Consider the following 49994-nt stretch of genomic DNA (forward strand, 5'->3'; position numbering starts at 1 on the left):
GTATATCACGACCTCTTCTCCTTGTCAATAACTTTTTTCTATTTTTTTAAAAAAAGTTTTTCTTTTTTAAAAAAATAGAAAACGAGAAGTGGATTTTTCTCGTTTTCTTATGATTATACAAGTTCTTTATATTTTTTCTGTTCTGCTTTATTTGCCCAAACGTAATGTCCTGGCTTGATTTCAACCATTTCTGGTTTGTCGGTTGAATAATCGTGCTGATCAGGATCATAAACTTTCAGAACTTTTTTGCGTTCTAGAATTGGATCTGGAATCGGAACTGCAGATAGTAGAGATTGGGTATAAGGATGAATTGGGTTGTTAAACAATTCTTCCGTTTCAGCTACTTCTACAATAACACCTTTGTAAATAACCGCAATACGATCAGAGATAAAACGAACTACTGAAAGATCATGTGCGATAAAGAGATAGGTCAAACCCAAGTCTTTCTGGAATTTCTTCAGGAGATTCAATACTTGTGCACGAACTGATACGTCTAGGGCGGAAATCGGTTCATCTGCGATAACAAATTCTGGCTCCATTACCAAGGCACGAGCGATCCCAATCCGTTGACGTTGTCCACCAGAGAATTCATGGGGATAACGAGTCAAATGCTCTGCTAGAAGACCAACCTCATGCATAATTTCTTTTACTTTACGTACTCGGTCTTCTTCATCTTCGAAGAGGTGATAATTGTACAACCCTTCTGAAATAATATAGTCGACGGTTGCACGCTCATTCAAGCTAGCTGCTGGGTCTTGGAAAATCATTTGAATCTTTCGGATTAATTCATTTTCATCCTTGCGAGTTTGCTTCCCATTGATCTTTTTACCATCATATAAGATGTCACCTGCACTAGTGTCATTCAAACCAATGATTGCTCGACCAATCGTGGTCTTCCCACTACCTGACTCACCAACGAGGGAAAATGTTTCCCCTTTATTGATGAAGAAATTTGCATTCTTTACAGCTACAAATTTTTTACTTCCTTCACCGAAGGAAATTTCTAGATCTTTAACTTCTATTAATTTTTCTGTCATTTCCTTCTCCTAGTCCTTGATTGTTGTGAATCCCATTTTTGCACTTATTTTTTCATGAAGATTATCAATAATTTCTGGTTTATTGACTTTTGGTGCATCTTCATGCAAGAGCCACGTTTTAGCCCAATGTGTATCTGAAACGTTGAAAACTGGTGGATGTTCCTCAAAATCAATTTGCATGGCATAGTCTGAGCGCAAAGCAAAGGCATCCCCTTTTACCGGTGAGTACAATGATGGAGGAGTCCCTGGGATAGAATATAAATCACCCTTAGAAGTAGACAACTGTGGCAAACTTGAAAGAAGACTCCATGTATAAGGATGTCTTGGGTCATAGAAAATTTCTTCTACTTTACCAAATTCTACAATTTCACCAGCATACATTACGGCAACCTTATCTGCAATACTTGCCACCACACCCAAATCATGGGTGATAAATATTGTTGTAAAGTTATATTCTTTTTGTAATGATTTCAACAAGTCAATGATTTGGGCTTGAATAGTTACGTCGAGGGCCGTTGTAGGCTCGTCACAGATCAAGATATCAGGACGGCAAGCAAGCGCAATAGCAATAACGATCCGTTGGCGCATCCCACCTGAATATTGGAAAGGATATTCATCAAAGCGACGTTCTGCTTCCGGGATTCCCACCTTTTCCATATAGTCAATAGCCATTTCTCTGGCTTCTTTTGCACTCTTGCCTTGGTGTTTAATAATAACCTCTGTAATTTGTGATCCGATTGTATTAATCGGGTCCAAACTGGTCATTGGGTCTTGGAAGATCGTTGCAATTTTTGCACCACGAATTTCTTCCCAATCTTTGTTTGACTTGAGTTCTGTTAATTCTTGCCCGCGATAATTAATGGTCCCATTGGCAATTCGTCCGTTTTCTTCTAACATTCCTGTAAAAGTTTTTGTCAAAACAGATTTACCAGAACCTGATTCACCAACAAGCGCCATGACCTCTCCTTCAACAAGATCCAAAGAGACATTGCGAATAGCTGTTAAGACACGATCCCGAACATCAAATTCTACTACGATATCGCGAGCAGATAAGATTACATTTTTATCATTTGTCATATCTACTCCTCCTATCTATGTGTACGTGGATCGCTGGCGTCTGCAAGGTTTTGTCCAACGATATAGAATGACAAGGATACCAAGACTAAGACTGTCAATGGAATCCAGAAAAGATACGCATTGGTTGTTACGTTTTGTGAGTAGTCTGAAATAAGACGACCTAAACTTGGAACTGTAATCGGCAATCCCAATCCAAAGAAGGAAAGGAAGGCCTCAGTCGAAATAAAGGCTGGCAACAATTGTGTAGTTGTCGTCACAATAACAGAAACCAACTGTGGCAAAATATTTTTCGTCACAATTTTAAGGGTTGGTGTACCCAAGGTGCGACTGGCCAAGTTGTACTCTAAATCGCGGTAACGCATAATTTGGACACGGATAGAGTAAGCAATCCCAATCCATCCTGTCACTGTCATCGCCAAAATCAAGTTCCAGAAACCAGCACCAATTGAGTAAGTCAAGACAATAACAATCAACATGAATGGAACATTTGAAATAACGTTATAAACTTCCATCATGAAGCGGTCGATTGATTTTGACACACCCCAAATCCCGCCGATCACTACTCCAATCACAACGTTGATCAAGGTAGCAATAAAGGAGATGATAATCGAATTGCGGGCACCAAACCAGACTCCATCAAACAAGGATTTACCATTGTTATCCGTACCGAAGAAGGCTTTGGCACTTGGAGGATTCAAACGGGCAGTGAAGTCATTTACTTTACTTACATCATTGTAATCAAAGTTTGAAAACATTGGGTATACAAAACTCATTAAGAGAATAGCAACCAAAACGGCTAACATCAAAATGGTTGATTTCTTTTTGAAGAATTGACGGAATACGGACTTCCAATAGGAGTAAGACGGCGCATCAATTGTCTCAGAGGCAAAATCATCACGTTCCACAAATTGGAATTTCTTCTTATCGATTGTAGACATTATTTGCCTCCTTTCTTAGTTGTTAGTTTGATACGAGGGTCTACCATAACCATAAGGATATCTCCAGCCATTGCTCCAAATACAGCAAGAACAGTAAAGATGAAGACAAGACCAACTACCATGGTATTATTGGATGCCTTGATAGAATCAATCAACATTTTACCCATACCAGGGAAGGCAAAGACAGTTTCTGTCAAAGTTGCCCCTGAAATGACTAGAACCAATTGAACAGGAATCCCTGTAACGATCGGAACCATGGCGTTTTTGAAGATATGTTTGCGGGAAATTTCTTTCTCAGAAAGCCCTTTGGCACGTGCAAAACGGACAAAGTCTTGAGAATGCAAGTCGATCATGTAACGGCGAATCCAAACTGCCAATCCTGGTGCACTCAAGAGACCCAAAATCACAGAAGGTAGTACATAAGAGCGCCAATCCTGAGCCCCTAACACTGGGAAGGAATCTGGTAAGCCGATAGAAGAGCCAGCCAAGCGAACGATGTAAACCAAGGCAATCGTCGGCAATGACATCATAAATGTTAAAGTTGCCGTAGATGCACTATCAAACCAAGTATTCTTCAACAAGGCCATATAAGATCCTAAAGGAATAGCAATCAAGTAGGCAATCGCAATCCCGATTAAACCGATAATGGCTGAGCTCACAATCATGGATGGATTTTCATAATTACTCAAAGTTGCTGTATAAGCATCTCCTTTACCAAAGCGGGCGATATCTTGAGCATCTGCCTTGCTTGGTGATTTGTAAGTACGAGAGTAGATATTGATAGAAGATTCTTTTTTTCCTGTTGGGAAGTTTACTTCACTCTTCTTAGTTGTACCTTGTCCTTGTGTAATAACCTGAAGAACAGGTGTATTTGAATAAGTTGGGTAAGATTCACCCAAGTTTAAAGATACAAAATTTTGATGAATGAACGGGAATTGACCATTGAAATACAAAAGATATTTATGTTTAGTCCCCGAACCAACTACTGACCAACCAATAGCTGGGTCATTTTCAATTCGAATATAGCGTTCAAGTTTTGGATTAGTAGCATCTTTGATGACATTTGGATGGTCAATCTGAATCAGATTACCATAGAATCCAATAACACGTTCAAAGACAGGGACTTCACGAGTAGCGTAAAAACCTTTGTTTTCAGGGAAACGTTTCAATACCCAGCCATTTCCAAGATTAGAAATGTACTTTTTGTAGATCTTTTCGTTTTCTTTAGTAGGCTCTACAGTTACTGATGAGTCTTCCTTGCTTGCTTTTTCTTTCAAAGCTTTTGAATCAAGATATTCTATATACCCCATGCGATCATATACTGTATTTTCATAATTGATTTTAGAGTCTTTTGTTTTCGCAATCTTATTATAGTTAGGGTCGTTTTTGAAAATTAAATTTCTTGGGGTTAGCGTATAAATAATTGTATAGGTCAATGTCGTAACCAAAAAGATCGACACTAACGAACGCAAAATACGCATAAATATATATTTTTTCATATTCCGTTCCTTTAATGTTCAAAAGAACTTTCTCCCCTATTAGAGAAAGTTCTGATGAAGGTGATTATTTAACGTGTTTTTCAAGATCTTGCTGAGCTTTCTTGTTTGATTCAGCTTTTTCTTTCAACCATTTTTCACGTGCTTGATCATATTGTTTTTTAGTAACCGGTTCATCTTGAACTTCAACATATTTGAAATAAGTTGATCCTTTGTTACCTGTTTGTGAGGAAGGTTCAGAGAATGGAACCACTTTTGAAACCACTGTAGCTGCACCAGAGCTTGTCATAGTTGGAATGACTAATGCGCTATCTGTTAACCAAGCTTGCGCTGCTGCAAATTTTTCATAACGTGTCACTACGTCTAGGGTTTCTTTTTCTGCATCATCAAGCAACTTCGCATATTCATCTAAGCCAACAGCCTTAGCAGAGGCATTATCGACACCACCAGCAAATCCAAGATAAGTCTTAGTTTGGTCTGGAGAAGATGGTTGCAAGGTATCAAGGTAAGTAGATGGGTCATCATAGTCTGGATTCCATCCTACAAGTCCTTGAAGGTCCCAGTCAGTTTCTGCAGCTGATGGTACGTTAAGAGTAATGTTCAAGACTTCATCTTGGTCCATCATTTGAAGGTCCACAACAACGTTTTCTGTACCAAGTGTTTCTTCAACTGATTGTTTGAAGGATTGCATCCGTGACACAAAGTTTGTTGAGTTTTGTGCAACCGGAACATCCAAGTGGATTGGGAATTGAACACCTTCTTTTTGGAGTTCAGCTTTTGCCTTTTCAAACTGAGCTTTTGCTTTTTCCTTGCTATAGAGTCCGTTTTGACTGTCTGCAAGATTCACACCGCTCCATTGATCCCCATAAGTTTGCAACTTGTCTGCTACTACATCACCAAAGTCTTTACCGTTTACTTGAACAAAGGCAGGTGCAGTGTACATATTCCGAATAGCAGCCTTAGCATACTCTTTACCATTGACTTGTGCTGAGTAATTTTCGCGGTTCAAGGCAAAGGTGATGGCTTGACGGAAATCCTTGTTCAAGATAGCTTTCTTCGTAGAAGATTTCTGCTCATCTGACGTCTTAGAAGTATGGTTGTAAGCTTGACGGTCAATGTTGAAACCTAAGACTGCGACACCAGAACCAGGCTGTGTGTTGTAGATATTGTCTTTGTATTTTTCTTCAACAGACGCAAAGTTAGAGCTAGCAGGGTATAGACGCGCCTTGGTATATGAACCATCGCTAAAACCGCGCGCTATGGAATCTTGATCTGATCCATCATAATAAGACAATTTAATCTTGTCAATATGAACGTTGTCTTTATCCCAGTAATCTTCGTTCTTTTCAAAAGTGATTTCTGATTTAGAAGTGATTGATTTCAAAAGGAATGGACCATTGAACAAGATTGATTTGACATTACCAGGTTGACCAAATTCATCACCCTTGCTCTTCAAGAATTCTGTACTAATTGGGAAAAGAACTCCATTAGTTGTTTTTGAATTCCAAAAAGTTTCTGGTTGATTCAAAGTATACTCAAGTGTATAATCATCTATTGCTTTGACCCCAACCTCGGAGAAATCTGAAATTTTTCCTTCTGAGTAGTCTTTCAATCCTTTGATTGAGTCTTTCACCAATGGAAGAGATTCTGATTTCTTGTCTGCCGCATGCTTCAATCCAGTAACAAAGTCATGAGCTGTTACTTCACCATGCTCTTCGCCGTCGGCATCATACCATTTAACACCCTTACGGATTTTGTAAGTATAAGTCAAACCGTCTTTTGAAACAGACCAATCTTCAGCAATAGATGGCACAAGGTTTCCGTATTTGTCATTTTCCAACAAACCATCTACACCGTTTGTTGTAATATCGTGTACGGAAGCTTTTGAAGATACGGTGTAATCCAAAGTTGTAGGATCATCTGTATAAACATAGCCATACGTTGTATCTTTTTTTGATGCAGACTTGCTATCTTTTGAGCCAGAACATGCTGCAAGGAAAGTTGCTGCGAGCAATGTTACTCCGGCAAATGCAAAAACTTTACTTTTTTTCATTTTGAGTCTCCATTTTATTGAATTTAGATAGAATTATAGCATAAGTGAGAAAAAAAGTAAACTAAATTTTCTGAATATTTGGCAAGTGAAAGGAGCCACTAAGCGGGGGACTGTCTAAAAAATCAATCCTTTTTAGTGACTCCTTCCCCTACATAAACTTATGCCTTCTTACTATCCCAGCTATTTAGATTCGATGTGGTTCTTTAATTCTTCTTGGGCTTTTTTATTGGATTCAGCCTTTTCTTTCAACCATTTTTCTTTGCTTGCATCGTAATCCTTTGTCTTGATGACCTCTTCTGAAAGTTCAAGATATTTATAGTTGGTTCCAGTTCCTTTTGTTCCAACCCATGAAGCCGCACGACTATATGGAACAGTCCGTTGCAACATTGGAGTTCCACCGTTTGAAACAGTCGGCAAGATCAACGAACTATCAGTTAGCCATGCTTGAGCAGCTGCGTATTTCTCATAGCGTACAGCTTGGTCACTCACTTCAGCATTGGCATCTTTTAAGAGTTCGGCATACTTCCCAAAGTCAACTGCTGTAATAGCAGGGCTGTTTGAACCTGCATCCACACCTAGATAGTAGAAAACAGAACCATTAACAGGACTTAAACTCTCTAAATAAGTAGATGGATCTTGATAGTCTGGCACCCATCCTCCACCTGCAAGGTCATAATCTTTCTCAGCAGCAGTGTCCGTAAAGTAGGTAATATTGTTAAAGTCATCATCAGATAATTTCTGAATATCTACGACAACATTGTCTGCACCGAGAACAGCTTCTACGGATTGTTTGAAGGAGCTAGCTTGTTGTACCTGGCTGTTATCTGTCTGACTGACAACGTAATCTAAATGAATTGGGAATTCTACCCCTTCTTTTTGCAGTTGTTCTTTGGCTTTTGCAAACTCAGCTTTGGCTTTCTCTTGATTGTAGAGAGTGGTTTGGGCATCATCTAGGTTTACGTCTTTCCACTCATCTCCATAGGTCACTAATTGCTTCTCAACAACCTTACCGAACTCTTCGCCATTCACTTGAACAAAAGTCGGTGGAACCAAGGTATTCCGAAGGATTTTGGTCGCTGCATCTGCTCCTGATGTTTGAGCTGCATAGGCTTCACGGTCAAAGGCAAAATTCACAGCTTGACGGAAATCTTTGTTTAAAATTGCTTGTTTTGTGGACGATTTTTGAGCATCTGTCGTTTTAGCTGTATGGTTATACTTCTGACGATCAATGTTGAAGCCTAGGTAGTATGATGTGCCGTATTGAACACCATAAACAATATTATCACCAAATTTCTTTTTCACACTCTTATAAGTGGAGCTATTTGGCATTACTGTCGCAAATGAATATTGCCCATTCTCAAATTTCTTGATGACAGATTCTGGATCTGATCCGTCATTGTAAGTCAACTTCACATGATCAATATGAACATTCTTTTCATCATAATATTCCTTGTTTTTCACAAGTTCAATCTGTGATTTTGAAGTTAAATTCTTCAAATAATAAGGACCGTTATAGAGAATGCTACTTGGTTTCAAAGAACCGAAGTCTTTCCCTTGAGATTCTAAGAAAGCTTTGTTAACCGGGAAGAGGACGCCTGAGGTCGTCTTAGAATTCCAAAAACTTTCTGGACGTTCCAAGGTATATTGAACGGTATAATCATCTAGGGCTTTCACGCCAACTGTATTGAAATCTTTTGTTTCACCTTTGACAAATGCATCTAAGCCTTTAATCGAATTTTGGATTAAGAAAAGACCCTCAGATTTTGCTTCCACAGCGTGTTTGATACCTGTCACAAAGTCCTGGGCTGTTACAGCACCATACTCTTCTCCCTCACTGGTATACCATTTTGCATCTTTTCGAAGTTTATAGGTATACACCAAGCCATCTTCCGAAACAGTCCAGTCTTCTGCCAAACTTGGGATTAAATTTCCATATTTATCATTTTCTAACAAACCATCAACAAGGTTACTTGTAATATCAGACGTCGTTGTACGAGTCGATGCAATGTAGTCCAAAGTATTTGGATCTGTTGAATAAATATAAGAATAAGTAGATTGATTGCTGCTTCCACCGCCACAGGCTGTCAATAGAAGAGCACTGGCTAGAGAAACAGCGGCCAATACGAACCGTTTATTTACTTTCATCACTATCTCCTTATGTTAGGTTTTCTACCATTATACACTATTTCTCTCATTTTACCAACTATCTTTAAAATTTGCCTATGACCTTTGAGTCCTAAGAGGTCAAAATAGGATTAGAGCAGTTGCCTTCTTTTATGATACAATAGTATAGACAATAAACAATCGAGGATTCAAACGTGAAAAAAATAATCACTTTACTTCTTTGTCTACTTTTTACACTTCTCAGTACTTCTCCTGTAAGAGCGGAGGACCTAGAGCTTGGAGCTCAGCATGCTATTGCGATTGATGGGACAACAGGTAAAATACTCTACGAAAAAAATAGCGAAGAGAAAAAAGAGGTTGGTGGAATCAGCAACCTTTTGACCACTTATCTCGTCTATGAAGCCATTCAACAAGGAAAATTATCTTTAAATGACGACGTGGAGATTTCGGACAAAGCCTACCAACTAACAGCTATCGAAGGAATCAGTAACGTCCCCATGGAAGCTCGCAAGTACAAGGTTAAAGACCTGCTCACTGCTCTCCTTGTATCAAACGCCAATAGCGCTGCCATCGCCTTAGCTGAAAAAGTAGCTGGAAGCGAGGAAAAATTTATCATCCTCATGCAAGCAAAACTAAAGAAATGGGGGATTAAAGACGCCACCATTGTAAATTCCAGCGGACTGGATCAAGCCCTTATTGACGATAATAAGGAATCTAAAAAGAAGAATACTGAAAACAAGCTGAGTGCTTATGATGTTGCAGTCATCGCAAAACATCTCTTAGAAGACTACCCTGAAGTTACCAAAATCACCTCCCTTTCCCATGCAGAATTTGCTGGAATTCAATTGGAAAGCAGCAATTATATGCTAGAGAACATGCCCAGCTATCGAGCAGGAGTGGATGGTCTAAAAACTGGAAATTCCGAAAAAGGAGGCATTTCATTTGTAGCTTCTACTAACCAAAACGGTATTCGAATGATTACCGTTGTCATTGGTGTTGAGGCAATCGATGGAGATCCCTACGCACGATTTGTTGCAACAGCCAACCTGATGAATTATGTGAGCCAGAACTTCATTGCAAGCTTGATTGTCAGCAAAGGCGAAGCCTACAACAACAGCAAATCAACGGTTCTTGATGGTAAGAAAACCAGCGCTATTGCTGTTGCCAAGGATGACTTCATCGTGATCGAACGGCAAGGAAGTCAAGCAGAACCTAAAATCACCTTCGAAAGCAGCCAACCTTCTTTTAGCGCTCCCTTAAAGAAAGGTACTACCCTAGGGACCCTTACCTACACCGACCCAGAACCCATCGGGCGAGGGTATATCGAAGGTAAAGCTCCTAGTATGGAAATGGTGAGCGGAGAAAATATCCAAAAGAGTTTCTTCTTAAAGGTATGGTGGAATCAATTTGTTCGTTACGTTAACGAAAAGCTATAAATACTAATAAACAAAAGAGAGTGGGACAGAAATCGGTAATTCGTTCGAATTCGATTTCGTCGTCCCACCTCCGCACAGTTGAGTAGGGCTGTAAAAGCTGATGAAATCAGCCTAGTAGAGCCCACTCAACCACTGCGTCTTGCTCGACAATCCAAAGACAATTGAGAGGCTAGGACTTTTGTCCCAGCCTCTTTGTTTAGTTGAATCAGTCAATAGAACTTCTATCGAACTTCGAAATAAGGAAAAGCAGTGTCACTGTCTATTGGATGAGTCGGGATTTCTTCTTCAATCACCCCACGCCAACCAGATACCAATTCTTCAAAAGTCAGTTGTGCTTCTGGAGAAGCTGTTGTAAGCTTTCGACCAAACCAAGCCATGGTTGCTGTTTCTAATTGAAGCATGGCGTAGCTAATCACAGGAACATTCGCAGCTTCGTAATTTTCATTTACTGCATGGGCTACAGCTGGAGCTTGCGGCAAGAGTTGAAGACGGATTTTTTCCACAAGCGGTGGATCTAATTCTTGCCAAGAAATTAATTTCCCATCAACTTGATAATACAAGTCAAATGTTTCTTGACCTGGCTTAAAATTCGCTAGCATAAAGGCACGATCAGCTTTATCAGGGCCACCAACAGCCTTCACAGCATTAATCAAGAGATTTTGTTCCATTTGTCTCCAATAATCATCCGCTTCTTCGGCTAGATCGTTTGTAAATGGGGGAACAATTTCCTCTGCAGGAATTTCGCCCTTATTCGCTTTTTCAACATTACCAAATAATTTTTTTAAGAATCCCATTTGCTACTCCTTGCTCCTATTAGCCGACAGATCCTTCCATTTCATAGCTAATCAAGCGGTTAAGCTCAACTGCATATTCCATCGGAAGTTCTTTGGTGAAGGGCTCTACAAATCCCATGACAATCATTTCAGTCGCCTCAGATTCTGACAAACCTCGGCTCATGAGGTAATAGAGTTGTTCTTCAGAAATCTTAGAAACCTTGGCTTCGTGTTCCAAAGCGACTTGTGAGTTGTGAATTTCATTAAATGGAATGGTGTCAGATGCAGACAAGTCATCCATAATAATGGTATCACACTCGATGTGACTAACCGATTTCGCTGAATCTTTATTGAAGGTCACTTGTCCACGGTAGTCAACCTTTCCTCCACCTTTAGCAATAGATTTCGAAACAATTGAAGAGCTCGTGTGAGGAGCATTGTGGATCATTTTAGCACCTGTATCTTGGTGTTGCCCAGCATTGGCAAAAGCGATCGACAACATGGTCCCACGTGCACCTTCTCCATCTAGGTAAACTGATGGGTATTTCATGGTTGTTTTGGCACCGAGGTTCCCATCGATCCATTCAACCGTCGCATCTTTCATCGCTTTGGCCCGTTTTGTCACCAAGTTATAGACGTTATCAGACCAGTTTTGGATAGTTGTATAACGCATATAAGCGCCATCCAAAGCAAAGATTTCGACAATAGCAGCATGCAAGCTGTTACTTGAATAAGTTGGCGCTGTACATCCTTCTACGTAGTGGACACTTGCTCCTTCATCGACAATAATCAAGGTCCGTTCAAACTGACCTGTATTTTCATTGTTAATTCGGAAGTAAGTCTGCAAAGGAACATCTACTTTAACACCCTTTGGTACATAGATAAAGGTTCCACCTGACCATACTGCTGAGTTGAGTGCCGCTAACTTGTTATCTGTCGGAGGTACCAACTTAGCAAAGTATTGCTTGAACAAGTCTGGATATTCCTTCAAGGCAGAATCTGTATCGGTAAAGATGATTCCTAACTTCTCAAATTCTTCCTTCATATTGTGGTAAACCACTTCAGACTCATACTGAGCTGCTGCTCCGGCCAAGTAAGCACGCTCTGCTTCTGGAATCCCAATTCGTTCAAAGGTCTCCTTGATTTTTTCAGGCACTTCATCCCAGCTACGTGCAGGTTTATCAGATGGTTTTTGATAGTAAATCAAATCATCAAAATCGATATCTGACAAGTCTGCCCCCCATGTTTGCATAGGCATTTTTTTAAATGCTTCATAGGACTTCAAACGGAACTCCAGCATCCATTCCGGCTCATTTTTCGCAGCAGATAACTCACGAATAACTGATTCATTCAACCCTTTTCCTGTCGACAAGATCGGGTCTACATCATCGTGAAAGCCAAATTTATATTCACCAAGATCAATTGGTTTTGGTTCTACTCTTTCTTCTGTCATATCTTTCCTTTCAGTTTCTTTTTTGCGCTCTTTCCATCTGATGAATCTTCTAGTCTGGACCATAAGCATCCGAGTGTTGATTCAATTAAGTAAGAAGAAAATCGGTTAAAGGGCACACTAGAATTTGCACACTCTTATGCATCATTACGATTGAGAATCAATTGCTTTTTTGAGAGCATTCCAGGCTAGGGTCGAACACTTGATCCGTTGCGGGAATTTAGCAACCCCAGCTAAAAAAGCAGCATCTCCCAACTGGTCTTGACGGGCATCTTCTTTGCCTTGAACCATTTCCGAAAAAATAGTCGCCAACTCTAGCACTTCTTCCTTTGATTTTCCTAGGACAACATCCGTCATCATACTAGCAGAAGCCGTCGAAATCGTACAACCTGAGTTGACAAAGGCAATATCCTTGACCACTCCTTTATCATCAAACTGAACAGACAAACTAATCACATCCCCACAGGTAGGATTGTTCAGGTTGATTTGTTCAACTCCTTCAATCTTTCCATGATGATGGGGATTTTTTGAATGGTCAGCCACTACTGCCATATAGAGGCTATCTAATTTAGAAAGTGCCATTGAAAAACTCCTTTGTTTTTATCAGCGCTTCTACAAGCTTATCGCAGTCTTCTTTTGTATTGTAGAGATAAAAGCTAGCTCGAGCAGTCGCCGGAACCCCCAAATACTGGATCAAAGGTTGGGCACAATGGTGCCCTGCCCGAACAGCAACCCCTTCATAATCCAAGGCAGTCGCAAGATCATGAGGATGCAAATCCCCTAAATTGAAGGAAATCACCCCGGAACGTTTCGCTAAATCTTGGGAGCCATAAATTTTCAAGCCTTCAATCGCTTGAAGTTTAGGAAAGACATAAGCAATCAAGTCTTGCTCGTGACGCTCAATTGCATCCATGCCAATAGCCTCCAAATAATCAATCGCCGCAGCTAAACCAATGGCGCCAGCCATATTGGGAGTCCCTGCTTCGAATTTCCAAGGAAGTTCCTTCCAGGTTGCTGATTGTTCATAGACAAAGTCAATCATTTCTCCACCAAATTCAACAGGTGACATTTGGTTGAGATACTGCTCTTTTCCATACAAGACTCCAATCCCTGTAGGTCCAGCCATTTTATGGCCCGAAAAGACAAAGAAGTCTGCATCTAGTTGTTGAACATCTATTTTCATATGAGGGACTGATTGAGCCCCATCCACTACCACGATGGCTCCTTTTTCATGGGCCAATTGAGCGATTTCTTGGACAGGATTTATCACCCCGAGTACGTTAGAGGCATGGGCAATGGAAACAAACTTGGTTCGATCTGTCAATTTTATTCGGAAATCCTCTAGATCCAGACCACCGTCTTTCAAATAGACATACACCAGTTTTGCTCCTGCCTTCCGACAAGCTTCCTGCCAAGGAAGGATATTGGAATGGTGTTCCATAATGGAAATGAGAACCTCATCCCCCTCTTCTAGGATTTCTTCTGCAAACCGACCAATCCAGTTCAAACCTGTCGTGGTCCCTCTTGTAAACAAGACCTCTTTGGTTGAGGAAGCGTTTATAAAGCGACGGACAGTTTCTCTTGCTGCTTCGTAGGAAGCAGTCGCCCGTTCGGCCAAGGTATGGACCCCGCGGTGAACATTAGCATTATCCTCTTGGTAATATCGATTCACAGCTTCTAAGACAGCTTTTGGTTTTTGTGTCGTTGCTGCATTATCCAAATAGACAAGTGGCTCATCATTCACAATTTGATCTAAAATCGGGAAATCTTTCCGAATCTTTTCGACATCTATCATCTTTATCTCTTCAATAATTTATCTTCAATGGTTTGGATCATTTCTTCACGAACTTCTTTGACTGGAATTTCCACAATCACTGATCCAAGGAAGCCACGAACCACTAGGCGTTCTGCAGTTGCTTGATCCAAGCCACGACTCATCAAATAATACATATCTTCAGGGTCCACTTGACCAATAGAAGCCGCGTGACCTGCTGTCACATCGTTCTCATCAATCAAAAGAATTGGATTGGCATCGGAACGAGCTTGATCAGAAAGCATTAACACACGGCTTTCTTGTTGGGCATCCGCTCCCTTAGCTCCCTTGATAATGTGGCCAATCCCGTTAAAGGTCAAGGTTGCCTTTTCAAGAATGACACCATGTTGGAGAATATTCCCGACTGAATTGCAACCATAGTTGGTTACACGGGTATCAATCCCTTGAATTTGACGCCCACTAGATAAGGCTACAACCTTAAGGTCTGCATGGCTTCCATTTCCGATCAAGTCACTATCAAAGTCAGCAACGACATTTCCTTCGTTCATGACACCAATAGCCCAGTCAATGCTGGCATCCTTGCCTAGTTTGCCACGGCGGCTAATGTAGGCAGTAACATTCTCACCGAGGCGATCAATCGCCGCAAACTTCACTTGCGCTCCAGAACGAGCAATCACTTCGACTGTAATATTAGCAGTTGCTTTAGCGCTTCCCTCTCCACGCGATTCTAAGCGTTCTAGGTAGCTAATCTTACTGTTTTTACCAGCGATAATCAGGATGTGCTTGTTAAATGGCACATCACTATCACTATCTTGGTAAAAAATACCTTCAATTGGTTCTGCGATTTCTACGTTATCTGGAATATAGAGAACAGCACCACTGTTAAAATAAGCTGTGTGGTAAGCTGCTAACTTGTCATCATCGTATTTAACGGATGACATGAAAAATTCTTCTACATGCTCTGGAATTTCTTCCAAGGCTGAGTGAAAATCTGTGAAAACAACGCCCTGGTTCGCCAAGTCAACTGGAATCTGCTCAAATACTGTATGGGTCCCATACTGAACCAATTTTAATTGATTGTCAATCGCAGTGAAGTCTGGAACAGCAGTGAGAGGTTCACTTTCTTTGATCGTTCCATCCCCAAGATTCCAACGATGAAATTTCACACGTTCAATCACAGGTAGTTCTAAGTCATCCATTTTATCAAAAGCCTTCTGGCGCAACTCTTGCAACCATTGAGGCTCTGCATGCATTTCTGAAAAAAGTTTGATATTTTCTTTGGTCATTTACTCCTCCTCAAAGATCCTGTTCAGTTGTTGACACAAGATTAGAGTTCTTCTTTGTAGTCATAACCTAACTCTTCTGCTAATTTCGCGTATCCTTCACGTTCCAAACGCACAGCAAGTTCAGGACCACCTGAAAGGACCACACGACCTTCCATCATCACGTGAACCACATCAGGAGTAATATAGTTTAGGAGACGTTGGTAGTGGGTAATGATCATAGCACCGAAACCTTCGCCACGCATTTCATTGACCCCTTTTGAAACCACTTTAAGGGCATCAATATCCAAACCAGAGTCAATCTCATCAAGAAGAGCAAACTTCGGTTCCAACATCAACAATTGCAGAATTTCATTGCGTTTTTTCTCACCACCTGAGAAGCCTTCATTCAAATAACGCTCTGCCATTTCTTCCTTCATGTTGAGAAGTTCCATTTTTTCATCCAATTTTGTGATAAAATCACGAACAGAAATTTTTTCGTCCTCTTCTTTTCCAGCATTCATAGCTGCACGAAGGAATTCAGCATTGGTAATTCCTGGAATTTCTGATGGATATTGCATAGCAAGGAAAAGTCCCATACGAGCACGCTCATCCACTTCCAACTCAAGGATATTTACGCCATCAAATAGAATTTCACCTTTGGTAACTTCATAGTTTGGATTCCCCATAATGGCTGCAGATAGGGTTGATTTCCCTGTTCCGTTAGGACCCATAATGGCTGCGATTTCTCCTGTTCTAAGGGTCAAGTTCACACCTTTTAAAATTTCCTTGCCTTCAATTTCTACATGAAGATCTTTAATCTCTAATACTGACATTTGTATTCCTTTCTGCTATAGAGTTTTGTCTTATCTAGTATAACAAAAAAAAGCCTAAAAGGCTTTTCTTGTGTTTAGAATCGTTCTTATTTAGTCTTATTTTTTCTATTTTGTCGAGCTTCCTCTCGATAGGCAGAATTCCCTATATAGCGTAAACAATTGAGGAGCGGACTATGGTGAGGACCTAGGACTCCAATTAATTCCGCTAAGAGCTCAACCCCTAATACCAAACCAATGACAAGAAGAACTCCGCCGATACGAGTAGAGATATTCAACAGCAGAGAGATCATAGCAAAAATCATCGAAATCCCATAGATAACCAAAACGGTTCCGCGATGCGTTAAGCCCAAAGAAAGTAAACGATGGTGCAAGTGATTCCGATCTGGTGCATAAAACTTCTGACCAGAGAGAGTCCGACGGACAATTGCTAAAAAGGTATCCGTAATTGGAACTCCCAAGATAATCATCGGCGTAACAACCGCAACAGCTGTCGCATTCTTAAGACCTTGCAAGGACAAAACAGAGATCATAAAACCAATGAAGAGGGCTCCTGTATCCCCTAAATAAAGAATCGCTGGATGATAATTAAAGGGGAAGAAACCAGCAATGGCCATGACTAAGACAAAAATCGTCATGGTCAAAAAGAGATTGGGCACCGGGAGAAAGAAATGAGAAACAATCCCCATCGTCACCAAGGAAATAATTGAAACTCCACTGACCAGGCCATCCAAACCATCAATTAGGTTGACTGCATTGGTAATAGAAATAATCCAAATGACTGTTAAAATATAGGACAACCATGGATCAAAATGAAGAAATGGACCCCCGAAAGGGATCTTAAAATCATCCAAGCGAAAATCTGTAAAAAACCAGATCACACTAGATCCTAGGAAAATCCCCAGCATCTTTAACCGCGGTGATAATTCTTTTATATCATCAACTAAACCAGTCAGGCCAATGATCCATCCTCCGACAACAACTGGTAAGGTATAGGTCAGGTAAGATGTCTTAGTTACATACCCCTTTGTAATCATCGGCAACAAAAGTAAAGTCGCAATGGTAAAAGCAAGAATAATAGCTAAACCACCAGCGCTGGGCATGGGTTTATTATTGATCCGACGCGCATTCGGATAGTCTACGGCATCTATTTTAAACGCCAATAACCTCACAAAGGGAGTTAGAATCAAACTGATCAAAAAAGTTGCAATCAGGACCAGGATAAATTGTAACGGAAAAGTAATCATACCAAATTAACCTTTTGAAGTTCGTGAATAGCATCTGAGACGAGCAAGAGATGGCCATGTTCCTGAAGGACAGCTCTAGTAGTATCTGTATCTTCCGCATATTCACGCATGGTTGCCAAAAGCCAACCTGGATAATCCTGCGGACACCCTTCCAAATCGATCAGGATGGTTAAATAGTACATCCCGTCCATTTTATAAAGTTCAGAAGTCTCAACAGCATAATGAACTGTTTTTGTAAACCGAATCACTTCCTCTAACTGAGAAAACTGGAGGATATAATAAATATACCGTGTATCTACTGGATGACTCGATGTATCTTCTTCTGAAAGCTGATTTTCGTCAGCCAATTCCTCAGCTTCTAAATGACGGATCGCATCGCCGTCTCCCTTACTCTTTTCAGAGATGGTTTTTTCCAAGGTTTTGATAAATTCGTCCGGAGACATTTGCGACAATTCTTCCATATCAGGCAAATCGGAAAAATCTTCAAAATTTAAATGCTGATCAATTTTTGATTTGGTCACAAAAACATCGAGTTTATCTGGCTTAGGTGTCACTCGAAAACTCAACATGCCACTGTCTAAGAAACTTTCCGGCATTTCTAATTCATCTAAGATGGTATAGAAAAATTCTTCTGTTTTTTCTTGAGGCACCAAAAAATCGGCCATTTCCATGCCCCGTTCTTCTAAATCCTCTAATTGAATCGTGATTTTAATGGTTGAATCACTGATTTGCTTCATCTTCATGACTGCACCTCATACTATTAGTCTTTCTATTATACTAAAAAGGGACATATTTTTCAAAACATGACCCCCTCCTTAGATAGGAAACAAGACTTAAACAAAAGAGCACTTCCTCCCCCGCAAACATAGCAGTTTGAAGAAAAGGAAGAAACACTCCAATTTCATTATTAGATAAAAATTTTAATCACTGCGTAGACAAGCAAAATCGCTCCCAGAACAATCCGATATTTCCCAAAGACTGTGAAGTCATGAGTTTTGACATAGTCTGTCAAGAAGCGAATCGCTACCATACTAACACCGAAGGCTACCGCCATAGCAACTAAAAGGATTGTTCCCTGGCTGAAGCTTAAAGCATTTCCTCCCAAAACAAACTTAGCGACCTTTAATAGACTAGCCCCAAACATGGCAGGAATCCCCAGATAAAAGGTGAATTCTGTCACAACTGAGCGACTAACTCCATTGACCAAACCACCTACAATTGTTGCACCTGACCGACTGGTTCCTGGGAAAAGCGACAAGACTTGGAACAACCCAATATAGAGAGCTGTCTTATAAGGCAACTTGTGTAATTCCGTCACTTCCGGCTCTACTTGCTCCCGTTTTTCAAGGTAAATAAAGGCCCAACCATAGGTAATCAACATGATGGCTACAGAAAAAGAGTTATGAAAATGAGCTTCAAACCAATCATCCAATTTAAAGACAAAGAGCAACGGTAGGGTCGCCACAGCAACCTTGGCCCACAATTGCCAAGTTCGTCTTACCTCTTTTTTCGATTTTCCAGGCTTAAATGGATAAAGCTTGTCGAAGTAAATCACAACGACAGCCATAATGGCACCTAGCTGAATAACGACATTAAACATCTCCATAAAGGCAGGGTTTTGATCCTTAAACTGGATAAAGTCTTGAATCAAAATCAAATGACCTGTACTTGAGATTGGAAGCCACTCTGTGACTCCTTCAACAATTCCAAAAAGAATCGCTTTTATCAGTTCAATGATAAACATCTTTTTCTCCTAAACTTGCATTTGCTATATTATAACACATTTCTAGCCATAGAACCAGATGCGCTTGCAAGGATGCTTAGACTAAAAGAGAGTGGGACAGAAATCGGTCATTCGTTAGAATTCGATTTCGTCGTCCCACCTCCGCACAGTTGAGTAGGGCTGTAAAAGCTGATAAAATCAGCCTAGTAGAGCCCACTCAACCACTGCGTCTTGCTCGACAATCCAAAGACAATTGAGAGGCTAGGACTTTTGTCCCAGCCTCCTATGAAATTGTAAACACAAGATTGGCTAGACGGCACATTTGTCACTCTAAAAAGCACCGAAGCCACCGCCTCCACCGCCTCCAGAGAAACCACCCCCAGAACTACCGCCTGAAGATACTGTAAAATGACTAGCGGTTGTAGCGGTCGTTCCATAATTAGATAAGAGACGGCTGGAATGGATTAGATTACTACGAAACGGAGTGTAGACATAGGCATCCATACTTGGGTTCTCTAAGTGGATTTGACGAAGCTTCATCACTTTGCTTACTTGATCTGCAAAACCAAACAGAGTAGCATAGACTAATAAGCGATTCCATAAAACCAGCGATTGAATTTCTGCTTCTTCCAAATGAGCGATATCCCGCAACATATTACGGAAGCTATCCCAATAATAGCGTTGCTCAGCTCCGAGCTCTGTTGGGACCCCATCCCGTTGATAGAGGCTGAACTTCCCTTGGAAGGATGTCGGAAGGATCCACATCACCAACACATACATCACGCAAAAGATAGAGAGCCAGTTTAAGACAAAATAAGCTATTAAACCAGCTACCAAGGCAATGCTCCATGCAGCCCATCCAAAGAAGAGACTTTTACGTCCTGCACTTTCCTCCCCAGACTCTAAGGGACGATAATAAGAAGGAAGGGTAAATGTTTGGATCTTCTGCTGAACAGCTTGAGCGACACGAGAAATCGCTGCATCAATCCGATTTTGCGCTTGTTTTCCTCGCTCACGAATCTCATCTTGATCTTTCTTAGAAGCGTATTTATAGAGAGAATCTGAAATTTCATAATCTGAAAACAAGTCATCTGTTCTACAATATTTTTGAGAACCAAATGCAAGTCTAAGAAACTCTCGCTCAAATTCATCCAATGTATCTTCATTTTGAATCGTTAAAACTGTATGAGTGTCGTATTGCTCACAGATGATATTTTTTCGATCAATCAAATCAAGTAAGGTAGCTTGCACTAACTGATCAAATTTAAAGGCTCCCCGAGCGTGTTTTTTGGTTGGAGAGATTTCATCTAGCTCTGTAGAATAAACTATTGAAGCCATTAGTAGAGGCGCAACGTTATTTGGAATCTCATACAAGCGACTATTTTTCGGAAAAACCTTGGCAGAAGTAACAGATTGCATGAAGCGATGACGATAATAAATAGCAAGAAGAAGGAAAAGCAGAACAAGGATTGGAAGTAGGACCTTCATAAATAGGCGAATCCAGGTCCGTTTTTGAACAATTCCAGCTTCCGTCCGATGATAGTTGGCCTCCTCCATCAAGCCTGTATCTCTATCTGATTCCCCAAAGGAAGCTACATCCGATTTCAACCAGTAAGCATAAATTTCAACACCTTCTTTGCGCTTTAAATTTTTTAAGCTCGCAATATAGTTGGCACCTTCCTTCTGTATCGATGCATCTGGACCCATATAAGATGTATGAATATTTAATTCTGATTTTGAAACCTCTGAAGCAAATTTCGGGATAATCTGTAACTCTACTTTTTTGACCCCCTGATCCCCATCACTGATCGGCTTCCAGTTCAATAACAAGATATCCCGATGAACATAGAGCAGGTTTTTTAACTGCCAGGTAACCTTCACCTTAACAGTATCCCCTGCGCTTCCGCCATTGTAAATCTTAACCTGATAACCATCACCTAAATTTTGAACTTCTGGTTCTTGTGACAAGGTTCTGCCTTCTACTTCCACCAGGGGAGGAGTTACTATTTCAAAACCTTGAGGCATTTTACCCGCTGATCCCAAGGTGACATATTGACCATTATAGGAAGTTGTAAAATGATAGACCAATTCTTCCTCATAAGTAGCATCGTCCCAAGTTTCCAAGATTAAAGTCCCCCGATAAGACTGAATCTCATAGGAAGGACCATCCGCCTTGACAAGACCCGTTACAAATAGACAGGTCATCACTGCAAATAGAACATACAGAATTTTTTTCATTTTCCTATACTCCTTTGGTATATTATAGCATTTTTTTATGAAAAGGCTATCAGGTTTGAAAAGTAGGCCAATTTCCTGTACAATAAGATGATACTATTTATATAGGAAGAGGAGACTACATGAAAAAAACAATTTATGCTCTCTTTACCGGACTACTTTTATGCCTGGGAATGAGCCATATTGTAAAAGCAGACGAATATCTCCGGATCGGGATGGAAGCCGCCTACGCTCCTTTCAACTGGACCCAAGAGGATGATGCAAATGGAGCCGTGAAGATTGATGGCACCAACCAATATGCCAACGGATACGATGTCCAAATCGCAAAAAAGGTTGCTGAGGGACTAGGTAAAAAACCTCTGATCGTTAAAACATCTTGGAACGGACTAATCCCCGCCCTCACTTCTGGTAAAATTGATATGATCATCGCTGGAATGAGTCCGACTGCCGAGCGCAAGAAAGAGGTCGCTTTCTCTAATAGCTACTATACCAGTGAGCCGGTCATGCTGGTGCGTAAAGACGGAAACTATGCGAATGCCACTAGTCTAGATGACTTCAAGGATGCAAAGGTCACCTCTCAACAAGGGGTCTACCTCTATTCTCTCATCTCCCAACTCAAGGGTGCCAAACAAGAAACCGCTATGGGGGATTTCGCCCAGATGCGTCAAGCTTTAGAATCTGGCGTTATTGATGCCTATGTTTCTGAGCGTCCAGAAGCCTTGACAGCTGAATCTGCTAATTCAAAATTTAAGATGATCCAATTCAAAAAAGGTTTTGAAGTCGGGGAGGAAGATGCGACCATTGCTATCGGGATGAAAAAAGGCGACAGTCGAATCGACCAAGTCAATGCTACACTAGCTAAAATTTCGGCTGAAGACCAAGTCAAACTCATGGATGACATGATTGAGAAGCAACCAGCTTCCAGCGATGCTAGCGATGACGAGCAGACTTTCTTCAGCCAAATGATGAAGATTTTGAAAGATAATGGCCCGCAGTTCTTACGAGGAACTGGAATGACCCTCTTAATCTCTATGACAGGGACCATTGCTGGCTTGATCATCGGTTTGTTAATCGGTGTCTTCCGGACTGCTCCTACGTCTAAAAACAAGGCTCTGGCTGCCTTACAAAAATTCTTCGGCTGGTTCCTCAATGTCTACATTGAAATCTTCCGTGGAACTCCGATGATCGTTCAATCCATGGTTATTTTCTACGGTTCAGCCCAAGCTTTTAACATTTCCTTGGATCGCACCTGGGCCGCTATCTTTATTGTTTCGATCAACACAGGGGCTTATATGAGTGAGATTGTTCGTGGAGGAATCTTAGCAGTGGATACTGGCCAGTTTGAAGCGGCTACCGCTCTGGGGATGACCCATGGACAAACCATGCGCAAGATCGTTCTCCCTCAGGTCGTGCGCAATATCTTGCCAGCGACAGGGAATGAATTTGTCATCAACATCAAGGATACATCTGTCTTGAATGTTATCTCTGTGGTTGAACTCTACTTTACAGGAAATACGGTCGCAACTCAAAACTACCAATACTTCCCAACCTTTACCATTATTGCGGTAATTTACTTTATCCTGACTTTCACCATCACCCGTATCCTTCGATACATCGAACGTCGCTTAGACTCTGATACCTATACAACTGGTGCCAATCAAATGCAAGTTAAAGAGGTGAAATAATGGCAGAAAAAATACTTGAAATCAAACACTTAAAAAAATCCTACGGTCAAAACGAAGTTTTGAAGGACATCTCTCTTTCTGTTGAGAAAGGTGAAGTTATCTCCATTATCGGGAGCTCTGGTAGCGGGAAATCTACCTTCCTTCGCTCCATTAATCTCTTAGAAACTCCGACTGATGGAGAAATCCTCTACCGGGGACAGAACGTTCTTGATCCTGATTATGATCTCACCCACTATCGGGAAAAATTGGGCATGGTTTTCCAAAGCTTCAATCTATTTGAAAACTTAAATGTCTTGGAAAATACCATTGTGGCACAAACAACTGTTCTCAAGCGTGATCGTGAAACAGCAGAGAAAATTGCTAAAGCGAACTTAGAGAAAGTTGGCATGGGAGAACCTTATTGGGCTGCTCGTCCAAAACAACTTTCAGGAGGACAAAAGCAACGGGTAGCTATCGCTCGAGCCCTTTCTATGGATCCTGATGCCATTTTGTTTGATGAACCAACCTCAGCTCTGGACCCTGAAATGGTCGGAGAAGTTCTTAAAATTATGCAAGACTTAGCCAAAGAAGGCCTAACCATGATCGTGGTCACCCACGAAATGGAATTTGCCCGAGACGTCTCAAGTCGTGTTATCTTTATGGACAAGGGGGTCATCGCTGAACAAGGTGATCCAAAAGAAATCTTTACCAATCCAAAAGAAGAACGGACCAAAGAATTCTTACAACGTTTCTTAAATTAAAACAAACTCCCTCACTGGAATGATTCCGATGAGGGAGTTTTCGAATACCATTAAATGAAAGTGAAATTCCACACATAAACTTGTTAAAATCCTTTAATAGCCAGGGAGCCAGCTAGTGATACTTTCCTACGATATCCTGATTTATACTATATAAAAAGAAGGGAAGCTTGTTCCCTTCTTTTTATATAGTATTTTAATTTTCAAATTTTTGATGATTCTTATCATAAAAATCGATTAAGCCAAGCGCAGTTTCAAACGAGATGTTTTTCACTTTTGCACGACCTTGCGCAAGTGCAATGATAGACATTTCACGGGCGTTCGTTTCTTTACTGATACGATACCCAGTGATCTTTTTATCACGTACCCAACCAACAACTGATTCCACTTTTTCGAAGTTCGATTTAGCCATGATCATTCTCCTATATTATTATTTCCAATACTAATATAAAATTTTTTGCATATTTTGTCAACCATAATAGCTGAAAGTACGAACAATTTTAAAAAAGTCAGATATTTTATTATTTTGCTTTTAAAGCTGAAAGTATTTGAGTACGAATATTCTCTACGCCATCCGGATTTGCTGGTAAGAAGAGGGTATTGGTTCCTTGCTTTTCTGCAAAGTTATTCAAAGTATCCAAATATTGGTTGGTCAAAAGAATGGACATAATCTGTTCTTCTGTCAAATTCACATTGGTATCTTTCAATTCCTTGATAGAATCTGCCAAACCATCTACAATAGCCTTCCGTTGTTCTGCAATCCCGACCCCGTGAAGGCGATCTTTTTCAGCTTCCGCTTCGGCTGCGGTAACAATCTTAATCTTGTCCGCTTCAGCCAATTCTTGGGCAGCCACACGTTTCCGTTGAGCAGCGTTGATCTCATTCATTGACTGCTTGACTTCAGCATCTGGTTCAACCTTGGTAATCAAGGTTTTTACAATGATATACCCGTAGGTTGACATTTCTTCAGCTACTTGTTTTTGAACCTCAAGGGCGATTTCATCCTTTTTCTCAAACAATTCATCCAAGGTTAACTTTGGAACAGAGGAGCGCAAGGCATCTTCGATGTAAGATTTGATCTGAGCTTCTGGACGCATCAATTTGTAGTAAGCATCCGTTACATTGTTTTCATTTACGCGGTATTGTGTCGCGACATTCATGGTAACGAATACGTTATCTTGTGTCTTAGTTTCAACTACAATCTCGCTTTGCAAGAGACGCAATTGCACACGCGCAGCAATTTTATCGATACCAAATGGTGCACGGACATGAATCCCACTGTTGCTGATTTTTTGGTAGCGTCCAAAACGCTCAATAATCGCAACAGATTGTTGTTTCACCACATAGAGTGAGCTAATGAATACAGTAGCTCCAACTACTAGAATAACCAATAGAAAAATCCAAATCATTTCCTGATTCTCCTTTATATTTTATTACTTTTTTGAAGTGATTCTTTGTTAAAGAATCCATCATACCAACATGTTATAGAGGGTTTCATTTCCGTTTAAGTTAATGAAAGAAGGGTCAAATTGTTCAATCCGATTGATCAGACCTGCATAGTCATGCTTATCTGCCAAAGCAACCCCAATCAAGACTGGGCCAGTCCCCTTACTTGCTCGTTTGATGTACTCAAACCGCGTGATATCGTCATTTGGTCCTAAGATATCATTTACAAATTCTCGAAGAGCTCCTGGACGTTGCGGGAAGTTGACGATGAAGTAGTGTTTAATACCATCATAGATCAAAGCTCGCTCTTCCATCTCTGGCATCCGGTTAATATCATTGTTCCCACCAGAAATCACACAACAAATGGTCTTCCCTTTGATATACTCTCTCAACACTTCTAAAGCCGCTACACTAGCAGCTCCAGCTGGTTCTGCAACCAAGCCTTGCTTAGAATAAAGATCAATCAAGGTTTCAGAGATCAAGCCCTCGTTGACGCCAATCAAGGTCTCAACATTTTTTTTCGTTGCCTCATAAGTCAACTGGCCTACCTTTTGAACAGCAATCCCATCCGCAAATTTATCAATCTGTTTGAGTTTTACCGGGCCTCCAGCTTCAAAGGCTGCCTTCATCGACCGAGCACCATCTGCTTCGATCCCAATAACCTCGATTTCCGGCGCTTGTTCCTTGATATAGGTGGATACTCCGGCGATGAGGCCTCCCCCACCAACTGGTACTAACACCGCATCGAAGTCGATGGACTCTTTTTTAGCTTCCTCTAGAATTTCATAGGCTACAGTTCCTTGACCCGCTTGGACATTGGCATCATCAAATGGATCAATGAAGGTACAGTTTTTAAGTTCGGTATATTCCTGCGCCGCCTTAGAAGAAGCATCAAAAGTATCTCCTACTAATTTGATGGTCACGTACTCTCCACCAAAGAAACGAACCTGGCTAATCTTTTGCTGAGGTGTCGTAATCGGCATAAAGATGGTAGCTGGGATTTTCATCTCCCGGCAGGTGTAGGCAACTCCTTGAGCGTGATTGCCCGCCGAGGCACAGACTACTCCTCGCTCTCTCTCTTTCTCATTCAACTGAGAAATTGCGTAGTAGGCTCCACGAATCTTAAAGGAACGAACCCGTTGCGCATTTTCCTTCTTTAAATAGATTTTTGCTCCATATTTTTCGGATAAATAATGATCATAATCTAAGGGAGTCTCAACAACCACACCCTTTAAGACCTTGTGGGCTTTTATGATATCTTTCGATGTTATCATGGTCTTCCTCTTCTTCTCCTTATTTCATCTAATTATATCAAAAGACTGCAAAAATTTCAGCGTATTTTCCAAATTTTCAGAAAAATCACCCAAAATGTTCGATATGGCACGTCTCTTCATACAGATTCTGCTAAATGGTTGAAAATACCTTCCAATCCATCTCTGCTATTGATGAAAAAGAAGTTGGGATTTCTCCCAACTTCACCATCACCTCATTAGTTATAGATTTTAAAGGCGTCGTCGTCATTTTTTCCAACGAATGGCATTGCTTTACGCAATTCAGCACCAACTTTTTCGATTTCAAGGTTAGCCGCTTGTTCACGGTAAGCAGTCAATTTTGGACGACCAGCTTTGTAGTCATTCACAAAGTCGTTGGCGAATTTACCATTTTGGATATCCGCAAGAACGGCTTTCATGTTTTCTTTCACTTGTTCAGTAATCACACGTGGACCTGACACGTAGTCACCGTATTCAGCAGTGTTAGAGATTGATTGACGCATTTTCTTGAATCCACCTTCGTAGATCAAGTCAACGATGAGTTTCATTTCGTGAAGTACTTCAAAGTAAGCCAATTCTGGAGCGTATCCAGCTTCCGTCAAGACTTCAAAACCTGCTTCGATAAGGGCAGTCAAACCACCACAGAGAACGGCTTGTTCACCAAACAAATCTTCTTCAGTTTCTTCTTTGTATGTTGTTTCCAAAAGACCAACGCGTGCTGAACCAACACCTTTACACCAATCCATGGCGATATCTTTAGCATTTCCTGTAGCATCTTGGTAGACAGCGTAAAGTGCAGGAACACCAAATCCTTCTTCATACGTACGGCGCACCAAGTGACCAGGGCCTTTAGGTGCACACATGAAGACATCTACATCTGCAGGAACTTTGATGAATTCGAAGTGGATGTTGAAACCATGTGCAAATCCAACAGCATTACCAGCTTCCAAGTTTGGAGCAATTTCTGCTTCGTACAATTCTTGTTGGATTTCGTCTGGAGCCAAGATCATGATAACGTCAGCCAATTTAGTTGCTTCTGCCACTGTGTAAGTATCAAAACCATCTTCTTTTGCTTTGTCAAAAGATTTACCTGGACGTACACCTATGATCACATCATGACCTGAGTCACGCAAGTTTTGAGCGTGGGCATGACCTTGTGAGCCATAACCGATCACGGCGATTTTTTTACCGTCAAGTGCTGCTACTTTTACATCTTTTTCGTATTCCATTTGAACTGCCATAGTTTTTCTCTCTTTTCTATTTTTATTGCCTATTAGGCTATTTTAACAAATTTAGGTTGGATTCTAATCGCGGGTAAAGCCAGTTGCACCAGTCCGTGCGACATTTTTAATCCCATAAGGACGAATGACACGCAAGAGAGCTTCGTTCTTCTCAGCATTTCCTGTCATCTGCACGGTGATGGAGCTTGGAGCCACGTCAACCACAGTCGCGCGGAAGGGCTGGATAATAGCCAGCAATTCTGCCCGTTTCTCTGCTGGTGCAGAGACCTTGATCAGAATAACTTCACGCTCGAGGTGAGGTTTATCTGTAATGTCTCGGACGCGAATTACATCGACCTGGCGATTGAGTTGCTTGATGATTTGTTCGACTTCATCATGAGATGCAACATCGATGATGATGGTAATCCGCGATACATTCGGATTTTCTGTCGCTCCTACTGAGATGCTCTCAATGTTGACTTGTCGTCTGGACAAGACACCGGTAAAGCGATTGAGAACCCCTGACCGGTTTTGAAGTTTGGCTGTTAACATTCTACGCATTAAACTTCACCCCCAACATCTCATGATTGCTCTTACCAGCTGGTACCATTGGTAAAACGTGTTCTTTCCGAGAAATGTCAATCTCGATGAACATTGGTACATCTTCGGTAATGACTTCCAAATCCTTCTCAAGGGTTTCGGGATTGTCAAATTTGTAGTTCTTAATCCCATAGGCTTGCGCCATCAATTGGAAGTCTGGCAAGGTTTCAAAGACGGACTCTGATGTTCGTCCATCATAGAAGGCTTCTTGCCACTGCCGAACCATCCCAAGTGAATGGTTGTTGAGCATGATAACCTTGATCGGAATCTTGTAAACATTCAAGATTGCCAATTCTTGGTTGGTCATCTGGAAGCCTCCATCGCCGACAAAGAGCACGACCTCCTTGTCCGGATTGGCAATCTTAGCACCAATTGCAGCTGGTACACCGAATCCCATAGTCCCTAGACCACCAGAAGTCACTAATTGCCGTTCGTTTTGATATGGGTAGTACTGAGCTGCCCACATTTGGTGTTGGCCAACGTCTGTCACGACGATGGCATCCCCCTTGGTCAACTCACCCACGCGTTCAATAACTGCTTGGGGTTGGACCACGCGTTCTTTCTTATCGTAAGAACGAACCCGGTTCTTATCTTTTGTGACCTTCTCGATCCATTTCTCCGTATTGTTGTGAACCACTGGCTCTGCCAACAACTGTTGTAGAGCTTTCTTCGCATCACCAACGACGGGAATATCAACTGCAATGATTTTACCAATCTCTGCTGGGTCAATATCAATATGAGCGACTTTGGCATTTTTCGCAAAAGTCTTTGGATTTCCTGTCAGACGGTCATCGAAACGACAGCCAATACTGATCATGAAATCTGCTTCGGTCATGGCAATGTTGGCCGCAAAGGAACCGTGCATCCCGCCCATTCCAAGGAAGAGAGGATGGTTTGTCGCAATCGTTCCCTGACCTAAAAGGCTAGTCACTACAGGGATCTGGTAGCGTTCTGCTAAGGCTACCAATTCTTCTGCCGCTTCCGCATAGCTAACGCCACCCCCAGCCAAAAGGACTGGTTTCTTAGCCTTGCCCAATTGCTTCAAGATTTTCTTAATCTGTAATTCATTTGGCTCAATGGTCGGCTGGTAACTTGGAATGTTGACTGCTGGGTTGAATATATAATCTGTTTCTAAGGCAGAGACATCTTTTGGAAGGTCAATGACGACAGGACCTGGACGGCCAGTTGTCGCAATATGGACCGCTTCAGTAATAATCCGTGGAATATCTGCTGTCTCTCGTACTTGGTAGTTGTACTTGGTAATCGGCATGGTAATCCCAACAATATCTGCCTCTTGGAAGGCATCCTTCCCGATCCCAGAACGGTTGACCTGACCAGTAAACACAAGAAGAGGGACACTATCACTCATGGCATCAGCAATACCTGTAATGGCATTGGTTGCCCCAGGTCCACTAGTGACGACTGCGACACCCAACTTTCCAGTTGATTTGGCGTAGCCTTCAGCTTCATGCAAGCACCCTTGTTCATGTCGGCCAAGAATGTGTTTGATCCCTTTAAAACTATAAATAGCATCGTAAAGGGGCAAAACGGCTCCACCCGGGTACCCAAAAATGGTATCAATCCCAAGATCCCGAAGCGTTTCTAGCACAAGCTCTGAACCTGTCTTTGCAGTTTCTAAGGTAATTTTCTCCATGTCTCTCCTTTCTGTTTCTTTGATTATCAAATGAGCATGCTACTATCATACCATTTTTGGAAAATAATTCAAGTAAAAATCACAAATTTTCTGAATTTTCTATCCAAATCCGATTAATGAGAGTTGTCCTAAAAAAGAACAATCCAATCAAAAAAGTCTCTAGGAATCCTAGAAACTTTGCTTGCTTATAGCCATCCCCTTTCTTGGGCAATCTTCGCCGCCTCGGTCCGGTTCTCTGCATTCAACTTGGTCAGAATAGCCGACATATAATTGCGGATAGTCCCGTTAGAGAGAAATAACCGATCAGCAATTTCTTGGTTGGAAGCTCCTTTGGCGACTTCTTTTAGGACTGCTTGCTCCTGAGAACTTAGAGGATTGGGATGGGTCAAGATGCCTTCCATTAATTCAGGCGAATATTCCTTTTGCCCTGCCAAAACTGTATGAAGGGTGCCCATCAAGTCCGTGATGCGGCGTTCTTTTAAAACATAGGCATCGACTCCAGCCTTCAGGGCCCGCTCAAAGTAACCCAGCCGCTTAAAGGTGGTAACGATGACAACCTTGAGCTGGGGTCGTTGACTTTTGGACCATTCCAACACTTCTAGCCCTGTTTTGATGGGCATCTCAATATCTAGGATAGCAATATCAACTGGATGGGTTTCGAGTAAGCGAATAGCTTCTTGCCCGTCTCCGGCCTGCAAGACTTCTTCTACATCCTCTTGCAAAAGCAAGAGCTGGCAGAGGGCATCGCGTAGCATACTTTGGTCTTCTGCAACTAATAAGCGCATCTTATTTCCTTTCTTGATAGGGGATCCGTATTTCTATGCGGGTCGGCTTGTATTGATGACTGATTTCCAGCTCTCCTCCCAACAAGGCAATCCGTTCGCGAATCGAGTGCAGGTCCTTGTCGGAGACTTTGTCAAAACCGATCCCATCGTCTTCTGCGATCATTTCTACACCTGTTTCAGTGGAGCGATAAGAGAGAAGGGCTTGCGTTGCTTTGGCATGTTTGATCATATTAGTGGCTAATTCTAGAGACACCATGGCCAGAGCAGACTCTAGGATCGGCGAGATACTGGCTGTATCGAGATTGTTTTGGATTTTCACTTTTACTTGCGCCACTTCTAGCATTTGCTTGACGGTTTCTAGCTCTCTTGCCAGGGTTCGCTGCTTCAAGTTCTCCACAATCTCTCGGACTTGGTGCATGGACTCCTGACTGATGGTTTGAATCTCTTGCACCTGCTCCTGCGCCTTCTCAACTTGACCCAATGCTAAGAATTGATCAGCCAGGTCTGCCTTGACACTGAGCATGGCAAAGGTGTGGCCTAGACTATCATGCAGATCGCGGCCAATTCGATGGCGCTCGTTTTCTGCCAGCAAAAGATTGATCTGGGCATTTTGCTTGGCATGATCAGCTTTCAACTCTTCCACCATCCGAATCCGAATCATGCCGTAGGTCATGGCATGGGTAAAAAAGAAAATAATGATTAAAAATACCCATTCATACTCCATCGCACTCTGTTTGAAAAAGATGGCCCCAAAAAGCAGGAATTGCGATAGAAAAACTGTCCAAAGATAGGGAGAGCGAAAATTGTGAATCTCAAAGTGATAGACCAATAGGTTGCTGATGAAGAAATAAAACCAAAAATAGTTGGCGTTAATAAAAAGAGTATTTCCTGCTACATAGGCTAGGAGGTACAGCCAACAAATCCAGGTCAGCTTTTTGTTTTCAGTAATCAAGACTCCTAGATAGGAAGCAATAAACAAGAGGGCTAAAAAGAAGTGCCAGTAGGGGACCTCCCCTAATAAAATAGAGATAAAGGGAAAGCCCATAAAGACTAGGCTAGCGTAAAACATATAATGGATACGCTTAAGTTTTTCAATCATGAACGAACCTCAGAATGACGACGATAAACAATGACAAGGGTAAACAAGACCAGGGTAAACAAGGTTAAATAAAGACTAGCAAAGACATTGACCTGTCCCTTGTTTAAAAAGGTCTTGATCAGCTCCATCAATTGATAGGTTGGTAGGCATTTGCCGATGGCTTGCATCCATTCTGGAAAGAGACTAATCGGCATCCAAAGGCCACCCATGACAGCCAACCCCATGTAAAGGAGATTGCCCACAACCGACATCAATTGACTAGAAGGAAGCAGGGTCAAGACCAGACCGAGAGCCACAAACGCTAGGCTTCCTAGGATGAGAATAAAGGCCGACAAAATCCAATCTTGTAGGGACATATTCACATGGCGCACCACATGGCCAACAGTAAAGACAACTCCAATCGATAGAAGAAAATCGACAAAGAGACCCACAACCTTTATTAGATAATATTCTACCATAGATACCGGGGTATGGCGCAAGACCTTTTGCCAATTATTGAGTCGATCGGTTTCAAGAACTGTTGGAAAAGAAAAGATAGCCGTAGACATCATGGAAAATGCCGTCATAGAAAGGAGATAATCCCTCATAAAGTGAGCAGGTGCTCCTGGCGTTTCCTGGTACATCCCTGAAAAAAAGAGATAAAAGGCCGTGGGCATCCCAATTGATAACAAGTAATAAATGGCTTGGCGTCTAGTCAAATGCCACTCAACCACGCCGAGAGCTTTCATGCGTTTCATCTTCTCTACCTACTTCCTTTGTATTTTCAAAAATAGAATCCAATAAACTTCTATTGGTCACCTCGATCTCTTGGATCAAACAACCTTCTTCCTGCAATCGCCTCCACAAACGATTGGCATCACCTGTCACAACCTGAAGGGCATCGGGTTTGACCGTCACTTGACCAATCCCTTCCATCTCGGCCACTAGAGCTTTGTAACGCAAAGGCAGGGTGAAATGTTTTTCTACCTCTTCGCTTCTCATAGCGAGAGGTGTCGTATCCCGAAGCAAATGTCCCTGATGCAAGACCAAAATCCGATCAGCTGTATGTTCTACTTCCTCGATGTAATGGGAAGAATAGACAATAGTCACACCTTGGTCCTTTAAATGCCCGACGATCTCCCAAAAGCGTTGGCGAGTGGACGTATCCATGGCAGCCGTTGGCTCATCCAAAAATAGGAGACTGGGACGACCAATCAAGGTCAACACAAAGGATAAAAGACGTTTTTGCCCACCAGACAGCTTACTGGCTAATTGCTTCTTTTGTTCTGGAGTAAAACGCAATAAATCATCGATGGCATTGACCGTTAAAGGGTTAGGATAAATGGAGCGAAAGAAACTGATCAGTTCCTGCACGGTTAGCTTTTGCACGATGGCATTCTCTTGAGGGAGATAAGAGACACTATCCTTTAACTGAGGATGACCAGGAGCTTTTCCCTCTACTTCAATAGTTCCAGAAGTCGGCTTCCTATCTCCTAGGAGGCAATCCATCAATGTTGTCTTCCCAGCTCCGTTTGGCCCAATCAAAGCCAAGCAATCCCCTCTCTCCACTGTGAAAGAAAGATCTTCTAGGATCACCTTTCCTTTGATACTTTTGTTCAAGTTCTCTACTCTAATGACACTCATGAGACTCTCCTTTCAACCAGATTTGGCCAGCTGGAATGATGACATAGACGACCAAGGTCACTCCCCAAACCGTTTGGAAAAACCAGCTAGGAAAATGGGCAGAAAACCAGCCCGTCATTATCTCAGTTGCCCAAAGGAGCAAACACAAAACAGCTACCAATCCAATTTCAAATTTCTTTTTCATTGCTCCATCTCCTTTTTAACAGCCTTGACCATTTTTAGACCTTCTTGGACCGCCCAGCTCATGATGCCAATCCCAGCAAATAATTCCCAAGGGAAATGGTAATAGAGACTATCATCCTTTGAAAAGATCAAATAGACGACCATCCCAACCACTGTTAACGTAAACACTTTATAGAACCATTGTTTCATTTTTCCTTACCTCTTACTTTCTGACTTTATTATAGCGAAAGGAATAACAGGCCACTAGATGATTTTGTCACTGGCTGACATGACAAATGTCATGGAAAATAAAAAAAGGCCGGACAAGAGTCCGAACCTATGGTGCTGGCGTTTCTTCTTTGAAACCGTGGAGTTTTAATCCTGTGAAAACAGTAGAGGCCTTGATGTCTTTTAGGTCACCGATACCAAGATCTTTAAAGTAAGATAGGTCTTTAACCTTGTCCCAATCAATGGTTTCCATATCAACAGAGACCGTTGAGGCTAATTTTTTCTCTGGAGTGACCTTATATTCGATACTGAAGCCAGCCATGTCTTTCAGAGCCTTGTATTCTGAATCTGACTGCAAGCCTTCATTAATAATTTTTGTCATCTCTTCAGGACTTAGATTAGCTGAATTAGTAGCAATTTTTTCTGGCAGGGCCGATAAAACATCTAACTTCAATTTCTGAACCTTATCACCTTTTGTTGTGATGGTGTAACGATGTTGATTGCCATTGATTTCAGCAGTGAGAACCTTAGTTTCTTCCTTTGCCTCACTTGTAACAGTTTCACTTTTTTCTATCGAAGTAGTGGTTGAGCTTTTTGATGTTTCTGTGGACTGAGACTTAGTAGCACAACCCGTCATCACAAAAAGCAAAGCTCCTAAAAAGCAGATTACCTTTTTCATTTGCTTTTTTCTCCTATTTCCATTTTTCTAAAGTATAACATATCAAATAAAAATTGTCTAAAAACACCTATCTAATCGCTTTCATAAAGCTTTTTTTATCAAAAAAAGGGCCAAAAAATCATTTTTTGACTCTTTTTCCTGCTATTTTTGAAATTTTTTGATTATTCAACGCTAAACAAATATGGGTAAACTGGTTGATTTCCTTGATGAATTTCGACTTCGACGTCCTCATATTTAGCCATCAAGTTTTGAGCCAAGTCATTGGCTACTTCTTCTTTACCATCTTCACCGATATAAATCGTGACAATTTCACTATCTTCGTCCAACATCTTGTCAAAGGTTGCTGTCAAGGTTTCCATCATATCTGGATTGGAAACGACGATCTTACCATCAACCATTCCAAGATTGTCGTTTTCATGGATTTCAAGACCATCAATAGTGGTATCACGAACGGCTGTCGTCACACTACCTGAAACAACATCTTCCAATGAAGCGCTCATGCGTTCGTAGTTTTCTTCGATCGACTTGCTCTCATCAAAGGCAAGAAGACTGGTCAATCCTTGAGGGATGGTCTTCGTCTCTACGACTGCTGCTGGTTGCTCAATGACTTCTGCTGCAGATTGAGCCGCCATCAAGATGTTCTTGTTGTTTGGCAAGATAATGATGTTGCGCGCATTCAACTCTTCAACAGCTTTGACAAAGTCTTCTGTCGAAGGGTTCATGGTTTGACCACCAGAGATGATGTAATTCACTCCTTGCGCTTTGAAGATATCCGCTAAACCGTCACCCGCAACGACTGCAATAATCGCATATTCTTTTGCTTCAGCTGGTTTCGCTTGACGTTCTTCTTTTTCAACTTGTGCTTCGTGCTGGTTGCGCATGTTGTCGACTTTCACCTTAACCAAGCTTCCGTACTTAAGACCTTCTTGCATGACAAGACCTGGATCTTCAGTATGGACGTGGACTTTGACGATTTCATCATCGTTGACGACTAATAGAGAATCCCCAAGATTGTTCAAATAATTACGGAATTCGTCGTAGTCAAAGTCTTTGACATAGGTTGGACCTTGTTTCAAAGCGACCATGATCTCTGTACAGTAACCAAAGGTAATATCTTCGGTTGCCACATGACCTGCTACGGACTTGTGGTGCTCTGCGTTGATCATTTCTGACATGGTTGCTGGAGTCGCAACAAATTCTTCAGAAGCGATGAATTCTCCTGTCAAAGCTGATAGGAACCCTTCATAGATGAAGACTAAACCTTGACCACCAGAGTCCACCACACCGACTTCCTTCAATACTGGAAGCATATCTGGTGTTTTGGCAAGGGCTGTTTTAGCTCCTTCAAGGGCTGCACGCATGACTTCTACTGCATCATTGGTTGATTCTGCTTTTTTCTTGGCACCGATGGCAGCACCGCGAGAAACGGTCAAAATGGTCCCTTCAACAGGCTTCATAACCGCTTTATAGGCTACTTCAACCCCTGCTTGGAAGGCTGCCGCAAGAGCTGCCCCATCCAATTCATCCTTGTCTTTGACACTTTGAGAAAATCCGCGGAACAACTGAGAAGTAATCACTCCTGAGTTTCCACGCGCTCCCATCAAAAGCCCCTTTGCAAAGATATTTGCTGCTTCACCAACAGTTGAAGCAGAGCGATCGGCTACTTCTTTTGCACCATTTTCAATGGTCATCCCCATGTTGGTTCCAGTATCACCATCTGGTACAGGAAAAACGTTCAATGAATTGACATACTCGGCTTGTTTATTTAAGCGAGTAGCCCCTGCTTGGACCATTTCTTGAAATAAACTAGTTGTAATTTTAGACACGATTATTCTCCCACAATTTTAATGTTTTGGATATAGACGTTGACTGTATCCGTTGTGATTCCAAGTTGATTTTCTAAACTGAATTTGACACGCTCTTGAATATTTTTTGAGACTTCGCTAATCTTTGTACCATAGCTCAAAACAGTGTAAACATCAACCGCAATACTTCCTGCTTCCGCTGTTTTCACAACGACACCCTTAGAGTAGTTTTCCTTACCTAAGAGAGCTTGGAAATTATCTTTAATCGCGTTTTTGCTGGCCATTCCAACCACTCCAAAAATTTCAGTGGCTGCACCGCCTACAACAGTTGCGATGACATCATCGGTCAATTCAATTTGACCATCTTTTGTATTGATTTTTACTGTCATAATTTCTACCTCAAAAGTATTTTATATTCTATTTTACCATAAAAGAGGGCGCGTGTAAAAGGGATACACCTTTCTCCTATCGGTTGATACAAATGTCCAAAAAGAGGAAAAATGAAGAAAAAAGAAAAGGACCTCCAAGAGATCCTCATTTCTGATTAAACGCGTTCTACTTTACCAGATTTCAATGCACGAGCTGAAGCCCAAACTTTTTTAGGTTTACCATCGATAAGGACAGTTACTTTTTGAAGGTTTGGTTTTACGGCACGTTTGGTTTGGTTCATCGCGTGTGAACGGTTGTTTCCTGATACAGTCTTACGACCAGTAAAATAACATACTTTAGCCATTCTGTTTTGCCTCCTATTAGATCTAATATTACGGATGTGCTAGCACCACATACCGTACTATATTACCAAAAAAACTTTCTCTTGGCAAGACCTTTGAATAAGTTTTTCTTAGATCGGCTTATGAAAAGTTATTCTCACCTACATAGATGATTTCTAGATTCCCCAGTGAGACCTCTCCGACGATGTAAAAGTCTTTGCTGGTTAAATTGCTAGGATTTTCCTGGTGTTGGATAGCTGACAGAGAACTTTCTACATTGACATGAACCCGCCAGTCGCTTGGGACATAGAGACTCAAACTTCCAAGGGAGACATCCACCGCAAACTGGGCTGACGGTCCTTCGATCCGGCAATTATCAAAATAGATAGAAGCTTCTCCTAAGCTCACATCCGCACTTCCGCCCGTAAAATTCTGATCATTCAAATACTTGGTCACTGTAGAAAAGGAGACATCGATGTCATTGCCAGCAGTTTGAGAAGATGTTCCTGCTGAGTAGGAGTTCCAAGTAGCTTTTGCTTTTTTGGAAGGCTTGAAGAGAATATTGAGACCGATCACCGCTAAAATAGAAGAAAAGATGACCACCGAATTGGATACTGGAAGAAAATGGTATTGGCCATTAAGGGAGAAGAGGGCCAAAATCCCATATAGGAAGCCCCAACCAAAGTGGCGCTTCAAGAAACTAGAGAGGGAAAGGACTGCGAGCAAGACAACCCAAGCCAGCGTCCAGATACTGATCTCCCATTTTACAAAATAGCCTTGTAAGAGCACTAGGGCTGCTAGGAGGATTAAGAAAATCCCAATTAATTTATTTTTCATTTTGTTACCTCATTTCCTTTAACCGTTCTTTTAAGAGTTGATAATAGTGTCGGGATACGTGTACCTGCTTATGGGTTTGATAAAAGTTTACTGTACTGGTTCCCGAAAAAGATTTTTCGATGGAATAAATCTGCTTGGTATTGACGATGGTCGACTTGGAGATGCGACAGAAAGCAATCGGCAAGATCTCTTCCAATTCGTAGAGTTTTTGACGGACCTCATATGCCTCTTCTCTGGTATGCCCATAGATCTTTTCACCATCTGTCTCAAAGAAGAGAATTTCTGACACATCTACGAAGTACTCGCTTCGATCCTTGTAAAAGGTCAGGGGCGTCATTTTTTGCTCCAAGATCAACTGTTGCAAGCGGGCGACATCCTCCGTCAATCGAGGAGCCCGAATGATCATTTCTGGCTCATCCATCTGCGGATCTAATTCGATACGAACTTTCATAGGACTCCTTTCTTAACCTTTGTTAGTAACATTATAACAGGTGTTCAAAATCTTACAAGACCTTTTCGGTAAGTGGTTCTTTTCAGCCCCTAAGTGGTTCTTTCAGACAGGTAAAAAGAGGCTGGGACAAAAGTCCTAGCCTCTCAATTGTCTTTGGATTGTCGAGCAAGACGCAGTGGTTGAGTGGGCTCTACCACGCTGATTTCATCAGCTTTTACAGCCCTACTCAACTGTGCGGAGGTGGGACGACGAAATCGAATACTAACGAATTACCGATTTCTGTCCCACTCTCCTAAAGCGAATAAAATTGGAAGCATTATTTTTCTTTTGGTGCGTCTGGAAAGAGAAAACCAAGACCGAGACAAGCCAAGATACCCGCAGTAATCACGACTCCATTTGAAATTGGAAGAAGGTCATAGATGGCATTGGCAATGATAAAACCAATGATGGCACAAATCAAGCTGGACTTGTAGTCTTTCTTGAGTGCATTTTCAAGCGTAAAGAAAGCAAACAAGACAACTGGAACCAAGGGCCAAAGATTGGCATCTATTTTCGGATAACCAATGATACTAAAGGTGATGACGGCAATAGCTGCAAGGATAAATCCAAAACCAATTAATTTTTTCATGATACTACCTCTTTTTGTAATGTTATCAGAAGACTAGCTTCTTTTGATAAACCTACTATAACAAACAGAAGCAAGGGTGACAAGGAAATTTGGATAAGCGGTCAAATTATCGGACTATCTGGTTACATGAACATGAATGGGCCAGATGAACTATCCATATTTAGGGGATGGTTCCCCTCCTTCATGAAACCATTACAGTCCATGACGATTGAGAAAAGCAAAGATGAGTTTGAAAATTTTTATAATCATTTGGTACAAATAAAACTTTTCGTAAAACCTGGTTTGGAAAGTATGGGTTTCAGTTGGACTAAAAATAGCGTAATATCAAGGCTTTTCAGAACGATATCTACTGATTAATTTCATAAAATTTGAATCAATATTTTTTAAACGGGGGAATATACTACCCTCTTTTATACGATCACTTCCATTATCTCTTCAATCAGCTCCGTAAAACTTTGTGCCACATAGATAATTTCATCAGGGTCATGAATGTAGCAGATAATCTGCCCTTTTTGCCCCTCCTGGTCTGGATCAAAATCGAGCATGAGATAACAAGAATCACAGTATTCCGCAAAAGGAATCCATTTTTTATTAAAAAGATAGGGTTTTATTCTACTATCACGCATCTCTTCAATATCTTCTCTCGAAAAATAGTCGAGAAATTCCGTTAACAGGGCATCCCTATTTTGAAAATATCTTTTCCCAGCTTCTATTTCCTGCAAACTCATCAGAGAAAAAGCCATTTCTCTTTGGTCAATCACACAGGGTAAGACTGCTAAGAATTTACTGCCGTTTTTGTAGTGATAGACCTCCTTAAGCTCATCGGGGAGAGAAATTCCAAGTTTCTTCTCAAACTCCTGAATTTCCTCCTCAGATGCACCAGAAATTTCCTGATAATCTTCCAGGTATCCTTCTTCTACAGGATCATCCAAATCCCAGTCTTCAAAAGCTTCACAAATATAAGTTGCTATTTTCTTAACTTGGTCAACTATACACATAGGAACCTCCTTTTTTGATTCCTCTTCCCCTTCGAATTTTCATCTCAAAATGTGTTTAAAAAATGACAGACTTGCACCTTTACTGATTATAACCCAATTTGTAAAATTAAGCTAGACAGAAAAAGCACTCCGTATATTCGATACGAAATGCTTTCAATAAGTGTAAATAAGTTTTAACGTTTACTAAATTGTGACGCTTTACGAGCTTTTTCCAAGACTGGTTGGTGGCACCTACATCTCTTTAAATACTAAAAGCCTTTATTTCTGCACTTTTATCACTATGTACTTTTCACTTTATGTTATATAATTTCAAATAATTTCATTTAAATAAGGTAAATTTCTCAACACTTCAAAAAAATAGAATACTGAGCTAGAGATTATCTTATTTTGGAAGATGACTTTTTATTTTCCTCGTTGTTTTTAAAGATATTTCTCTATATTTGAATTCATATTTTCTCTGTGAATATCAGCTGCCGTAAAAGCCATCATAGCCTCATTTGATAACACACGATATGCTGGTGGTGTACCTGTTTGTGAAAAAGCCGTGGTATCTCCAATATCAAATAGTTTTGGATAGAGCTCCTTTTCCAAGTCGGTTCTACTATCAATACTTTCATAATCTAAAAATTCTTTAGATTCTAAAAGGAAGTCACTATACCGTTTTTTATCAAAAAGACTAATAAATCGATGATATATAAAGTTTAATTCAATCCATGCTTTTCTATAAGGATTTCCAAAGATAGGTTGCATCATCTGTATTGAGGTTTGTTCATCAACTGAAAAATTTATTTGATTCATTCGCTTAAGGGGCTCAAATAAATCCCATTTTTTAATGTTTGTCCGCCCTTCTGGGTTATCAAATTCTAAATCCCAATTTGGATTATAATCTGGATTCATGAGTATAGGGAGTATCGGTCTTCCATGAGCTGCTGCGTTTCTTAACACTTTAAGGTCTCGTAAAATTTGTTTATGAATAACAATATCTCTAATCCAAGGAAAAATTGATTTTATACTATTTCCAGAAATATTTTGTTCTTCTTTGGAAAACCTGTCAAAAATAGTTAATAATCCTTCTAAACTGGTTAAATCCATTTGAGACATTAAATCATCTAGAGGAAAAATATCGGGATTAGTGATATAGTCATATTGGTCAGAATATGGAAGATATTTATATCGATTCTTTGCTCGCTTATACTGTTCTTGTTGGGTTCTATCCTGTGAGTTTTTCCAATATAATACTACTTTTTTAGATATTTGTTCTCCTCCCAATTCTTGCGTGGAAATTCTGCTCATAAGAGATTTATAAGCATTTTCTATCCCTAAAATCCACTTAAGTATTTTTTCTCTAAAAACAATATCCACTTCATCAAGTTTTATTAAGTCTGAAATTTCGTAATGCTTCTGTTTGTCATCTGAAACACGATGAACTTTGAACAATATATTCTTATCAAGAAAAAGTCCATTAATAAGATATTCTAACATATTGGGCTGGAAACCTTTAAATTTTAAATACTCATATAAAACATCATCATCAGTTTTAAATATTGCTTCGTTGCTTCTATTAAGTGATTCTACAATATCCTGCAATTCGTCCTCAGAAGTTCCCTGCTCTTTTAATTCTTGAATGATAGCTGTTAAATCTGTTAGCTCTGTTAGCTCCTTTTTTGCAAGTTCCGAATCTGGTATATCAATATTGAATAAAGTGAATTTCTCTCTAATTTGTTGAAGATATGGTTTAGAAGTTATTCTTTCTTTGAAAATCAAATTTTTTTCATTAAATTTCAGATTGTAAGCTTCTCTGATATTTTTATCTCGTAGAAATACGCCTTTTCTTAAATCAAAACTCACTTCTTCGCTAAATTCAATCTGTTCTTTTCCATTAACAATCTTTATCATATCAAGGCCTATTTCGAAAGGAATTTCCTCTCCATTTTGACCGAAACTATCTGTTGATATAAAGCCATAATTACGATGAATTGAAATTATTTTTCCAATTCCCCTTTTCTTCCTGTTTTTATTTTTCCCCATTCAACTATACCACCTTATTATATTTATCCTTACTGACCTGCCATATTTTTAAAAGTTCACTGTTGGAACTGTTTGGTGCTTCTTCTTTTGGAAGCTGAGCAATTTTAACTATTACAGGTAAATCAAATGAAACACCTGTAATGATTGCTTGACCCGCAGATAGATTTGGAATACTTGACTTTGAAATATAAACTAATTAATGATAAAACTGTAATAATCTGGAGATGCTTCAAATATATCCGATATAACATTCGTGTCTAACACAATTATTGAATCATTCAAATTAGTTTCCGATCCTTTCAAATTTGTCATTTTTAATTATAACATGACACTACCTTGATTTAAGCAGTAATTTTAGTTCCTATAAAATTTTCTCTATAGTTATATAATATATAAACTGACTTTCCGAAAAATGTATCTTTTCGCGAAAGATCTATTAGATGATACAAAAAAGCATCCCTATTTTTATTATTAACTAAAAAATTTTTTTCGTCAAAAATTGTCTAAAGTGTACCTTATCAAAGTGAAAACTGAAATTTTTTCAAATGTAAATTTTAGTAAAAATGACTATTGCCGAAAACCTAGACCTTGATTATTCAAGATTTGTAGGCTTACAAGGGGGTTGATAAAGGTTCAAATTGTATTTTATACATCTAAGTTGCTAGAACAAAAAATGTACTTTATTCAACCTTAAAATAAAGTACATTTTATTTATAAAGTACATTTTTTAGAAAGTGAACATTACATCTTAAACTCAGACGAATCAAGGATTTATCCACTGTCTAGGGAAAAGTACAAAAATTTTCAGTTTTTGTATGCAGGATGCTTTCAATAAATTCAAAAAGTTTTAACGTTTATTGAACAGTGACGCTCTACGAGCTTTTTTAAGCCTATTTTGAAAGTTGTGTAGGTAATACAGGAATATTATTGGGATTTATTATTAATAAATTTTCTCCTTCAATTTCCTGAAGTTCGAAAGTTATTACATACTCATACTTATTATAGTAAAGATCTATAAATTCTATTAGTAAACAATCAAGTTCATGATAGTTATAGATATCTATCAATAGAGTTAATTGAATTTTTGAATTTTTTGGTACTGCAAATCTTCCTACTTTAAATATTTCGGTATCTAATGAAAGCGTCCCATCATATTTTTTTAAGGTGATTGATGTTATTATTGCTGTTTGTAAACCAATATTCTCAATATCTAAAAAACCTTCGTTAATTATATTAATTTTTTTAGGAACTTGACTAATAGAATTAACTGAATTGAGAATATCTTCTTTAATTCTATGGTCCTCATTAATAATAATTTCCTGCGCTTTTTGAAAGTAACTAATTTCTTTCAAGTACTCTTCTGAATTTTCTTTGTAGATATTCTCAACAACTTTTAATCTAGAATAATAGTATTCTAGCTGTTTATTAGAATGTTCTTTTTGATATAAAAGTCTCTGTTGCAAAAAAGCCATTTGTTCTAGATTTTTTTTACTATTATTATAATCATTGATCTCTTCAGTTAGGCCAAATATTACTGCAACATCATATTTTTTATTTGGATCACTTTTGAATTTTATAGGCCTATAGGAAAACCTTAGAAGTGGTAAATTGTTTTTTCTTAATTCTTCACTTGATTTTTTTCTTTCGTAATTAAAAGTTAGAATAATACCTATAATTGTAACGATGCCCCCAAGTACACTACCGTAGTATCCCAAGACGTCGATATTGGTTCCCATGAATTTGAATTGTTTATAATTGACAGAAATGTAATATATTATATACGGTAAGAAAATAGATAATGACAACAACATAACCAAAGATGCTTGGATAAAATTGTCTTTAAACCATTTTAAAATTCGGAAAATATTATAAAATAGTTTAATTAGAATCGCTTTTATTTTTTTAAATTTAATTTTCAAAATACCACCTATATTTTTTAAAGATACTTTCAATAATTTTGTGTAAACACTAATCATAACTGTTTGAATTAGTTTACTAAATGTATCTTGACACCATCAACATGACTCATTTATAAATATTCACTTTACTTTTTTAATTTTATATTCTGTAGGTTGACCTGATTTGTCATAGTACATAAGAATTAATTCTGTAGCTGGATCAACACCACCCACTATATTACCGTTAATGTCTTTAATCAGAAGACTATCACTACAATAAGTATATTTGTTTACCGTATCAGCATTATAATGTATACTACGTCTTTTTATTACTTTTATTTCTTTACCTGAAAAAACAATAAATTCCGGTCTTTCATCCTCAGTTAAATTTTTACTTTCAGATAAATCATATACACCTCTATATTTATTTTTCATGCTATACTCAGTTCCAAAATATCCAAAAATAAAAAATATCAAAATAATAAAAAACAAGTAAATCCCTGAAAAATCGGTCTTTCTCAAAAGTAACTTTCCATAATAATTATCAGCACCGTCAAGTCTATTTAAAACATCTGATTTATCTTTCACAAAATAATTATAATTTATTTGAAGTATATCATTAGTGATAAATTTTATGTTTGCATTTTTTGAAACAGATGACCAACACTTAATGTTTATTAAAGGGGAATCACAATTCGTTTCCTTATTTATCTGATACTCAATAATATAATTTTCATCTATAGACAGGTAATTATTTTTATCTATTCTCCATTTTCTTTTAAATCCTTTAAACTTGAATTCACTAACTTGGGCTCTATAATATCTACCATTGTCCATTAATAAATGATCTGATCGCTCAGTTTTCTTTATTAATGCTTTAGCTAACAAATCCAATACTAAATCTTTAAACTGATAATATGGCAGCCAAATTGAAAGAAAGACTATGATTTTTAAAAATACCTCATAAATTTTAAAATATGAAAAGAAATCAGTTGGTGGATGTTCAAAATGAACTTGAGCAATAAGATTAACAAAATGCAAAAAATTTATGCTTTTCACTATTCCTTCAGAAATTAGTAGTGTTATATAGAGAAATGGAATATAAAGTAGTACTGCATATTTTTTTCTAAATAATTTTTCTTTTATACCTTCTTCTGCTTCTTCATCATTAATTATTTTATCCCTGTAATCTTTCGATAGTAAATATTTCACATCTATATTTGTAAATTGAATGAAAAGTGTACTCAATATAATCGTCACGAAAGTCCAACTTAGCACAGCATCCTCTAATCCAATCAGCGAAAATACAAGGAATACTATTAACGCTCCAAGGAAAACTTTGAATGGTGACTGCTTTACTGCTATGTAAATTATACGAGACAATAAAAGAATAACAATTACAATTATAACTCCAATTTTTATAAAGTCATTTAAAAAATCTAAGTTAGCAAAAATAGCTAATGTATAGATATAATTCACATAACATATAATAATATTAGCTATCATTTTTGCTATATTCAAATTAGAGCGACCATTAATTTGTTCTCTAATGGGTAATCTGGTTTTCCAATCTTCTTTTGCATTTAATAAAATTAATATAACAAATGATGCTAAATATATTAATAGATGTAAAATTAATCCTGCATCTCCCTCACCTTTCTGAGCTTTTAAACCAATTATTACAAAACTAAAACTCAACAAGGCAAGTACATCTAGTATTATAGTTATAATAAGATTCGATTTCATTGGTTTACTTATTAAAACACTATTAAAAAGTCTTTTCATCACATCTTCCTTTAATCTTTCCTTTATAATAAAATCCCTAACACTATTGGGTTAAAAATAAATTTTTGTGTATTACTACTACCTTTTAGGTATTTTTATTTTATAGTTATTACTTTTTGAAAACTACTACTTTCGTTGTTTCAATCATAAACCTCTTATCATCTATAGGACCCTTATAAATTTTAATTTTACAGTCTTTTGTTTTAACCTGAAGATCATAGACTCTATAAATTTGATATTCATAGTTTGTATTCAATGATGCTTCAATTTCATTTCGAGTCATTTCAAAACCATCTACATTGCTACTCGTTGTTGTTTTTACTTCGACATGGATCTCCTTTCCATCCTTGGCCCAATACCGAATATCGTAACCGAGACCATCACCTTCTTCTTTTGAAGCATGTATTGGAGTATCTAACTGTTCTTGTTGAGCTAGTTCCATCAAATAATCAAAAACTATTTCTACTAAAGTTTAGCTAGTGTCTATTGATTTCTTTACAATGATTAAAATTCAGTTCATCTACGATGTTTTTCAATCCAAGAGACAGCAAAATCTACTAGTTCACGTTGTTGCATCAATCTAGAATCGGCATTGCCGATTTTTCCTATTTTTGCAAGGCCATTTTCCTCAAAGGCGCTTCCTATGTCCTCAAAATCTTCTCCGTCAACAAATAAGGTGTTATACGCTTTCCATATCCGAACACCATCTTCAAGTATGGCACTATGCTCAACACAGTCATGTTTCCCAGGGTACTCTGCACGGACATCCGCTAAGTGTATGGAAGTGTTTTTATCATATCCAACCCCTAATAACAGTACTTTTGCGTCAAGTTCATAGAGTTTTGCGATAGGTGAACCCTCACCAAATATATTTGAAAGAGTATGTTCCGCTGTAATATATTCAGCATGTTTTCCCCATGCACAAATTGATCTTGCTGGATGATCTGTTCTGATGCTCCCCGGCCATTGACGGAACATTTCTGCAACAGCTCCCATCGTATTTGTTGGAGTTATCTGTTTATCATATGCTGGCCAATTCTCTCTAATTTTATCCCAGTCTGACTCCTCTGCATTCCAGTGCACTCCTGTTTTCGGATCTAGATTTTTCCATGACTGTGTCGGCATCACAATGGTACCTTCAGAAGTAACGACTTCAATTAGAGCTTCTATCACAGTCTGTGCTCCTCCACATACATATCCAATACTTTTTAAGGATGTATGGACAATGACAACATCTCCTTGTTTCAGCCCAAGTTCTGTTAACCCCTGTACGATATCTTCTTTATAGATTGTTTTCATAATTTTTACCTCTTATTATCAAAAACCTAAATTGTCAAATTAAGTTAGATTTTTCATGTAACTCAGAAAAACTTGGTATGGTGTTTGATAATTCAAAGACTTCCTAGGAATTCTATTTCTTTTATCAGCTATAGCTGATAAATAATTTTGAGAAATATTCGTAAAATCCATTTGTTTCGGTAATCCATTTCGTCTTAATAATCCATTAGAATGTTCATTGAGACCTCGTTGCCCAGGACATCCTGGATCCGCAAAGAAAATATCAATATCATGTGCATTCGAAATAGATTTCCAATTAGAAAATTCTTTTGGTGGATTTTTCTTTCCTATTTTTGATTCAATATATTCAGGAAAGTTCTTTTCATCGAACTCTATTACTCTCCGTGCTTTATAACTTTGTGCATCTTCAAATAGCTTTTGTACCTGTTCAAATTCTGCCAAAGCTTTCTCATATGCTTCTATTTGTTCTTTGAAATTTTCTAATTCTGTGATAATGGTTCTCTATTCATAAAATCGCCCTTATTAACACCAATGCTTTATTTTATATCTTCGTCAAATAATTTTTTACGTTCTTTTATTTATGAACCCGCACTTTCGTAGGCATCCAAGCCCCTATCCCAGAGTTTCAAAGAAATGACAAAGAAAACAAGGGAAATCAAAATCAAACCTCCGATATTAAAGAATCCATCCTTGTCCTGCAAGAAATAGCTAGCAGGATAGTAGGCCGTATAGGCGAAAGGCACGATAAAGCTAATCAACCAACGAAGAAGCGAATTGTAAATGGAAATCGGATACTTGGCGAAGTCATTAAACATATAGAAAATGTAAATCATTGCTCCTGACTGCTTGGTCCAAAAAGCGATACTGGCTGTCGCGATTTTCAAGGAAGTATAGATCAAGGTCGCAAAAGGAATACAGACTAGGAAAATCAGAAATTTTGGAAGAGTCCAAGCAATGCTAGACACCGTGGTACCTAGCAGAAGGCCTCCGACCAAAAGTTCGCCCAAAGCATCAATCTGAAAGGTCTCAACTAGGATATGAAAGAGAGGATTGATGGGACGAGTCAGATATTTGTCAAACTCCCCTTTTCGGACTAGGCGTTGCCCTAGTGCCCAGAGATTGTCAAAAAAGAGATGGTCCAATCCCTTGGGAATTAAGGAAAAACCATAAATAAATGCAATCTCCTGAAAAGTCCATCCTTCTAGCGATGGAATGTGTTGAAAGAGCACATTGAGAAACAAGAGGTTCAAGCCTTGAGTCAGAAAGACTCCTAGGACACCCACCACAAAATCCACCTTGTATTCCATGATTTGTTTGATGTATTGTCTGATAAAAATCAGATGCATGCGTTGATATTTCTTCATACTAACCTCCTTGAATGGTGATGAATGACTGGACTCGTTTCCAAATCAACTGAGACAAACCCACCATCACTATGAGCCAGAAGAACTGTAGCAAAAGCGCCTTAAGAATCTGACTGGCATCGTATTTTCCAACGATAATCATGACTGGAGTATAAATCAGGGATGAAAATGGCAAGAAGGACAGAATATCTGAAACAACCTTGGGAAAGAAAGCCAAGGGAATCAGACTCCCTGACATAAAGGCCACTATGGAAGTCTTAAGTAGATTAGAACCCCATAGATTTTTAAACACAAAGGCTGAAAATCCAAAGCAGATATTAAAGAAAAAGTTGATTAGGTAGGCTAGGGTTAAGCTAAAGAGATAAAGGGTAGTTAGTCCCAGCACTTCTACAATCCCTTGCCCAGATAAGATTTTCATCAAAACAATGACACTTAAAAATGGCAGTCCAACAGAGATAAAAATCAACCACTTGGAACCAAGCTCCGTAAAGAGGTAAGAAGCCGCAAAATGCACTGGTCGCAACAAGCGCATGATAATGGAACCATCCTTGACCTCATCACCAATCATAAAGGAAGAATCCGACCTAGTCAGAAGATTAGTCACAAAACTCATGATGATGTAGAGGGTGATATCCGCCATACTGAAGCCCTGAATCAAAGGCTCCTGGGAGGAATCAAAGACACCCTTCCATAGATAAAAAGCCACAAAAGCCCCCATGACATCGCCAATCCGATAAAGAATAAAGTTGACTCGATAGCTAATCAACTCCTGAATCCCTGCATTGATAAAGGGTTTATAACGTCTCCACAATTTGACCATCTTAGAGCTCCTTTCGATAGAAGCGACGGATAATATCTTCAATATCCGTATCTACCATCTTCAAATCACGGACTTCAAAATCAGATAAGGTTTGCTTGATAATATCAGCTGACTGGTAGCGGGAACTATCAAATTCAATAGTCAGATTATTTCCTTGTCTATCAATGGATATATCAGGTAAGCCCTCATAATGAGAGACGAGATGACTTTGACCTGGCGTCAGATCGAAGGAGAGAGTCTTCATCTTGCCAAAGGTCTCCTTGAGCTGGCTCACCGTCCCATCAAAAATCTCTTGCCCCTTATCAATCATAAAAATCCGATCACAGAGTTGCTCAATATCACTCAGGTCGTGAGTGGTCAAGAGAATGGTTGTTTCTTCCTCCTGATTAATCTGGGTGATAGCCCGACGAATGTTATCCTTGACCGACACATCCAAACCAATAGTTGGCTCATCTAAAAAGAGAACCTTGGGATTGTGGAGCAAGGAAGCCGCAATATCCGCCCGCATCCGTTGACCCAATGAAAGAGTCCGCACAGGATCCTTAATAAATTCCTTCAAATCCAAGACTTCATTCAAAAAATCCATGCGCTTGTGAAAGAGCGAGTCTGGGACATCGTAAATCTCCTTCAAAACCGTGTAAGTCTCTTGCAGGGCCAAATCCCACCATAGCTGAGTTCGTTGTCCGAAGACTACTCCAATATCCTTGACATAATCCTGGCGATT

General features: G+C 39.6%; 47 protein-coding genes and 1 pseudogene. 3 read left to right on the plus strand and 45 right to left on the minus strand.

The window, feature by feature from the left end:
• Nucleotides 1-113 precede the first annotated feature (113 nt).
• The 6 genes from DW930_RS10025 to DW930_RS10050 all read right to left on the minus strand — a co-directional run bounded on the left by DW930_RS10025 (nt 114) and on the right by DW930_RS10050 (nt 8746).
• Nucleotides 114-1037, minus strand: coding sequence for an ATP-binding cassette domain-containing protein (locus tag DW930_RS10025; RefSeq protein ID WP_120701229.1), 924 nt, complete (start codon nt 1035-1037; stop codon nt 114-116).
• 9 nt (nt 1038-1046) lie between these two features.
• Nucleotides 1047-2114, minus strand: a complete 1068-nt coding sequence (locus DW930_RS10030) for an ABC transporter ATP-binding protein (RefSeq protein WP_117745256.1) — start codon at nt 2112-2114, stop codon at nt 1047-1049.
• Nucleotides 2115-2125: 11 nt separating this feature from the next.
• Nucleotides 2126-3052: an oligopeptide ABC transporter permease OppC gene (gene oppC, locus DW930_RS10035; protein ID WP_117745255.1), complete on the minus strand. Its 927-nt coding sequence runs from the start codon at nt 3050-3052 to the stop codon at nt 2126-2128.
• Nucleotides 3052-4551, minus strand: a complete 1500-nt coding sequence (locus tag DW930_RS10040) for an ABC transporter permease (RefSeq protein WP_123159951.1) — start codon at nt 4549-4551, stop codon at nt 3052-3054. The genes oppC and DW930_RS10040 overlap by 1 nt, the downstream gene beginning before the upstream one ends.
• 64 nt (nt 4552-4615) lie before the next feature.
• Nucleotides 4616-6601: a peptide ABC transporter substrate-binding protein gene (locus DW930_RS10045; protein WP_123159952.1), complete on the minus strand. Its 1986-nt coding sequence runs from the start codon at nt 6599-6601 to the stop codon at nt 4616-4618.
• 180 nt (nt 6602-6781) lie between these two features.
• Nucleotides 6782-8746 (minus strand): peptide ABC transporter substrate-binding protein, encoded by a 1965-nt coding sequence (locus tag DW930_RS10050; RefSeq protein ID WP_123159953.1) that lies wholly within the window; start codon nt 8744-8746, stop codon nt 6782-6784.
• A gap of 182 nt (nt 8747-8928) precedes the next feature.
• Between DW930_RS10050 and pbp3 the strand changes: the two genes are divergently transcribed.
• Nucleotides 8929-10161 carry a D-alanyl-D-alanine carboxypeptidase PBP3 gene (pbp3, locus tag DW930_RS10055; RefSeq protein ID WP_207801612.1) on the plus strand — a complete coding sequence of 411 codons (1233 nt, stop codon included), beginning with the start codon at nt 8929-8931 and terminating at the stop codon, nt 10159-10161.
• 221 nt (nt 10162-10382) lie between these two features.
• Here pbp3 and DW930_RS10065 read toward each other — a convergent pair whose 3' ends face one another.
• From DW930_RS10065 to DW930_RS10110, 10 genes are all read right to left on the minus strand, one after another.
• Nucleotides 10383-10955: a hypothetical protein gene (locus tag DW930_RS10065; protein ID WP_123159955.1), complete on the minus strand. Its 573-nt coding sequence runs from the start codon at nt 10953-10955 to the stop codon at nt 10383-10385.
• A 19-nt stretch (nt 10956-10974) separates the two neighbouring features.
• Entirely contained in the window at nt 10975-12387 is a 1413-nt protein-coding gene (gene sufB / locus DW930_RS10070) for a Fe-S cluster assembly protein SufB (RefSeq protein ID WP_023022212.1), read from the minus strand.
• 144 nt (nt 12388-12531) lie between these two features.
• Complete coding sequence (gene sufU, locus DW930_RS10075; protein ID WP_023022211.1) at nt 12532-12966, minus strand: Fe-S cluster assembly sulfur transfer protein SufU; 435 nt, start codon at nt 12964-12966, stop codon at nt 12532-12534.
• Nucleotides 12953-14179 (minus strand): cysteine desulfurase, encoded by a 1227-nt coding sequence (locus DW930_RS10080; RefSeq protein ID WP_123159956.1) that lies wholly within the window; start codon nt 14177-14179, stop codon nt 12953-12955. The genes sufU and DW930_RS10080 overlap by 14 nt, the downstream gene beginning before the upstream one ends.
• Before the next feature lie 2 nt (nt 14180-14181).
• Complete coding sequence (sufD, locus tag DW930_RS10085; protein WP_123159957.1) at nt 14182-15444, minus strand: Fe-S cluster assembly protein SufD; 1263 nt, start codon at nt 15442-15444, stop codon at nt 14182-14184.
• 41 nt (nt 15445-15485) lie between these two features.
• Nucleotides 15486-16256, minus strand: coding sequence for a Fe-S cluster assembly ATPase SufC (gene sufC / locus DW930_RS10090; RefSeq protein ID WP_023022208.1), 771 nt, complete (start codon nt 16254-16256; stop codon nt 15486-15488).
• An 86-nt stretch (nt 16257-16342) separates the two neighbouring features.
• The gene (locus DW930_RS10095; protein ID WP_123159958.1) at nt 16343-17500 is read right to left on the minus strand and encodes an MraY family glycosyltransferase; all 1158 of its coding nucleotides are present in this window, start codon (nt 17498-17500) and stop codon (nt 16343-16345) included.
• Nucleotides 17497-18243 (minus strand): adaptor protein MecA, encoded by a 747-nt coding sequence (gene mecA, locus DW930_RS10100; RefSeq protein WP_123159959.1) that lies wholly within the window; start codon nt 18241-18243, stop codon nt 17497-17499. Before mecA ends, DW930_RS10095 begins: the two co-directional genes overlap by 4 nt.
• Nucleotides 18244-18407: 164 nt before the next feature.
• Nucleotides 18408-19244, minus strand: a complete 837-nt coding sequence (locus DW930_RS10105; RefSeq protein WP_023022205.1) for an undecaprenyl-diphosphate phosphatase — start codon at nt 19242-19244, stop codon at nt 18408-18410.
• Between the two features lie 309 nt (nt 19245-19553).
• On the minus strand, nt 19554-21461 hold the full coding sequence (locus DW930_RS10110) for a DUF2207 domain-containing protein (RefSeq protein ID WP_123159960.1): 1908 nt from the start codon (nt 21459-21461) through the stop codon (nt 19554-19556).
• Between the two features lie 119 nt (nt 21462-21580).
• Between DW930_RS10110 and DW930_RS10115 the strand changes: the two genes are divergently transcribed.
• Nucleotides 21581-23143, plus strand: a complete 1563-nt coding sequence (locus DW930_RS10115) for an ABC transporter substrate-binding protein/permease (protein ID WP_123159961.1) — start codon at nt 21581-21583, stop codon at nt 23141-23143.
• Nucleotides 23143-23883, plus strand: coding sequence for an amino acid ABC transporter ATP-binding protein (locus DW930_RS10120; protein ID WP_009732258.1), 741 nt, complete (start codon nt 23143-23145; stop codon nt 23881-23883). Before DW930_RS10115 ends, DW930_RS10120 begins: the two co-directional genes overlap by 1 nt.
• Before the next feature lie 193 nt (nt 23884-24076).
• On the opposite strand, the gene DW930_RS10125 is transcribed toward DW930_RS10120, so the two are convergent.
• The 29 genes and pseudogenes from DW930_RS10125 to DW930_RS10275 all read right to left on the minus strand — a co-directional run.
• Nucleotides 24077-24292, minus strand: coding sequence for a hypothetical protein (locus DW930_RS10125; RefSeq protein ID WP_006594972.1), 216 nt, complete (start codon nt 24290-24292; stop codon nt 24077-24079).
• 109 nt (nt 24293-24401) lie between these two features.
• Nucleotides 24402-25289, minus strand: a complete 888-nt coding sequence (locus DW930_RS10130; RefSeq protein ID WP_123159962.1) for an SPFH domain-containing protein — start codon at nt 25287-25289, stop codon at nt 24402-24404.
• Between the two features lie 60 nt (nt 25290-25349).
• A complete protein-coding gene (gene ilvA, locus DW930_RS10135; RefSeq protein ID WP_006594974.1) occupies nt 25350-26600 on the minus strand; it encodes a threonine ammonia-lyase IlvA in 1251 nt (416 codons plus the stop codon).
• A 215-nt stretch (nt 26601-26815) separates the two neighbouring features.
• The gene (ilvC, locus tag DW930_RS10140; protein WP_023027688.1) at nt 26816-27838 is read right to left on the minus strand and encodes a ketol-acid reductoisomerase; all 1023 of its coding nucleotides are present in this window, start codon (nt 27836-27838) and stop codon (nt 26816-26818) included.
• A 63-nt stretch (nt 27839-27901) separates the two neighbouring features.
• Nucleotides 27902-28378, minus strand: coding sequence for an acetolactate synthase small subunit (ilvN, locus tag DW930_RS10145; RefSeq protein ID WP_006594976.1), 477 nt, complete (start codon nt 28376-28378; stop codon nt 27902-27904).
• On the minus strand, nt 28371-30071 hold the full coding sequence (locus DW930_RS10150) for an acetolactate synthase large subunit (protein WP_123159963.1): 1701 nt from the start codon (nt 30069-30071) through the stop codon (nt 28371-28373). Before DW930_RS10150 ends, ilvN begins: the two co-directional genes overlap by 8 nt.
• A 185-nt stretch (nt 30072-30256) precedes the next feature.
• Nucleotides 30257-30856 carry a response regulator transcription factor gene (locus DW930_RS10155; RefSeq protein WP_123159964.1) on the minus strand — a complete coding sequence of 200 codons (600 nt, stop codon included), beginning with the start codon at nt 30854-30856 and terminating at the stop codon, nt 30257-30259.
• A gap of 1 nt (nt 30857) precedes the next feature.
• Nucleotides 30858-31955 carry a sensor histidine kinase gene (locus tag DW930_RS10160; RefSeq protein WP_123159965.1) on the minus strand — a complete coding sequence of 366 codons (1098 nt, stop codon included), beginning with the start codon at nt 31953-31955 and terminating at the stop codon, nt 30858-30860.
• Nucleotides 31952-32692, minus strand: a complete 741-nt coding sequence (locus DW930_RS10165) for an ABC transporter permease (protein WP_123159966.1) — start codon at nt 32690-32692, stop codon at nt 31952-31954. The genes DW930_RS10160 and DW930_RS10165 overlap by 4 nt, the downstream gene beginning before the upstream one ends.
• A complete protein-coding gene (locus tag DW930_RS10170) occupies nt 32661-33578 on the minus strand; it encodes an ABC transporter ATP-binding protein (protein ID WP_123159967.1) in 918 nt (305 codons plus the stop codon). Before DW930_RS10170 ends, DW930_RS10165 begins: the two co-directional genes overlap by 32 nt.
• On the minus strand, nt 33565-33762 hold the full coding sequence (locus DW930_RS10175; protein WP_123159968.1) for a hypothetical protein: 198 nt from the start codon (nt 33760-33762) through the stop codon (nt 33565-33567). The genes DW930_RS10170 and DW930_RS10175 overlap by 14 nt, the downstream gene beginning before the upstream one ends.
• Nucleotides 33759-33950 (minus strand): hypothetical protein, encoded by a 192-nt coding sequence (locus DW930_RS10180; protein ID WP_023027681.1) that lies wholly within the window; start codon nt 33948-33950, stop codon nt 33759-33761. The genes DW930_RS10175 and DW930_RS10180 overlap by 4 nt, the downstream gene beginning before the upstream one ends.
• 127 nt (nt 33951-34077) lie before the next feature.
• Nucleotides 34078-34647, minus strand: coding sequence for an SP0191 family lipoprotein (locus DW930_RS10185; RefSeq protein WP_123159969.1), 570 nt, complete (start codon nt 34645-34647; stop codon nt 34078-34080).
• Nucleotides 34648-34808: 161 nt separating this feature from the next.
• Complete coding sequence (locus DW930_RS10190) at nt 34809-36473, minus strand: DAK2 domain-containing protein (RefSeq protein WP_123159970.1); 1665 nt, start codon at nt 36471-36473, stop codon at nt 34809-34811.
• A gap of 2 nt (nt 36474-36475) precedes the next feature.
• The gene (locus DW930_RS10195; RefSeq protein ID WP_006594986.1) at nt 36476-36841 is read right to left on the minus strand and encodes an Asp23/Gls24 family envelope stress response protein; all 366 of its coding nucleotides are present in this window, start codon (nt 36839-36841) and stop codon (nt 36476-36478) included.
• Between the two features lie 155 nt (nt 36842-36996).
• Complete coding sequence (gene rpmB / locus DW930_RS10200; protein WP_001140948.1) at nt 36997-37185, minus strand: 50S ribosomal protein L28; 189 nt, start codon at nt 37183-37185, stop codon at nt 36997-36999.
• Nucleotides 37186-37303: 118 nt separating this feature from the next.
• On the minus strand, nt 37304-37999 hold the full coding sequence (locus DW930_RS10205) for a hypothetical protein (RefSeq protein WP_123159971.1): 696 nt from the start codon (nt 37997-37999) through the stop codon (nt 37304-37306).
• 4 nt (nt 38000-38003) lie between these two features.
• Entirely contained in the window at nt 38004-38450 is a 447-nt protein-coding gene (locus tag DW930_RS10210) for a LytTR family DNA-binding domain-containing protein (protein ID WP_048788766.1), read from the minus strand.
• A 316-nt stretch (nt 38451-38766) separates the two neighbouring features.
• Entirely contained in the window at nt 38767-39078 is a 312-nt protein-coding gene (locus DW930_RS10220) for a hypothetical protein (protein WP_123159972.1), read from the minus strand.
• A gap of 410 nt (nt 39079-39488) precedes the next feature.
• The gene (locus DW930_RS10225) at nt 39489-40076 is read right to left on the minus strand and encodes an SMI1/KNR4 family protein (protein WP_123159973.1); all 588 of its coding nucleotides are present in this window, start codon (nt 40074-40076) and stop codon (nt 39489-39491) included.
• 420 nt (nt 40077-40496) lie between these two features.
• The gene (locus tag DW930_RS10230; protein ID WP_123159974.1) at nt 40497-42104 is read right to left on the minus strand and encodes an Abi family protein; all 1608 of its coding nucleotides are present in this window, start codon (nt 42102-42104) and stop codon (nt 40497-40499) included.
• Between the two features lie 890 nt (nt 42105-42994).
• On the minus strand, nt 42995-44023 hold the full coding sequence (locus tag DW930_RS10240) for a hypothetical protein (protein WP_133300493.1): 1029 nt from the start codon (nt 44021-44023) through the stop codon (nt 42995-42997).
• Nucleotides 44024-44143: 120 nt separating this feature from the next.
• Nucleotides 44144-45787 carry a hypothetical protein gene (locus DW930_RS10245; protein ID WP_123159976.1) on the minus strand — a complete coding sequence of 548 codons (1644 nt, stop codon included), beginning with the start codon at nt 45785-45787 and terminating at the stop codon, nt 44144-44146.
• Nucleotides 45788-45896: 109 nt separating this feature from the next.
• Complete coding sequence (locus DW930_RS10250) at nt 45897-46247, minus strand: DUF3883 domain-containing protein (RefSeq protein ID WP_279387285.1); 351 nt, start codon at nt 46245-46247, stop codon at nt 45897-45899.
• A gap of 56 nt (nt 46248-46303) precedes the next feature.
• Nucleotides 46304-47086 carry an AAC(3) family N-acetyltransferase gene (locus tag DW930_RS10255; protein ID WP_123159978.1) on the minus strand — a complete coding sequence of 261 codons (783 nt, stop codon included), beginning with the start codon at nt 47084-47086 and terminating at the stop codon, nt 46304-46306.
• Nucleotides 47087-47125: 39 nt separating this feature from the next.
• Nucleotides 47126-47395: pseudogene (locus DW930_RS10260) on the minus strand (IS30 family transposase); the annotation flags it as partial.
• A gap of 269 nt (nt 47396-47664) precedes the next feature.
• On the minus strand, nt 47665-48450 hold the full coding sequence (locus tag DW930_RS10265) for an ABC transporter permease (RefSeq protein ID WP_123159979.1): 786 nt from the start codon (nt 48448-48450) through the stop codon (nt 47665-47667).
• Between the two features lies 1 nt (nt 48451).
• Entirely contained in the window at nt 48452-49270 is an 819-nt protein-coding gene (locus tag DW930_RS10270; RefSeq protein WP_123159980.1) for an ABC-2 family transporter protein, read from the minus strand.
• 1 nt (nt 49271) lies between these two features.
• Nucleotides 49272-49994, minus strand: a 723-nt coding sequence (locus tag DW930_RS10275) for an ATP-binding cassette domain-containing protein (RefSeq protein ID WP_123159981.1), incomplete at its 5' end; no start/stop codon positions are given.

The sequence above is a fragment of the Streptococcus sp. AM43-2AT genome (assembly GCF_003603405.1).
Lineage (GTDB): Bacteria > Bacillota > Bacilli > Lactobacillales > Streptococcaceae > Streptococcus > Streptococcus ilei.

Bases quoted from the DNA above. Each gene is read 5' to 3' on its own strand.
- DW930_RS10025 (WP_120701229.1), bottom strand. From the start codon at position 1,037: ATGACAGAAAAATTAATAGAAGTTAAAGATCTAGAAATTTCCTTCGGT.
- DW930_RS10030 (WP_117745256.1), bottom strand. From the start codon at position 2,114: ATGACAAATGATAAAAATGTAATCTTATCTGCTCGCGATATCGTAGTA.
- oppC (WP_117745255.1), bottom strand. From the start codon at position 3,052: ATGTCTACAATCGATAAGAAGAAATTCCAATTTGTGGAACGTGATGAT.
- DW930_RS10040 (WP_123159951.1), bottom strand. From the start codon at position 4,551: ATGAAAAAATATATATTTATGCGTATTTTGCGTTCGTTAGTGTCGATC.
- DW930_RS10045 (WP_123159952.1), bottom strand. From the start codon at position 6,601: ATGAAAAAAAGTAAAGTTTTTGCATTTGCCGGAGTAACATTGCTCGCA.
- DW930_RS10050 (WP_123159953.1), bottom strand. From the start codon at position 8,746: ATGAAAGTAAATAAACGGTTCGTATTGGCCGCTGTTTCTCTAGCCAGT.
- DW930_RS10065 (WP_123159955.1), bottom strand. From the start codon at position 10,955: ATGGGATTCTTAAAAAAATTATTTGGTAATGTTGAAAAAGCGAATAAG.
- sufB (WP_023022212.1), bottom strand. From the start codon at position 12,387: ATGACAGAAGAAAGAGTAGAACCAAAACCAATTGATCTTGGTGAATAT.
- sufU (WP_023022211.1), bottom strand. From the start codon at position 12,966: ATGGCACTTTCTAAATTAGATAGCCTCTATATGGCAGTAGTGGCTGAC.
- DW930_RS10080 (WP_123159956.1), bottom strand. From the start codon at position 14,179: ATGATAGATGTCGAAAAGATTCGGAAAGATTTCCCGATTTTAGATCAA.
- sufD (WP_123159957.1), bottom strand. From the start codon at position 15,444: ATGACCAAAGAAAATATCAAACTTTTTTCAGAAATGCATGCAGAGCCT.
- sufC (WP_023022208.1), bottom strand. From the start codon at position 16,256: ATGTCAGTATTAGAGATTAAAGATCTTCATGTAGAAATTGAAGGCAAG.
- DW930_RS10095 (WP_123159958.1), bottom strand. From the start codon at position 17,500: ATGATTACTTTTCCGTTACAATTTATCCTGGTCCTGATTGCAACTTTT.
- mecA (WP_123159959.1), bottom strand. From the start codon at position 18,243: ATGAAGATGAAGCAAATCAGTGATTCAACCATTAAAATCACGATTCAA.
- DW930_RS10105 (WP_023022205.1), bottom strand. From the start codon at position 19,244: ATGTTTATCATTGAACTGATAAAAGCGATTCTTTTTGGAATTGTTGAA.
- DW930_RS10110 (WP_123159960.1), bottom strand. From the start codon at position 21,461: ATGAAAAAAATTCTGTATGTTCTATTTGCAGTGATGACCTGTCTATTT.
- DW930_RS10115 (WP_123159961.1), top strand. From the start codon at position 21,581: ATGAAAAAAACAATTTATGCTCTCTTTACCGGACTACTTTTATGCCTG.
- DW930_RS10120 (WP_009732258.1), top strand. From the start codon at position 23,143: ATGGCAGAAAAAATACTTGAAATCAAACACTTAAAAAAATCCTACGGT.
- DW930_RS10125 (WP_006594972.1), bottom strand. From the start codon at position 24,292: ATGGCTAAATCGAACTTCGAAAAAGTGGAATCAGTTGTTGGTTGGGTA.
- DW930_RS10130 (WP_123159962.1), bottom strand. From the start codon at position 25,289: ATGATTTGGATTTTTCTATTGGTTATTCTAGTAGTTGGAGCTACTGTA.
- ilvA (WP_006594974.1), bottom strand. From the start codon at position 26,600: ATGATAACATCGAAAGATATCATAAAAGCCCACAAGGTCTTAAAGGGT.
- ilvC (WP_023027688.1), bottom strand. From the start codon at position 27,838: ATGGCAGTTCAAATGGAATACGAAAAAGATGTAAAAGTAGCAGCACTT.
- ilvN (WP_006594976.1), bottom strand. From the start codon at position 28,378: ATGCGTAGAATGTTAACAGCCAAACTTCAAAACCGGTCAGGGGTTCTC.
- DW930_RS10150 (WP_123159963.1), bottom strand. From the start codon at position 30,071: ATGGAGAAAATTACCTTAGAAACTGCAAAGACAGGTTCAGAGCTTGTG.
- DW930_RS10155 (WP_123159964.1), bottom strand. From the start codon at position 30,856: ATGCGCTTATTAGTTGCAGAAGACCAAAGTATGCTACGCGATGCCCTC.
- DW930_RS10160 (WP_123159965.1), bottom strand. From the start codon at position 31,955: ATGATTGAAAAACTTAAGCGTATCCATTATATGTTTTACGCTAGCCTA.
- DW930_RS10165 (WP_123159966.1), bottom strand. From the start codon at position 32,692: ATGAAACGCATGAAAGCTCTCGGCGTGGTTGAGTGGCATTTGACTAGA.
- DW930_RS10170 (WP_123159967.1), bottom strand. From the start codon at position 33,578: ATGAGTGTCATTAGAGTAGAGAACTTGAACAAAAGTATCAAAGGAAAG.
- DW930_RS10175 (WP_123159968.1), bottom strand. From the start codon at position 33,762: ATGAAAAAGAAATTTGAAATTGGATTGGTAGCTGTTTTGTGTTTGCTC.
- DW930_RS10180 (WP_023027681.1), bottom strand. From the start codon at position 33,950: ATGAAACAATGGTTCTATAAAGTGTTTACGTTAACAGTGGTTGGGATG.
- DW930_RS10185 (WP_123159969.1), bottom strand. From the start codon at position 34,647: ATGAAAAAGGTAATCTGCTTTTTAGGAGCTTTGCTTTTTGTGATGACG.
- DW930_RS10195 (WP_006594986.1), bottom strand. From the start codon at position 36,841: ATGACAGTAAAAATCAATACAAAAGATGGTCAAATTGAATTGACCGAT.
- rpmB (WP_001140948.1), bottom strand. From the start codon at position 37,185: ATGGCTAAAGTATGTTATTTTACTGGTCGTAAGACTGTATCAGGAAAC.
- DW930_RS10205 (WP_123159971.1), bottom strand. From the start codon at position 37,999: ATGAAAAATAAATTAATTGGGATTTTCTTAATCCTCCTAGCAGCCCTA.
- DW930_RS10210 (WP_048788766.1), bottom strand. From the start codon at position 38,450: ATGAAAGTTCGTATCGAATTAGATCCGCAGATGGATGAGCCAGAAATG.
- DW930_RS10220 (WP_123159972.1), bottom strand. From the start codon at position 39,078: ATGAAAAAATTAATTGGTTTTGGATTTATCCTTGCAGCTATTGCCGTC.
- DW930_RS10225 (WP_123159973.1), bottom strand. From the start codon at position 40,076: ATGTGTATAGTTGACCAAGTTAAGAAAATAGCAACTTATATTTGTGAA.
- DW930_RS10230 (WP_123159974.1), bottom strand. From the start codon at position 42,104: ATGGGGAAAAATAAAAACAGGAAGAAAAGGGGAATTGGAAAAATAATT.
- DW930_RS10245 (WP_123159976.1), bottom strand. From the start codon at position 45,787: ATGAAAAGACTTTTTAATAGTGTTTTAATAAGTAAACCAATGAAATCG.
- DW930_RS10255 (WP_123159978.1), bottom strand. From the start codon at position 47,086: ATGAAAACAATCTATAAAGAAGATATCGTACAGGGGTTAACAGAACTT.
- DW930_RS10265 (WP_123159979.1), bottom strand. From the start codon at position 48,450: ATGAAGAAATATCAACGCATGCATCTGATTTTTATCAGACAATACATC.
- DW930_RS10270 (WP_123159980.1), bottom strand. From the start codon at position 49,270: ATGGTCAAATTGTGGAGACGTTATAAACCCTTTATCAATGCAGGGATT.